We start from the raw sequence: 56717 nt of genomic DNA, 5'->3' as shown, positions 1-56717 counted from the left end.
CGACGACGACCGTGACCGTCTCGCGGTCAGCGACGCCCACGCGCGCGACAAGTTCGGTGGCCTGAACCCCGGCGCGGCCTTCTTCGGCTGGATCGTCGCGGTGGGCGTGGCCATCCTGCTGGCCGGCATCGTGGGCGCGGTCCTCGCAGCCGTCGGCTCGTCCGTCGAGGTGACGCAGTCCGACGCCGAGCGCCGGGCCGGCACCATCGGCCTGTCCACGGCCGTCGTGCTGCTGATCATCCTCGCTCTCGCGTACTACGCCGGTGGCTACGTGGCCGGCCGGATGTCGCGCTTCGACGGGGCGCGCCAGGGCCTCGGCGTGTGGTTCCTCGGGCTCGTCGTCACGATCGTCGCGATCGTCCTCGGCGCTGTCTTCGGTGACAAGTACAACGTGCTGGAGCGGGTCGACCTGCCACGCGTCCCCATCTCCAGCGACGACCTCAGCAGTGGCGCGCTCGCCGCCGGCGCCGCCGTCGTGGTCGTCACGCTGCTCGCAGCGATCCTGGGCGGCCTGCTCGGCCACCGCTACCACAACCGGGTCGACAGGGCCGTCCGCGCCTGATCCGTCCCGGCGACCCGATTCGGCGGGGTCGGTGGGGGTACCTCCGGGGAGTCCCCCAACGACAGGAGCACTCCATGACGCGCAACACCACCTCCCGCTCGCTGCACGACCTCGGACTCGCCGCGTGGTTCGGAGGCACGCTGGCCAACGCCGTGGCCCTGAACCCGGCTGCCGCCCAGGCTGGGTCCGCCGGCGACAAGGGCGCCGTGGCCAACGCCGGCTGGGACCGCTGGACCCCCGTGAACGCGGCTGCCATCGGCGCGCACGTCGTCGGCAGCCTCGGCCAGCTCCGCGGCAACGCCGGCCGGATCAAGGGCCAGAAGAGGGTCCCCTCCATGGTCGTGGCCAAGACGGCGCTCACGGCTGCCGCTCTCGGCGTGACGGCGTACAGCCGCTCGCTCGGGAAGGTCGTGGACTCCCAGAACAACGTCCCGGTGGCCTCCGGCACCGAGCCCACTGCGGCCACCCCACCGGACGTCGCTGCGGCGCAGAAGAAGCTCGCCGCCCTCCAGTGGGCCGTTCCGGCCCTGACCGGTGCACTCGTCGTCGTCAGCTCGTTCGCGGGCGAGCAGGAGCGGGCCTCGGAGGTCCACCAGGGCCTGCTCAAGAAGGTCCTGCCCGCCTGATCCTCAGGCGACAGCGAGGCCCCCGGTCGCTTCTGACCGGGGGCCTCGCCTTCTCTCCTGAGGGAGACCCTTCTAGCTGCCGAGCTTGACGCCGTTGCAGGACGGCCGGCCCAGCATCGTCACGTCCATGGTGCCGAGCTTGATGCCGAACATGCCCAGGAGCGGTGTCAGGAGGCTGCCGAGCGCCGCGTTGAGGACGCCCAGGATCGGGTTGACGACGGTTCCGACCAGTCCGCCCAGGCCGAGCAGGCTCGACGGGTCGACCTTGACGTCCAGGCCGAGCGTGCTGCCGAACGTGTACATGGGCGGCGGCGGCTGGCTGTCCGGCGAGGAGAACGTGAAGACGTGCGAGCTGGACGTGGCGGCCACGCCACCGGTGAGCTTGAGCCCCAGCTGGATGAACAGGAGCGTGACGATGTTGAGCTCGGCCGAGCCGACGCCGCCGTAGCCCTGGAGGTCCGCGACCGACGTGAGTGCGTTGATCGTGGCCGTCGGGCTCGACGCCGCGCAGTCGATGGCTGTGAGCGTCGCGGTTCCCTGGGCGACCCGGATGCCCATCGACACGTCGGCAGCCCGCGCGAGCGTCCCGATCCCCAGTCCCGTCTTGAGGTCGACCCGGACCTGGGCCGTCTTGGCCTGGGTGCCCACCTTGCCGCAGGCGATCACCGGCGGCTCGATGATCGTGACGTTCGCGTTGGCGAGGCTGATGTTCGCCACGGAGATCCCGAGGTCGGAGATCTTGACGGCGTTCATCCCGTTGGCGACCTGCACGACCCCGCCGATGACGGCGACACCCAGGAGGTCCAGGGCGTCGACGCTCGCCGTGAGGGCCGAGCTCCCGGTCGTGTCGAGCTTGAGCATCCGCGGCAGGTTCACGACGACGTTGGTGGCGATCTGCACGGCCACGGACTCGAGCAGCGTGGCCTGCGCCGTGTTCCCCTGCCGACGTAGGACGGCGGCCTCGGCGACCATGAGCTGGCGGAGCTGGACGGTGGTGGTGTCGAGGAGGCCATGGCCGGTGCCGGCCTTGAGCTCGGCGTCGAGGTCGAGCAGAGGCACGAAGCGCCCCTTGAGGTCGACGAGCCCCGAGTAGCCCACGACGCTGAGGTTGGCACCGAGGATCCGGTTGAGGATGGGACCCAGGGCGCTCTCGGCGGTGTTCAGCACGATGGCTCTCGTCCCGGCCGAGAAGCACAGGGCCGGGTCGGCGCGCGTGCCGATCGAGAAGCGCGACGCGGCGCCGCTGCTGGTGCCGATCACGGGCGCGAACTGGTAGTCCACCGTGGTCCGCGCGGTGATCTTGACCGCGTTGCAGGCCCCGCTGGTGGAGGCGACGAACTTCTTCGTGGTGGCGTCGATGTGCCCGGGCGTGATGACCAGCGGATCCATGCTGCCGATCCGCTTGGTCTGGCGCGCGAAGCTCTGGTTGGCCTGGGTGGAGAGCTTCGTCGCGTTGCAGGAGGGGAGCACGCGGGCCGTGTCGAGGGCGACGGCGTCCGCGACGGCCTGCATGTCGCGAGCTGCGACGCGGCCGGTGCCGAGGTCGACGGCGAAGGCGGTGAAGCCCAGCACGATCGTCACAATCAGTGCCGTCATGGGCAGGATCGTGCCCGACTCGTCGCCGTTGTCCGGCCGGAATCGCCAGCGACGGCCTGGCCGCCGCGTCATGAGTTGACCTCGACCGTGGTGTTGAAGCTCAGCGTGCTCGGCAACGTGATGCCGAGGCCGGGGAAGGACGGCATCAGAGGGTTGTTCCGGTACGAGTAGCTGATCGCCACCGTGGCGCACCGCGACGCGCTGCTGCTGCCGGCGCAGGCGGACGTGGTGGTGGGGACCGTGCACGTCCCGACGGCCGAGCCGTTGCGCGTGAGGCCGCCGCCACTCGTGCAGGTCACGCCGTACGACGTGAGCGCCCGGTTGACGGCCGCGATGGCGTCCGTCCGGGTCGCGGTCGAGCCGCTCGGCGCGGTCGCGTAGACCCGAGCGCCTTCGGCGGCCGCCTGGCTGATGCTCTGGCGGAAGCTCAGCATGTAGCCGTAGCTGATGACGGCGAAGACCAGGGCGATGAAGATGGGCGCGATGAGCGCGAACTCCACCGCCGCCGCACCGCCCTCACGGTGACGTCGGCTGTTCATGACAACTCTCCCTCTGCTGTCGAGCTCGGTCCCGCACTCCTCCGGGACCGCGCAGAAAGTCGCGTTCCGCCACCGGTCTCCCCACCGGTCACGGGACTTTCTACCCTGTCAGGGTAAGGCCCGTCCCGATCAGCGTCACTGGCCCTTTCGGACTAGATCACCTGCGGCGCCAGCGGCGAGCGGCGCCCCAGAGCGCGCCTCCGCCGGCGGCGACGACCAGCCAGGGGAGCACGAAGCCGAGGGCGAGGACGAGACCTCCCACCACGCCCACGAGCGCGTTCCAGCCGTCGACGAGTCCGCTGGCGAACCCCTCGTCGGACGGAGCCTGCGCCGAGGCGCGCGTGGCCAGGTCGACCTGGATCGTCGAGAGCCCGATGCTGTCGGCCAGGGCGAGGCGCTCTGCCTGGAGGGACTCGAGATCGGCCTGGCGCCGGGAGAGGGCCTGTTCGGCGGACAACAGGTCCGAGCTCTTGTCGGCGGCGGACATGATCGCCTGGAGCCGGTCGACCGAGATCTGCAGGGCCTCGATCCTGGCATCGAGGTCGCGACGCTCGGCACCGACGTCCTCCCGTCGGACGGAGACGTCGTCGACACGACCCAGCCGCGCCACCTCGTCGGCTGCGGCGTCGACCCGGTCCCTCGGGACGCGGAGCGTCAACGACGCGGACGCCGAGGTGCCCGAGCCGGAGCGGGACTGGCCGTCGATCCGGCCGCCGTTCCTGACGAGCCAGCGGTTGAGGGCCCGGACGGTGCGGTCGGTGTCGCCGACGGTGGCCCGGATGCTCCCGGTGACCACGACGTCCCGGTCGCCCGCGGCGTCGGGGTCGGGCTCCTCGGTGGTCCGGCGCAGCTCGTTCGTGCCGCTGCCACCGGCATCGGCGCTCGAGTCGGCGGTCGCTCCCCGGGTGCTGGACGTCGTGAGGTCGCTCGAGGTCGTGGTGGGGTCCGCGAGCTGCACGCCGACGCCACCGACCACCACGACGAGGCAGGCCGCGAGACCGCCACCGGCCAGGCGCCGCACCCGGCGGCCGCGTCGACGGACCTCCAGGTCGACGGCGCCCTCCACGTAGGTGCGCATCTTCGCGATCCGCTGGTCGTCCAGGTCCGGTGTCATGACAGCTCCCTCATGGCGCGCAGGTCGGCACGCAGTCGTTGGCGCAGACGGGACAGGCGGTTGCGCACGGCGGCCTGGGTGACGCCCAGCTCACGCGCCGCCTGGTCGTAGGAACGGCCCTCCTCGAGGCACAGCTCGTAGAGCCGCCGATCCGTGCTCGACAGCTGACCGACCGCCTTCTCGATCTCCTGCCGGACGAGCGCCGCCTCGACGGTGGCCTCCACGTCGTGGTCGGCGGGCGAGGTGTCGTCGAGCGGGATCGTGCTGCGGTCCGGCCGGGACCGGCGGCGGACCTGGTTCATGGCCAGGTTCCGGGCCGTCACCATGAGCCACGGCAGCACGGAGGCATCGACCACGTGGACCGTGCGGATCCGGCGCCAGGCGGTGACGAACACCTCCTGCGTGACCTCCTCGCTGAGGTCGGCGTCGCCGAGGCGACCGTAGGCCTGCCAGTAGACGGCGCGGACGTGGCGCGTGTACAGCGCGGCGAAGGCTCCTCGCTCGCCGGCCTGGGCTCGTTCGAGCAGCGCTGCGTCGTCGTCCATGGCGAGCTCCTGCGTCGTGGTCACACCCGTCCATGTCCGGGGTGGCGAAAGCGTCTCACGGGCGCTCGACCCCCGTCCGCCTACGATCGGAGCATGAGGAGAGCCGTGGGGGTGCTGGTGGCGGCCACGCTGGTCGCGGGCCTGTCCGGCTGTGGCACGGACGACGTCTCGGTGGGGCCCACCCGGCTCTCCGACGCGCAGCTGCCGGACGCCGCGTCGGTCCGCACCGTCCGGCCCGACGTCTCGCGCACCACGTGGGCGGCGATGCACCTGTCCACCCATGAGCGGGCCCTCGACGCCTGCGACGGGCCGGTCGCGGTCGACATCGGCCCGGGCCGCCCCACCCTCGTCGTCGAGCACGACTACTGCGGGGGCAAGGAGTGGATCGCCCCCCTGCGGCGCGGAGACGTCGTGCAGCTCGACGGTGTGGGCGTGCGTCCCGGTCTCTACCGGGTCACGGGCCGCACGATGCTCACGCGCGGAAAGGCTCGGGTGAGGGACCTGCCGCCCGGGCAGCTCGTCCTGCAGACCTGCGTCAGCCCGACGAAGCAGGTCGAGGTCTCCGCCGTCATGGTGCAGGACGCCGTCGCGTCCTGAGAGGACCCGGGACCATCCGGGACCGTCCCGGGACGGTTTGCCCGGAACCAGTGACCGATCAGCGTTCCCGGTCTACTCTCGAGGTGGGAGAGGGAGACTGCCATGAGGGAACTTCTGAAGCGCCAGCGCGTCGAGACCGGCGCGAGCGCTGTCGAGTACGGCTTGCTGATTGCTTTCGTTGCAGCAATTATCGCCGGTTCTGTCGCTGTGCTGGGGGCACTGCTCCCTGGTCTCTACACCGTCCCGTTCTAGTCCGATGGTGTGAGCCAGGCCACACCGAGTAGTCACGAATAACTAGACAAAGATAGCCCGTAACTTCTATGGCCCGGGGGTCGTTGTACCCCGTACGTTTTTCCCAGGGAGTCGTCACCACCCGGTGACGAGGAAACATTCACTGAGGGAGAAAATCATGTTCAACCACGCTATCGCTTTCGTTCTGGCCACGCTCGCCCCGAAGAACGACGAGAAGGGCGCCACCGCCGTCGAGTACGGCCTGCTGGTCGCGCTCATCGCCGCCGTCATCGTCGCCATCGTCGCCACGCTCGGCGGCCAGGTCCAGGCCGGCTTCGCCACGGTCAGCGGCGCGCTCTGATCACAGCCTCACGCCGACCTCGGTCGGACTGAGACTCGAGGCGCGGCGGGCCACCGGCCCGTCGCGCCTCACCTCTTCCCGAAGCCTCTGAGTGCTTCGGGACCCCGCTGCCCGGGAGAGCAGCGGTTCGCGACAGGCCATGTCGCAGCTTCACATCTCACAGGGAGAAGATCGTGAACAAGCAAGTCCTGGCCATCGTCGGAGCAGCAGTGCTCGCACTGCTCGGCTTCGCCGCCGTGGTCATCTATGCAAAGGGCGCTGACGACCGCGCGCTCGAGGGCACCGAGACCGTCACGGTCCTGCGTGTCACTCAGGAAGTACCCATGAAGACCCCCGTCGAGGAGCTCGGCGCCAGCGTCGAGTCGGCGAAGGTCCCCAAGGCGGCCGTGGTGGACGGGGCTCTCACGAGTCTCGACAGCGTGGCCGGCCAGGTGACGAGCACGACGCTCGTCCCGGGCGACCAGATCACGTCGCTCAAGTTCGCCGAGTCCGGGAAGGTCAAGGGCGACCTCACGGTGCCCAAGGGCATGCAGACGCTCACGATCCCGCTCACGAGCGAGCGCTGGCTGGGCGGGACGCTCAAGCCCGGCGACAAGGTTGGCGTCATGGCCAGCTACGGCAGTGGCAACGGCGGCGTGACCGGCAACCCGATCAAGAGCCTCCTCGTCATCAAGGTGGCGGCCAACGAGGTCGTCGACGGAGGCGGGGGCGACAACGCGACCTCGCAGCTGACCGTGGCCGCCAAGACGCTGGACGCCGAGAAGATCGTCCACGCGCTCGAGTTCGGCAAGGTCTGGCTGACCCTGCAGAACGCCGACTCCGACACCGACGGCGGGAAGACGATCACCCAGAAGGACGTGACTCCATGAGCATCGCACTCATCATGGGCGGGACCGAGGAGCAGGCCAAGCGCGTGGAGGCCGTGATCGGTCACCAGACGGTGGCGCTCGGAGCCGAGTCCATCGCGACGGAGACGTCGAACTTCATGCGGGGCCTCGACCCCTCTGTCATCCCCGACGCGATCATCCTGGCCTCGACGGTCCCCATGCCGGCCGCCTTCGCGCTGGCAGGGGAGGTGTCGAAGGCCCGACCTGACGTCGACATCGTCATGATTGCGGCCACGGAGAAGGAAGTGATGCTCGAGGCCATGCGCTCCGGCATCCGCGACGTGGCCGCCAGCATCGACGACCCGCAGATGCTGGCCGGTCTGCGTGACCGGTTGAACCTGAGGACGGCGTCGGGGACGTCTGCTCCGGCAGCGGCCGCGGCCGTCAAGGCGCCGGCGCCGATCGACTTCACCTGCCGGACGATGACGGTGGTCTCGCCCAAGGGTGGGGTGGGCAAGACCAGCATCTCCACCAACCTCGCCGTGGCGCTGGCCCAGCAGTCGCCCATGGAGGTCGTGCTGGTGGACCTGGACCTCCAGTTCGGCGACGTGGCGACGGTCCTGGACCTCAAGCCGTCGCACACCCTGGAGGACGCGTTCAGCTCGTCGGGTCGCGACAACCTCCTGCTGAAGACGTACCTCACCGTTCACTCGGCGGGCTTCTTCGTCCTGTGCGGAGCGGAGTCGCCGGCAGCCAACGACAGCGTGACGGCCGACCAGGTCACCGCGCTCATCCGCCAGCTGCAGGAGCAGTTCCGCTACGTGGTCATCGACACCGCGGCGGGGATCGACGACGCCACGCTCGGTGCTCTGGAGGCGACGGACGACGTCGTGCTCGTCTCGACGATGGACATCGCCTGCCTGCGCAGCGTGCGCAAGGAGGTCGAGCTCCTCACCGAGCTGGACCTGCTGCCCACCTCGCGCCACGTGGTCCTCAACTTCGCGGACAAGCAGTCGGGACTCCGCGTCAAGGACGTCGAGGCCATGCTCGGGGCTCCCGTGGACTTCGCGATCCCGCGCGCCAAGGAGGTTCCCGTGGCGGCCAACAAGGGCATCCCGGTCCTGGTGGACTCCAGGTCCGGCAGCTACGTGAAGTCCATCAAGGCGCTCGCCAAGAAGATCTACGACCGCGCTCGGGCTGCCGAGGGCCGCCAGGGTCACAAGCGTCTGGAAGTGGCATGAAGCTCAGCGAGCGCCTCGGCGCGGTGCGTGAGGCCAGCACCTTCAGCCAGCCCGCCGGAGAGTCGACCGAGACGGACCAGGACCTGGCCGTCGCGGGAGCCTTGGGCGACGCCTACGCCCAGATGAAGGCGCGCGCGTCGGAGTCGCTCTTCGAGCGTCTCGGCTCGCGCCTCAACGATCCCAACCTCACCGAGGACCAGCTGCACGTCTTCGTCCGGGAGGAGCTCTCGGCGGTCATCGAGGCCGACCAGACGCTGCTGCTCTCGTCGGAGGAACGACGCAGGCTCAGCAAGGACGTCGAGGACGACGTCATCGGGCTCGGGCCGCTCGAGCGCATGCTCGAGGACGACACCATCACCGAGATCATGGTGAACCGGTTCGACCAGGTGTACGTGGAGCGCAAGGGCAAGCTCACGCTGTCGTCGTCGCGCTTCACCTCCGAGGAGCACCTGCGCCGCATCATCGATCGCATCGTGAGCCAGGTGGGTCGGCGCGTCGACGAGTCGTCGCCCCTGGTGGACGCGCGACTGGCTGACGGCTCGCGTGTCAACGCGGTCATCCCGCCGCTCTCGGTGGACGGCTCCTCGCTCACGATCCGAAAGTTCAGCAAGGACCCGTTCAAGGTCAGCGACCTCATCGCCTTCGGGTCGATGAGCGAGCAGATGGCGCACCTCCTGCACGCCTGCGTGCAGGCGCGCCTCAACATCCTGGTGAGCGGTGGTACCGGCACAGGAAAGACGACCCTGCTCAACGTGCTCTCGGGGTTCATCCCCTCGAACGAGCGCATCGTGACGATCGAGGACGCGGTGGAGCTCAACCTCCAGCAGCCTCACGTGGTGCGGCTGGAGAGTCGGCCGCCCAACATCGAGGGATCGGGCGAGATCAAGATCCGCGACCTCGTGCGCAACTCGCTCCGCATGCGGCCCGACCGCATCGTGGTGGGGGAGTGCCGTGGCGGCGAGGCGCTCGACATGCTCCAGGCCATGAACACCGGCCACGACGGCTCCATCTCGACGCTGCACGCCAACTCGCCGCGCGACTGCATGTCGCGTCTCGAGACCCTGGTGCTGATGGCGGGCATGGACCTGCCGCTGCGAGCCATCCGCGAGCAGGCATCGTCGGCCGTGGACCTCATCGTCCAGATCCAGCGACTGCGGGACGGATCGCGACGCGTCGTGAACGTCACCGAGGTCATGGGCATGGAGGGCGACACCGTCGTCCTCCAGGACATCTTCACCTTCGACTTCGCCGCAGGGGTGGACGAGCACGGCAAGTTCCGTGGTCACGCGATCCCGACGGGCATCCGTCCTCGGTTCAGCGAGCGCTTCGAGGACCACGGCATCAAGTTCGACCTGGACAACCTCGTCAAGAAGGCGGGCTGATCACGATGCTGATGATGGGAACGATCCTCATCCTGGGAGCCCTCGGGTTCCTCTACGTCGGCCTCTTCGGGATGCCGGCCGTGCGCGCGGTCCCGCGGGACCGCGTGGCCTACTACACCCACACGGAGTCCAAGCCGCTGCTCACCAAGGTGGCCGACAGCCTGGTCTCCGGCGTGGAGAAGGTCATGAGCCGTCGCGGCTGGCGACCCTTCACGGCCGAGGAGCTGGAGCTCGCGGGCATCCGCTCGTCCATCGCGTCGCTCGTGGTCCTCGTGACCTGTCTGGGCTTCATCGCGTTCGCGGGCTCCACCGTGCTGCTCGGCAACGCCGTGGTGGGCCTCGTCATCGCCTTCCTGATGCCGGTCCTGGCCAAGGCCTACATCGGCTTCAAGGCCGGCCGGCGGCGCAAGAAGTTCGGTGAGCAGCTGGCGCCTCTGCTGTCGATGCTGGCGTCGTCGCTCCGGGCGGGGCACAGCCTGCCCCGGGCCATGGACGCCGCGGCCGCCGAGGCCGAGTCGCCGATGGCCGAGGAGCTCGGGCGGGTGGTGAACGAGTACCGGCTCGGCCGTGACCTCGTGGAGGCCATGGAGCAGGTGGCCGACCGCATGCACTCGGAGGACTTCCGCTGGATCGGAGGCGCCATCGAGGCGCAGCGCGAGACGGGTGGAAACCTCAACGAGATCCTCGACCAGGTGGCCGAGACCATTCGCGAGCGTCAGCACATCCGGATGCAGGTGATGTCGCTCTCGGCGGAGGGACGGCTCTCGGCCTACATCCTGATGGCCCTGCCGGTGTTCATCGGCGTCTACTACGGCCTGGTCCAGGCTGAGCTGATGGGCCTCTTCATCGGCTCGGGCATCGGCAAGATCCTCATCCTCGTGGCAGCCGTGATGTACACCATCGGCGGCTTCTGGATGCGCTCCATCGTCCGTATCGAGTTCTGAGGAGACTGCCATGATTGCCATCGCGTTCGTCTTCATCTTCTCCGCGATCTTCCTCGGAGCGGTGGGCACCGGAGCCATCGCGCTCCCGAGCGGGTCGGTGCGGTCCCGCATCAAGCAGCTCACGGCCGCGCCCGAGTCGTCCACCTCCACGAGCGGCGTGATCAAGGTCGATGACTCCGTCAGCGGGTTCTGGGAGAAGTTCACCCCCAGCTCGATGCTCAAGAAGGTCGAGCACAACATGGTCCTGGCGGGTCGCCCGCCGGGCTGGAGCCGTGAGCGCGTCGTCCTGATGAAGCCGGTGGGAGCCATCTTCGGCACCCTGTTCGCCGTGCTCGTGATCGCCAAGACCGACTCGTTCATGATCACCCTGTTCGGCATCGGCGCGGTGGTCCTGGGCTACTTCGCCCCCGACCTCCTGATGTACAACCAGGCCATCAAGCGCCAGGAGGAGATCCAGAAGAGCCTGCCCGACATGCTCGACCAGATCGTGATCTCGCTCGAGGCCGGCGTCGGCTTCGAGGCGGCGTTGTCCCGATCGGGCGAGAGGGGCAAGGGTCCTCTCGCCGACGAGGTCGTCCGCCTGGTCCAGGACATGTCGCTCGGCATGTCGCGACGCGAGGCCTATATCGCGCTGTCGGACCGGACGTCGGTCGCCGAGCTCCGAAGCTTCTGCAAGGCCGTGGTCCAGGCCGAGGAGTTCGGTGTCTCGATCGCCTCGGTCGTGCGGATGCAGGCCAAGGAGATGCGGCTGGGGCGTCGCCTCCGCGCGGAGGCGAAGGCCCAGCAGGTGCCGGTGAAGATCCTGATCCCGCTCATGCTGCTGATCCTGCCGGTGCTCTTCATCATCGTGATGGGACCGCCCGTCGTGAATGCCTACGCGATCAACTGAGTCCCAGTCCGACTCACCCCGGCTCCTCGGGCCCGTGCTTCTCCCTGGCTGCACGGGCTCGAGGTCTCTCCGCGTGTGCGCTGCGCCACTTGACATCGGAGTACCACTTGTCAAGTGTCTTGACACTCGCTACCTTGGTGTCAAGTGACCGCTCGACGACGCGCGGTCCCGGCACCAGGAGGTATGGACCATGACGGTCGAAGCAGTGGTCGACGGGCAGGTCGTCCGTTGGACGGACAAGAAGCGTTACCTGTGGATCGTGGGGGCGCTCGTCCCGATGATCCCGCTCATGATGTGGGGCCTCGTGGCCGCCACCGGGTGGCACGTCTTCTGGTACTTCGGGCCGTTCTTCGTGTTCGTGCTGGTCCCGCTCTCCGACGTCGTGGCCGGTCTCGACCGCAACAACCCGCCGGACGAGCTCATCGAGGCGCTCGAGGAGGACCGGTTCTACCGCTGGGTGACGTACGCGTTCATCCCGCTGCAGATCGCGGGCTTCCTCTGGGGTGCCTTCCTGCTGGGCAACGGCACGATCTTCGGCTGGGACCCGTTCGACGGCTCCGTGCTGCCGGGCATCGTCGACAACCTCACCTGGTACGACAAGCTCGGTCTCGCGTCGGGCATGGGCATGGTGGCCGGCATCGGCATCAACACCGCCCACGAGCTCGGCCACAAGAAGGAGGAGCTGGAGCGCTGGTTCGCGCGCATCGCCCTCGCCCAGACGGCCTACGGCCACTTCTACATCGAGCACAACCGGGGTCACCACGTCCGCGTGGCCACGCCCGAGGACCCGGCCAGCGGCCGCCTCGGCGAGACGGTGTGGGAGTTCATGCCGCGCACCGTGTGGGGGAGCCTGAAGAGCGCCTGGGAGCTGGAGGAGAAGCGCTTCGCGCGCCTCAAGAAGTCGCCGTACACGTTCAAGAACGACCTCATCAACGCCTGGATGTTCACCGTCGTCCTGTGGGGCTTCGCGCTCGCGGCGTTCGGGCCGGCCATCTTCCCCTACCTCCTCGTGCAGGCGGTCCTGGGCATCTGGCTCCTGGAGTCGGTCAACTACCTCGAGCACTACGGCATGAAGCGTCAGAAGCTGGAGTCCGGCCGGTACGAGCGGGTCAACCCCTCGCACAGCTGGAACAGCAACAACATCGGCACCAACGTGCTGCTCTACCACCTGCAGCGCCACAGCGACCACCACGCCAACCCCACCCGTCGCTACCAGGCGCTACGCGACTTCAAGGAGGCTCCGGTGCTGCCCACGGGCTACGCCGGGATGATCGTCCTGAGCTGGGTCCCGCAGATCTGGCGACGCGTCATGGACCACCGCGTGCTCGACCACTACGAGGGCGACATCGGCCGGGCCAACCTCCACCCGCGGATGCGCGACACCTACGTCCGCAAGTACGGTCAGGGCTCGTCCACCGTCCTGGAGGGAGCGGCCTGATGGCTCAGTTCATCTGTCCCAACTGTGAGTACGTCTACGACGAGGAGAAGGGCGACCCGCGCGAGGGCTGGCCGCCCGGCACGGCCTTCGCCGACATCGACCCCGACTGGACGTGCCCCGACTGCGCGGTCCGCGAGCAGGTGGACTTCCTGCCCATCGAGCAGTTCGAGCGCAACGACCAGGACGGCAACGTCATCAGCGCGGAGACGCTGGCGGCGCGGGCCACGAAGACACAGGAGCAGGCGTGAAGCAGTGGGAGTGCCAGCAGTGCGGGTTCGTCTACGACGAGGCCGAGGGCTGGGAGGAGGAGGGCTTCCCGCCCGGCACGAAGTGGGAGGACATCCCCGACGACTGGACGTGCCCCGACTGCGGTGCCGCCAAGGCCGACTTCGAGATGGTCGAGGTGGCCTGAGCCCGTGACGTCCGAGCTCCAGAACGGTGAGAAGCGGCTCGTGGTGGTGGGCGCTGGCGTGGCCGGCGTCAGCGCGGCCGGCGCCGCCCGCGCAGCCGGCTGGGACGGCTCGATCGTCCTGATCGGCGACGAGTCGGGCCTGCCCTACCGCCGCCCGCCCGTCTCCAAGGAGGTCGTGCGCGGCGAGAAGACGGTCGACGAGATCCGCATCAAGCCCGAGGCCTGGTACGAGAAGCAGGGGATCGAGCTGCGCCACGGTGTCGGCGTCACGTCGCTCGACACCGACGGCCACACGCTCACCCTGGGTGACGGGTCCACCCTCGGCTACGCCCGGCTCGTCCTGGCCACGGGCGGCAGCCCCCGGCTCCTGCCCGACGTCCCGGCGGGCGTCGTCACGCTCCGCCAGGTGGGCGACGCCGATGCGCTGCGCGAGCAGCTCACCCCCGGTGGCCACGTCGTGGTGGTGGGTGCGGGCCTCATCGGCTCCGAGATCGCAGCGAGCGCCCGCGAGGCCGGTGCCGAGGTCACGCTGCTCGAGACGGCGTCGCTCCCGCTGCCGCGCATCCTCCCCGCCGACCTCGGCACGATGTATGCCGAGCTCCACGCCTCGCAGGGCACCGACCTGCAGACCGACGTGACCGTCTCGGCCATCACCGAGACGCCCGACGGCCTCCTGGTCGAGGCGTCCGACGGTCGTTCGTGGACCGCCCCCGTGGTCGTGCTGGCCGTCGGCATGGCGCCCCGCACGGAGCTGGCGGAGTCGGCCGGCATCGAGCTCGACCCCGACCTCGGCGGCATCGCCGTCGACGAGCTGGGGCGCACGAGCGCGGCCGACGTGTACGCCGCCGGCGACGTCGCCGCCATGCCCAACGGCGTGCTGGGCGGACGTCACCGCGTGGAGCACTGGCAGGGCGCACAGAACCACGGGTCCGCCGTGGGGCGTTCCGCCGCAGGCGACGAGAAGGCGTTCGTCGAGGTGCCCTGGGCGTGGTCCGACCAGTACGGGCACACGCTGCAGGTGACGGGCTGGCCCTCGGCCGAGCACACCACCGTGGTGCGGGGCTCGTTGGACGACCGCGACTTCACCGCCTTCTACCTCGAGGGCGACGTCCTCCGGGGCGCCGTCACCCTCGGACGGCCCCGCGAGGTCCGCACGGCACGCGGCTGGGTTGCGGAGCATGCAAGGCTGGACGCAACGCGGCTCGCCGACGAGTCCGTCCCGCTCGAGGAGTCCGTCCTGCCATGACCGTCAGCTACCGCGAGTCCGTCCAGGTCCTCATGCGCGACCGGTTGCTCGACGCGGCCCAGGACATCATGGAGGCCCGCGGCTGGTCCGCGGTCACCATGTCGGGCATCGCGGCAGCCGTCGGCGTGAGCCGGCAGACGGTCCACAACGAGCTGGGCACCAAGCACGCCGTGGCCGAGGCGCTCACGCTCCGCGAGCTGGGTCGCTTCCTCGACCTCGTCCGGGACCGCATCGCCGCGGCCGACGACCTCGTGGAGGCCGTCCGGTCGGCCTGCCAGGGCGTCCTGGAGATCGGCGAGAGCAACATCCTGATCCGCACCATCGTGGGGTCCGTCCCCCACGACGCCGACTCGGACTTCCTGCAGCTGCTCACCACGGAGTCGGGCGAGATCGTCGAGTCCGCCTCCGTCGTGGTGAAGCAGAGCGTGGTCGAGCACTTCCCCGAGACGCCGTTCACCGAGACCGAGCTCGACGTGGCGGTCGACGCCGTCGTGCGCCTGATCCTGTCGCACCTCACGCGACCCTCCAAGCCGGCCGCCGAGGCCGCCCACGACATCGCGTGGATCTTCGAGCTGGCCGTCGCCGGCCGATCCTGACGCCGTCGTGGCGCCGGGCCTCAGATCCAGCGGCTCCCGAACCACATGCGTGAGCGCCAGTCGTCGTAGCTGATGAGCTGGTCGGTGTAGACCGGGTAGAAGTAGAGGAAGAGCGCCACCGTGCTCACCACGAGCAGCCCCACGCCCAGGCCGAGCCCGTACCGTCCGCGCGGCGTGTGGACGTGCCGGCGGACGACGTCGACCACGAGGCACGTCGCGACGATCATGAACGGGATCGTCGCCACCGCGTAGAACGAGAAGATCGGCCGGTCGTCGTACTGGAACCAGGGCAGCCACGTCGCGGCCACGCCGAGGACCGGGACGGCCCAGCGCCCGTCGCGGGTGCGGATCCAGGCGCCGACCGCCAGGACGGTGGCGAGGGCGCCGGTCCACCAGACCGAGAGGGTGCCGATGGCGGTGATCTCGCGCAGGCAGGAGGAGTCGGCCCGGGTTCCGCACGTGGCGGCGGGGATGTCGTTCTGCGCGTCGAACGCGACGGGCCGTCCCTGGACGAGCCACCCCAGGGGGTCGGAGGCGTAGGGGTGGGTCTTGCCGGCCAGGTAGTCGCCGGTGTGGAAGTGGTAGGTCATGACGTGGAAGTGCCACAGCGACCGGAAGGCGTCGACGATGCCGCCGAACGGCCCGCCGGTGGGGTCCTGGACATAGCTTCCCCACGGCTTCTCCTCGCCGTAGCCCCGGCCGAACTGCTGGGCGTAGACGTCGGCGTGCAGCAGCCAGCCCGTCCAGGTGAGGAGGTAGACGACGAGGCCCACCCCCACGATCGTGAAGAACGCCGGCACGGCCACGGGGAGGAAGGCGCGCAGGTCCCGGCGGGCGTAGACCTCCCACGCGACGGCCGCGAGTCCGAACACCGCCAGGACCCAGAGGGCGCTCCACTTGGTGCCCATGGCCAGGCCGAAGCACGCGCCGGCGCCGACCTGCCACGGTCGGAAGAACCGGTAGCCGTCGTCGAGGCGGGCCCTGATCCAGTCGCGGTCGGCCACGAGGCAGGCCACGGCGCACACGAGCCAGAAGGTCAGGAAGACGTCGAGCAGGGCCGTGCGCGACATGACGAAGTGCAGGCCGTCGAAGCAGAGCAGGAAGCCGGCCAGGCACCCGACCCACGCGGATCCGGTGAGCCGAAGGACGAGCCGGGCGAGCACGAGGACCGTGAGCGCGCCGACGACCGCCGCGCTGACGCGCCAGCCGAACGAGTTCATCCCGAAGACCTGCTCCCCGAGCGCGATGACCCACTTGCCGCCGTCGGGGTGGACGATCCAGCTCGGCTCGCCCGTCATGAGGTCGGTGAGCCTGCCCTGGGTGATGCGTGTGTTGGCCTTCTCGGTGAAGTCCTGGACGTAGCCGTGCTGGAGGAGCGAGTAGGCGTCCTTCGCGTAGTACGTCTCGTCGAACACGAGTGCGTTGGGGCGGCCGAGGTCCTTCAGCCGCAGCAGGAGCGCGACGACGGCGACGGCCACGGGGCCGATCCAGTCCCACCTCAGGTCCCGTCGGCTCACCCGCCCGATCCTAGACGCGCCACCCACGGGCGGTGGATCCACCACCGAAAGGCGGGCGCGTCGCGGCGAGCGGTGGATCCACCACCGGATGGGCGTCCGGACGGTGGAGGATCCACCGCCCGGGCGGGTGGGGCGGGAGGGGGTGCGACGATGTGCGGGTGCTGGTGCTCGCGGGAACCCCGATCGGTCGGGTCGACGACGCGTCCCCGCGCCTGCGCACCCTGCTGGCCGAGGCCGACGTGGTGGCTGCGGAGGACACCCGACGGCTGCGCCGCCTCGCCTCCGACCTGGGGGTGGAGATCACCGGCCGCGTCGTGTCCTACTTCGAGGGCAACGAGCGGGAGAGGACGCCCGAGCTGGTCGAGGCCCTCGTGGCGGGCAGCACCGTCCTCCTCGTCACCGACGCCGGGATGCCGAGCGTCTCCGACCCCGGGTACCGCCTCGTGGCCGCTGCGCTCGAGGCCGACGTCGACGTCACCACCGCCCCCGGTCCGTCCGCGGTCCTGGCCGCGCTGGCCGTGAGCGGCCTCCCGGTCGACCGCTTCAGCTTCGAGGGCTTCGCCCCCCGCAAGCCGGGGGAGCGGGCCACCGTCTTCGGGGCCCTCGCCACCGAGCCGCGCACCATGGTGTTCTTCGAGTCGCCCCATCGCACGGGCGCCACGCTGGCCGCGCTCGCCGACGCCCTCGGTGCCGACCGTCGCGCTGCGGTGTGCCGTGAGCTCACCAAGACGTACGAGGAGGTCGTGCGCGGCACCCTCGCCGACCTCGCCGAGTGGGCCGAGACGCAGGAGCAGGGCGTGCGCGGCGAGATCACGCTCGTGATCGCCGGTCATGTCGTCCAGCAGGCCGACCTCGACGACGACGCGCTCCGTGCGCTCGTGGCGGAGGCGGAGGCCACGGGACTCTCCCGCAAGGACGCCGTGGCACACGTCGTGCAGCACACCGGTCTCCGCAAGAAGCGTGTCTACGACGCTGCCCACGCCTGACTAGGATTGGCAGCGTGTCGGACTCGAGCTTCTACGTCACCACGCCCATCTACTACGTCAACGACGCGCCCCACATCGGGCACGGCTACACGACGGTCATGGGTGACGTGCTCACGCGCTGGCACCGCCAGCGCGGCGAGGACGTCTGGTACCTCACCGGCACCGACGAGCACGGCCAGAAGGTCCTGCGCAAGGCACAGCAGAACGGTGTGGCACCGCAGGACTGGGTCGACCGTCTGGTCGAGACCGAGTGGAAGCCGCTGCTGGAGCTGCTCGACGTCGCCAACGACGACTTCATCCGCACCACCGAGGCCCGTCACGAGGCCGGCGCCCAGGCGTTCTGGCAGGACCTGCACGAGCGCGGCGCGGTCTACAAGGGCGGCTTCAGCGGCTGGTACTCCGTGAGCGGCGAGGAGTTCGTGGGCGACGACGACGTCCGCGACGGCGAGGGCGACGACGAGGGCCAGAAGGTCTCGGCCCTCGACGGGTCCCGCGTGGAGTACGTGACGGAGGAGAACTACTTCTTCCCGCTCTCGAAGTACCAGGACCAGCTGCTGGCCCTCTACGAGGAGCGTCCCGACTTCATCCAGCCCGAGTCGGCTCGCAACGAGATCGTCGCGTTCGTGAAGCGCGGCCTCAAGGACCTCTCCATCAGCCGCTCCACGTTCGACTGGGGCATCCAGGTCCCGTGGGACCACGAGCACGTCATGTACGTGTGGATCGAGGCGCTGCTCAACTACGTCACGGCCGCCGGGTACGGCGTCGACCAGGAGAAGTTCGACCGGCTCTGGCCGGCCAGCATCCACCTCGTGGGCAAGGACATCGCCCGCTTCCACGCCGTCATCTGGCCCGCCATGCTCATGGCCGCCGGACAGCCCGTCCCGCACCGCGTCTTCGCGCACGGCTGGCTGCTCGTGGGCGGGCAGAAGATGAGCAAGAGCAAGGCCAACGGCATCCGTCCCGACGAGCTCGTGAGCGTCTTCGGCTCCGACGCCTACCGCTACTACTTCTCGCGCGCCCTCACCTTCGGCAGCGACGGCTCCATCTCCTACGAGGACATGCACGCGCGCTACCACGCCGAGCTGGCCAACGGCTTCGGCAACCTGGCGTCGCGCGTGGCCGCGATGGTGGGCAAGTACTTCGACGGTGCGCTCCCGGCCGCGGGCGAGAGCACCGACGCCGAGCAGCGCATCATCGACGTCGTGGCCAAGGCCGTCGCCGACGCCGACGCCGCCATCGAGGCCGTGGCGCCCCAGGACGCCGTGGCGGCCGTCTGGCGCATCGTCGAGGAGCTCAACGGCTACATCACCGAGCAGGCCCCCTGGGCCGTCGCCAAGGCCGACCCCGACGACCCACGCCTCGCGACCATCCTGGTCACCGCCACCGAGGGGCTCCGCGCGCTCGCCGTGCTGCTGAACCCGGTCATGCCCAAGGCCGCGCTGGCCCTGTGGGGCTCGCTCGGCGCCGAGCCCACGCTCGGCGCGCTCGCCGACCAGCGGATCGACGGCGTCGCCTCGTGGGGCCAGCTCCCCGTCGGCGCCACGATCACCAAGGTCCCGAGCCTCTTCCCGCGGATCGAGACGCCGGAGGCTTCGTGACCACCGACGGCTGGCCCGACGCCCCGGAGCCCCTGCCCTTCCCGGTGGTCGACAACCACTGCCACCTGGACCACCCCGTCCGCGGCGGCGTGGTGATCCCCGTCGAGGAGGCCATCGCCCGGGCCGCGGCGGTCAACGTGACCCGCATCGTCCAGGTCGGGTGCGACCTCGAGAGCTCGCGCTGGGCGGTGGAGACGGCGTCGGCGCACCCGTCGGTGGTGGCTGCGGTCGCGCTGCACCCCAACGACACCCCGGCGCTCGGCGCTGACGGCACGCTCGACGAGGCCCTGGCCGAGATCGAGCGCCTGGCCCAGCACCCTCGCGTGCGGGCGGTGGGGGAGACCGGTCTCGACTACTTCCGCACCGGGCCCGAGGGGCGCGAGGCGCAGCACCACTCGTTCCGCGCGCACATCCAGATGGCGCACCGCCACGACCGCACCCTCGTGATCCACGACCGCGACGCCCACGACGACGTGCTGCGCCTGCTCGACGAGGAGGGCGTGCCGGAGCGCACGGTGCTCCATTGCTTCTCCGGCGACGCCGTCTTCGCGCGGGAGTGCCTCGAGCGTGGCGCCTACCTCTCCTTCGCCGGGACGGTCACGTTCAAGAACGCCGAGCCGCTCCGGGAGGCGCTGGCCGTCACGCCGCTCGACCGCATCCTGGTGGAGACCGATGCGCCCTTCCTCACACCCACCCCGCACCGCGGGAAGCCCAACGCGTCGTTCCTGGTCCCGCTCACGGTTCGCTTTATCGCTGACTTCCGAGGCGAAACCGTGGAAGACTTGTGCCAAGCCATCGACCGCACCACGGACCAAGCCTTCGGAGGTTCTTGGGATCGATCGGCTTGACCTGACCCGAGTCCTCCGCGCATGGTGGACAGGTTGCCCTGTCCCCGAGTCGCTAGGAAAACAGTGCACCAAACCCCCATGAAGAACACCGATCCCCGCGGTCCCCGCCGCTCCCACCGCCAGAAGAAGAAGCGCGTCGTCGTCGCAGCCAACCTCGCTGTGCTGGCCGTGCTCGCCGGCGGGACCGTCGCCTACGGCGCTCTCTCCAAGACCGTCACGCTCGACGTCGACGGCAAGAAGGACACCGTCCGCACGTTCGGCGCCACCGTCGGCTCCGTGCTCACGTCGCACGACGTCAAGGTCGACGACGACGCGGCCGTGAGCGTCAAGCCCACCGCCGCGGTGGGCGACGGCGACACCATCGCCGTGCGCTACGTCAAGCCGGTCACCGTGACGGTCGACGGGCGGTCCGAGACCACGTTCGTCAAGGCGGCCACCGTCGGCGACGCGCTCGACCTCGTCGGCGTGAAGCCCGAGCGGGGCGCGTTCGTCTCCGAGACCAGCTCCACGGTCATCCCCCGCAAGGGCACCGAGATCGTCGTGAGCAACCCCAAGAGGCTCGTCGTCAAGGCCGACGGTCAGGCGAAGACCGTGGTCACGTCTGCTCCCACGGTCGGCCAGGCCGTCCGTGAAGCCGGCGTCGCGCTCGGCCCGCTCGACGACACCGGTGCCGACCGCACCGCGTACGTCAAGCCCGGCCAGGCCATCGACGTCGACCGGATCCAGCTCGTCGACAAGACCGAGACCGTGACCACCAAGCCCAAGGTCGTCTACAAGGACGACGACTCCATGGAGAAGGGCAAGACGAAGGTGCTCGAGCAGGGCGAGGTCGGCAAGGCTCGCGAGCGGGTCGTGTTCTTCGTGGCCGACGGCAAGCGCCGCGACCGCGTGGTCCTCAGCTCGAACAAGCTGAGCGACCCCACCACGCGCGTCGTCGCCCGTGGCACGGCCGAGGAGCCCGAGGCGCCGTCCGTCGACAGCAACAGCGTCTGGGACCGCCTCGCCAAGTGCGAGTCCGGCGGCAACTGGTCGATCAACACCGGCAACGGCTACTACGGCGGCCTGCAGTTCAGCGCGGCCACGTGGAGGAGCGTCGGTGGACCCGGCCTGCCCCACGAGAACAGCCGTGAGGTGCAGATCAAGTACGGCAAGATCCTGCAGGCGCGGTCCGGCTGGGGCCAGTGGTCCTGCGCCGCCTCGATCGGGATCAACTGAGCAGCGAGGTCGATCTCCTCGGCGCGGGCGACGTCCGTCGTCTGGCCGAGGAGATCGGCCTGCGGCCCACAAAGCAGAAGGGCCAGAACTTCGTCGTCGACGGCAACACCGTCCGACGCATCGTGCGGACGTCGGGCGTCGGGCCCGACGACGTCGTGGTCGAGATCGGGCCCGGCCTGGGGTCGCTCACGCTGGGTCTGCTCGAGGTGGCCCAGCACGTCACGGCCGTCGAGATCGACCCCGTGCTGGCAGCACGGCTTCCGCAGACGGTCGCCGAGCGGGCTCCGGGGGCGTCCTTCTCCCTCGTCGAGGCCGACGCCATGAAGGTGCTGGAGCTCCCGGGACCGGAGCCCACGGCCCTCGTGGCCAACCTCCCGTACAACGTCTCCGTGCCGGTCCTGCTGCACTTCCTGGAGCACTTCAGCTCCATCAGGTCGGTGCTCGTGATGGTGCAGGCCGAGGTGGCCCACCGTCTTGCCGCGCCGCCCGGGTCGCGGACCTACGGCGTGCCCAGCGCCAAGGCGGCCTGGTACACCCACGTCGAGCTGGCCGGCAACATCGGCCGCCAGGTCTTCTGGCCCGTCCCCAACGTCGACTCCGCGCTCGTGTCGCTCGTGCGACGCAACGAGCCGGGCGACGAGGAGCTGCGTCTGCAGACCTTCGCCGTCGTCGACGCCGCCTTCGCCCAGCGCCGCAAGACCCTGCGCGCCGCGCTCTCCGGCCTCGTGGGCTCCGGCGCCGAGGCCGAGGTCGTGCTGCGCGCCGCCGACGTGGACCCCCAGGAGCGGGGCGAGCAGCTGCTCGTCACCGACTTCGCCCGCATCGCCCAGGCGCTGGCCGAGCGCTCCTGACCCGTCGGCGTTCATGCCGACGCAACCTCGCGGGTCTAATCTGACGGCATGAGCGAGCCGCACCTCATCGTCCTGTTCGGTGCCACCGGTGACCTGGCGCGTCGCAAGCTCCTGCCGGGGATCCTGCACCTGCTCCGGTCCAAGCTGGCGGGGGACTCGCGCATCATCGGCGTGAGCATGGACGACTTCGACGACGACAGCTTCCGTGAGTTCGCCCGGGAGGCGTGCCGTGAGTTCGGCACCCGCCCCCTGCGCAGCGAGCAGTGGGACGAGTTCGCACCCAAGCTGCACTACGTCAACGTCAAGGACGGGCCGGAGGCCCTCGCCGCCACCGCGGCGAAGCTGGAGGCCGAGCTGGGAGGCGGGCCGCGACGGCTGCACTACCTGAGCGTGCCGCCCAAGGCGGCCCTCGACGTCGTGCACACGCTCGATGCGGCCGGCCTCGTCGAGAACTCCCGCATCATCATGGAGAAGCCCTTCGGCACCGACCTGGCGTCGGCGCGAGCGCTCAACGCGAGCATCCACGAGGTCTTCGACGAGCAGCAGATCTTCCGCATCGACCACTTCCTGGGCAAGGAGGCGGCCCTCAACATCCTGGCCTTCCGCTTCGCCAACGGTCTCTTCGAGCCCATCTGGAACCGCACGTTCATCGACCACGTCCAGATCGACGTCCCGGAGACGCTGTCGCTCCAGGGGCGGTCCGGGTTCTACGAGGGGACCGGCGCCTTCAAGGACATGGTGGTCACGCACCTGTTCCAGATCCTGGCGTTCATGGCCATGGAGCCGCCCACCTCGCTCGACTCGGACTCCATCAGCGAGGAGAAGAACAAGGTCTTCCGCTCCATGCGCCCGCTCGAGTCGGCCTCGGTGGTGCGCGGCCAGTACCAGGGCTACCGCGACGAGCCGGGCGTCTCGCCCGACTCCGAGACCGAGACGTTCATCGCGCTGAAGGCCGAGATCGACAACTGGCGCTGGGCCGGTGTCCCGTTCTACCTGCGCACCGGCAAGCGCATGGCCGAGGGCGCGCGCATCATCTCCATCGCGTTCCGCGAGCCGCCCAAGTCGATGTTCCCGAGCGGATCGGGGGTCGGGCTCGCCGGACCCGACCACCTGACGTTCGACCTGGCCGACTCCTCCAAGATGTCGCTCTCGTTCTACGGCAAGCGTCCCGGCCCGGGGCTCAAGCTCGACAAGCTCTCGATGCAGTTCGCGATGCAGGAGACGGAGCGTGCGGGCGAGGTCCTGGAGGCGTACGAGCGCCTCATCCTCGACGCCATGAAGGGGGAACGCACACTCTTCACGACGGCCGAGGGCATCGAGCGCCTGTGGGAGGTCTCGGCGCCCCTGCTCGACGACCCGGCGCCCGTGCGCGCCTACCCGCCGGGCAGCTGGGGACCCAACTCCGTGCACCAGCTCATCGCCCCGCGCGCCTGGCGCCTGCCCTTCGAGCGCACGTGGCGCGACCCCAACCTCCTGGGGTCCTGAGGCGACCGAGGGGCCTCCGGCGTGTCGGATCGGCCGACTAGGCTGGTACGACGATGACCCTTCCGTTCCCCGTGCCCGACGCCGCCGCTCCTCGACCCGGCGAGCAGGCCCGTCCCGAGAGGCGTCGCCCTCGTTCGGAGACGCTGCTGGAGGGGCTCAACGACGCCCAGCGCGAGGCCGTGAGCCACCCTGGCGGGCCGCTGCTCGTCGTCGCGGGCGCCGGCTCGGGCAAGACGCGCGTGCTCACGCGACGCATCGCGTGGCTCATCGCCGCGCGGGGGGCCCACCCGGGCTCCATCCTCGCCATCACCTTCACCAACAAGGCCGCGGCCGAGATGCGCGAGCGCGTGGCCGACCTCGTGGGCGGCGCGGCCCGCGTCATGTGGGTGAGCACGTTCCACTCCGCGTGCGTGCGCATCCTGCGCCGCGAGGCCAACCGCTTCGGCTACACGTCGTCGTTCACCATCTACGACGCCGCGGACCAGCGCCGGCTCATGACGCTCGTGTGCCGCGACCTCGAGTACGACCCCAAGCGGGTCAACCCGCGGGCCGTCCTCAACTGGATCTCCAACCTCAAGAACGAGCTCGTCGACCACGAGGCGGCCGGCGCCAAGGCCACCAACCCCACCGAGGAGCTGTACGTCGAGGCGTACAAGCTCTACCAGGCGCGGCTCAAGGCGGCCAACGCCATGGACTTCGACGACCTCATCATGATGTCGGTCCACCTGCTGCAGGCCTTCCCCGACGTCCGCGAGACCTACCGCCGTCGGTTCCGGCACGTGCTCGTCGACGAGTACCAGGACACCAACCACGCGCAGTACGCCCTCATCCGCGAGCTCTGCGACACCGAGACCGACCTCATGGTGGTGGGCGACTCGGACCAGTCCATCTACGCGTTCCGTGGGGCCAGCATCCGCAACATCATGGAGTTCGAGGACGACTTCCCCGACGCGTCCACCGTGCTCCTGGAGCAGAACTACCGCTCCACGCAGACCATCCTCTCGGCGGCCAACGCGGTCATCGCGCGCAACGAGGGCCGCATGGCCAAGAACCTGTGGTCGGCGCAGGGCGACGGAGAGCAGATCGTGGGGTACGTCGCCGACGACGAGCGCGACGAGGCCCAGTTCGTGGCCGACGAGGTCGACCGGCTCACCGACTCCACCGACGTGAAGCCCTCGGGCGTGGCGGTCTTCTACCGCACCAACGCCCAGTCCCGTGTGTTCGAGGAGGTGTTCATCCGGGTCGGCCTGCCGTACCGCGTCGTCGGCGGCGTGCGCTTCTACGAGCGCAAGGAGGTCAAGGACGCGCTGGCCTACGTGCGCGTCCTGGTGAACCCCAGCGACGTCGTCTCCATGCGTCGCATCATCAACGAGCCCAAGCGGGGCATCGGCGACACCGCCCAGGCCGGGCTCGAGCGGCTCGCCGCGCGCGAGCAGATCTCCTTCTGGGAGGCCATGCAGCGGGTCGACGAGGCACACCTGGCCGCCCGCTCGGCCAACGCGATCCGTGGCTTCGCCGAGGTCATGCAGGGCCTCATGGACCTCGCCGCCTCGGGCGAGCCGGCCGACGCCGTCCTGGAGGCCGCGCTCACGCGCAGCGGGTACCTCGAGGTGCTCGAGCAGAGCAAGGACCCCCAGGACGAGACGCGGGTCGAGAACCTCGCCGAGCTCGTCGCGGTGGCCCGCGAGTTCGTCGTCGACGCCGGCACGATCGACGACGACGACGACGAGGACCCCGTGGAGGTCGAGGAGGGCTCTCCGCAGCCGGGCTCGCTGGCGGCGTTCCTCGAGCAGGTGGCCCTCGTGGCCGACGCCGACTCGCTGCCCGACGAGGGCGACGGCGTCGTCACCCTCATGACGCTCCACACCGCCAAGGGCCTGGAGTTCCCCGTCGTGTTCCTCACGGGTCTCGAGGACGGCGTCTTCCCGCACATGCGCTCCCTCGGCGACTCCTCGGAGCTGGAGGAGGAGCGCCGCCTGGCCTACGTCGGCATCACGCGGGCCCGCGAGCGGTTGTACGTCACCCGCGCCTCCAGCCGCTCGGCCTGGGGCGCACCCTCGTACAACCCGCCGTCGCGCTTCCTCGACGAGCTGCCCGACCACCTCCTGGACTGGCGTCGCGAGGCCCAGGCGGCCAGCGCATGGACCCGCCAGATGACCGCCACGGCGCGCTCGTCGTCGGCCCCGGCGTTCCGCTCGCAGGCCGTCGCGGCCCGCAGCAGGCGCACGCGTGAGGTCCCGTCGCTCGAGGCCGGCGACCGCGTCACCCACGACTCCTTCGGCCTGGGCACCGTGGTCACCATCGAGAGCTCGGGCGACAACGCGGTCGCCAGCATCGACTTCGGCTCCTCCGGCGTCAAGCGCCTCCTCCTCCGCTACGCCCCCGTCTCCAAGCTCTAGCCCCCCCCCGATTTGTGACCTTGTGGTCGTCATTCGGGGCGGATGGCAGCAGGACGGTCACAGACCGGGTCGTTGTGGAGGGCGATCTCGCCAGATGGGGGTCCCGCGGCGTTCACTCGTCGACGTGTCCCGACCGCCTCGACTTCCCGACGTGCTGCGTGGTCGGGTCTTCACGACGGCTGAGGCCGAGGCGGCCGGACTGACGCCGGCCCAACGTCGGGGACCGTACGTGGTGGCCGTCCGGCGAGGCGTCTACCGCTACCGCGAGACGGTCCCGACCCTCGTCGACCAGGCCTCTGCCGTGCTTCGTGAGCTGCCCGACGACGCGGCGGTGAGCCACCTGACTGCGCTCCGGCTCTACGGGTTGGAGCTGGGACCGCTCCGGCCGTTCCACGTCTCGACCTCGACGGACGCGCAGACCAAGCACGCCGACGTGACCCTCCATCGCCGCGACCATCGACTCAGTCGTCGGGACGTTCGCGGTCTGCCGTGCCTCGGTCCCGATCGCAGCTTCGTCGACTCGGCCACCCTGCTCGGAGTCCGTGACCTCGTGCGGGCCGGGGACGCACTGGTCCGTGCGGGCCTGACGAGCGTCGACACCCTGATCGGCTACACGATCGACTCGCACCTCGACGGTGTCGTCCGCGCGAGACGGGCCGCGGTGCTGGTCCGGGCGGGCGTCGACTCCTTCCGGGAGACCGACGTTCGTCTGCTGATGGTGCTGGCCGGTCTGCCCGAACCGGAGTGCAACCGTCAGATCCTCGACGGTCCCGTCTTCCTGGCACGCGGCGACCTCGTGCTGGCGGACCACAGGATCGTCGTCGAGTACGACGGCTGGCACCACGAACGCGACGCCAAGCAGCGCGCCAAGGACATCTTCCGCCGAGAGCGGCTGGAGGCTGCCGGCTGGACCGTCATCGTCGTGACCGCGGCCGACCTGCAGCACCCGACGTCGGTCGTGGCGAGGATCTTCGAGGCGCTGGTCCGACGCGGCTACGACGGTGCCCCGCCGTGGCTCGGCGCCGGATGGCACGAGATCGCTCGCGGTCTGTGACCAAGGCGCGGTCATTCGCCCCGAATGACGACCACAAGGTCACAAATCGGGAAGGGGGGGGTCAGGGGGTGATGCCGTGGTCGCGGAGGACCGGCTCGGGGTCGACCGCGGCGCCGCCGCCGGGGTGGATCTCGAGGTGGAGGTGCGGGCCGGTGACGTTACCGGTGGAGCCGCTGTAGCCGATGATCTGGCCGGGGCCGACCTTGTCGCCGGGCTGGACGACCATGCGGCTCTGGTGGCAGTACCAGACCTCGGTCCCGTCGAGGAGCGTGACGACGGTGCGGTTGCCGTAGGCGCCCTCGTAGCCGGCGGACTTCACGGTGCCCTGGGCGACGGAGACGATCGTGGAGCCGGAGGGCCCGGCGAAGTCGAGGCCGGTGTGGACCGTCGACCACAGCGCGCTGCGCTGACCGAAGCGGGCCGTGAGGCGGTAGCCGGTGACCGGCAGGACCCAGGTGTTGGCCTTGATCTTCTTGACGTTGGACTGCACGGCCTGCTTGAGCTCTTCGTCGGCCTTGATCTTGCCGGCGGCCTGCTGAGCGGTCTGGCGCTTGGTGGCCTCGCGGTCGAACGACCGCGTGTAGTCGACCTCGTTGCCGTCGCCCGTGTAGTCGGCCGAGATGGTCTGGTAGTTGGCGCGGAGCGCGTCCTGGTCGGCGTGCGAGGAGAACGCGGCCGACCCGAGTCCGGCGACCACGAGCGCAAGAGCGCCGAGCATGGCCGGGGAGGGCTTGAACGTGCTGCGACGACGGCGGGCTCGCGAGGCGACCCTGCGGCCGGTGCCGGTGCTGCGCGCCCCAGGGGTCTGGCGGACGTCGAGCCGGCGTTTCGGCGCGGACGGGCTCACTCAGGAACCTCCAGGAAGGGGGGCAGGACCTGTCCACCATAGGCGATGGCACGGGGGGTACAAAGTCGATTCAGGGAATCCTTGGGTTCGCCCCCGGCATCGCCGCCAGAACAGCCCGTGCCTGTGAGGGGACTCACCCGGACGGCGTCGCTACGCTGCCGCCATGACGCCTTCCCCCGACCGTCCGCTGCGTGTCGTGGTGGCCGTCGCCGGCGACGACCCCGACCAGCAGGCGATCCGGGCCGCCCGGGAGCGCCTCGCCGCAGGTCAGGAGGTCGTGTACCTGGGAACGGGGCTCACGCCCGAGCAGGTGGCTCGGTCGGCCGTCGCCGAGGACGCCGTGGAGGCCGTCGTGAGCCAGGAGACGGTCGATGCGGTGCGTCGGGCGCTGGCCGACCTCGACGCCGACGACGTGGACGTCACGCCTCTCGCGCGCTGAGCCGGGCGCCGACGTCGGCCACGAACGAGCGGACCGCCTCGGCCACCACGTCGGGCTGCGTCCGCACGACCCAGTGGTCGGCCACGACGTCGACGCGCCTCAGGTCGGGTGCCAGCTGCTCGATCCCGGCGAGGAGCGCGGGCCCGACGAAGGCGTCCTTCGTGGGGACCACGAGCTGGACGGCGACCCGGGTGACGGGGCGACCGAACCGCACCCGGTTGGCGCGGTAGAGGTTGACGCCCCGGCGGGCGTCGCGGCCGAACGACTCGCCCCAGTGCGAGGGGTCGATGCGCTGCGTCGTCTCCAGCACGCGGCGGACCGGCCCGGCCAGGACCGCGAGCACGAGCTCCGGGACCACGGGGACCTGGAAGATCCCGACGTACCAGGACCGCAGCAGCTGCCTGCCGAGCGTGGGGAGCCGCTGCCTGCTCGAGGTGTCGCGCAGGAACCGCCCCAGCTGCTCGAGGGCCGGCCCGCTGATGGAGGTGAACGAGGCGATGCGTCCGCGGAGGCGCTCGTCGTCGGACTCGTGCAGCACCGCGTCCCACAGCTGGATGGAGCCCCAGTCGTGGCCCACGAGGTGGACGGGCTCGCCGTCGGGCGCCACGTGGTCGAGGACGGCGACCAGGTCGTCGACCAGCGAGGCGAGTCGGTACCCCGCGCGCGACGACGGCGCCGTGGACCCGCCGGCGCCGCGCACGTCGTAGGTGACGAGACGGTGGTCCGCGCCCAGGTCGGCCGCGACGAGGTCCCACACGCGCCGCTGGTCGGGGTACCCGTGCACGAGCACGGCCAGGGGTCCGTCGGGCGCCCCGCCGACCTCCACCTCGAGGGTCACGTCGCCCGCCCCGATCCTCGTGAGCGCCATCTCATTCCCCGCCGTTCCGCATGACTGTGACCTACCCGACGCGCTTCACCCTATGCAGAAGGGCTACAGTCGCAAAGGTTTCGGCGCCCGTCGGCAGCCTGTCGGCCTGGTGCGCAGCGAACGGACAACCAAGGACGGACATCACCGTGGATCTGATGGAATATCAGGCGAAGGAGCTCTTCGCCAAGCATGGGGTAGCCACCACGCTCGGCAAGGTCGTCACGACCGCCGACGAGGCGAAGGCCGCAGCCGAGGAGATTGGTGGCGTCACCGTCATCAAGGCCCAGGTCAAGGCCGGTGGACGAGGCAAGGCGGGTGGCGTCAAGATCGCCAAGACCGCCGATGAAGCCTTCGAGCACGCCTCCAACATCCTGGGCATGGAGATCAAGGGCCTCACGGTCAACCGCGTGCTCGTCACGCCGGCCACGCCGCCGGTGGAGGAGTACTACTTCTCCTTCCTGCTCGACCGCTCCAACCGCAGCTACCTCTGCATCGCGAGCGTCGAGGGCGGTGTGGAGATCGAGGAGGTCGCCAAGACCAACCCCGAGGCCGTGCGCCAGATCCCCATCGACGCCGGCACCGGTGTCGACGAGGCCAAGGCCCGCGCCATCGTCGAGGAGGCCAAGTTCCCGGCCGAGCTCGCCGACCAGGCCGTCGCCATGGTCCAGGCGCTGTGGAAGACCTTCGTCGAGGAGGACGCCACGCTCGTCGAGGTCAACCCGCTCGCCCGTCTCGAGGGCGACAAGCTGGAGGCGCTCGACGGCAAGGTGTCGCTCGACGACAACGCGTCGGAGTTCCGCCACCCCGACCACGAGGACTTCGTCATCCACGAGGAGGCCGACCCCCTCGAGGCGAAGGCCAAGGCCAAGGGCCTCAACTACGTGAAGCTCGACGGCGAGGTCGGCATCATCGGCAACGGCGCTGGTCTCGTCATGAGCACCCTCGACGTCGTGGCCTACGCAGGCGAGAAGCACGGCGGCGTCAAGCCCGCCAACTTCCTCGACATCGGCGGAGGAGCCTCGGCCGAGGTCATGGCCAACGGCCTCGACGTCATCCTGGGCGACCCGCAGGTCAAGAGCGTCTTCGTGAACGTCTTCGGCGGCATCACGTCGTGCGACGCGGTGGCCAACGGCATCAAGGGCGCTCTCGAGCTCCTGGGTGACGAGGCCAAGAAGCCGCTCGTGGTCCGTCTCGACGGCAACAACGTCGACGAGGGACGCGCGATCCTGGACGAGCTGAACCACCCGCTCGTGACCCAGGTGGACACGATGGACGGAGCGGCCGACAAGGCCGCCGAGCTGGCTAACGGCTGAAGGGGCTGACATGTCGATCTACCTGACCAAGGACTCCAAGGTCATCGTCCAGGGCATCACCGGCGGTGAGGGCTCCAAGCACACGGCCCGCATGCTGGCTGCCGGCACCCAGGTCGTGGGCGGTGTCAACGCTCGCAAGGCGGGCACCACCGTGACCCACACCGACGCCTCCGGCGCCGAGGTCGAGCTGCCGGTCTTCGGATCCGTCAGCGAGGCCATCGAGAAGACGGGCGCCGACGTGTCGGTCGCCTTCGTCCCTCCGGCGTTCACGCAGGACGCGGTCGTCGAGGCCATCGACGCCGAGATCCCGCTGCTCGTCATCATCACCGAGGGCGTCCCGGTGCAGGACTCGGCCGAGTTCTGGGCCTACGCCCAGGGCAAGAAGACGCGCATCATCGGCCCCAACTGCCCCGGCATCATCACGCCGGGCGAGGCCCTCGCGGGCATCACGCCGGCCAACATCGCCGGCAAGGGCCCGGTCGGTCTCGTGTCCAAGTCGGGCACGCTGACCTACCAGATGATGTTCGAGCTCCGTGACTTCGGCTTCTCCACGGCCATCGGCATCGGTGGTGACCCGATCATCGGCACCACCCACATCGACGCCCTCGAGGCGTTCGAGGCCGATCCCGAGACCAAGGCCATCGTCATGATCGGCGAGATCGGTGGCGACGCCGAGGAGAAGGCCGCGGCCTACATCAAGGAGCACGTCACGAAGCCCGTCGTGGGCTACGTGGCCGGCTTCACCGCACCCGAGGGCAAGACCATGGGCCACGCCGGCGCCATCGTCTCCGACGGTGCGGGCACGGCGCAGGGCAAGAAGGAGGCCCTCGAGGCCGCCGGCGTCAAGGTCGGCAAGACGCCGTCCGAGACCGCCGCCCTGATGCGCGAGATCCTGCAGTCGCTCTGACCTGACTGACGCACGAAGCCCCCGGCCCTGATGGGTCGGGGGCTTCGTCGTGTGCGGTGGCTCCGTCTCGCGCACCGTCCGGGACGGTGAGCTCGGCCGCCGGGCGGGTCAGTCGGTCTCGCCGTAGACGAGGCGCTGACCGGCGCGCTCGGCGAGGGCCCGGAACGTCTTCTGGCTGATGTCGTAGCGGCCCACCGGCGTGAAGGTCAGCTGCGCCACGTGCGAGCCGCGACGGACGATCGCCATGCGGTTCTCCACGACCTTCTTCTTGGAGACCTCGAAGGCGATGCGCCAGGCGCGACCGTCGAGGCCGGCGCCCTTGACCTTGTCGGAGTCCTTCACGTCGGCTGCGAGGTTGTCGTCGGGGCAGGCCTTGATCTTCTTCTCGACCTTGTCCACGAATTTCTTGGCGTCGTCGTCGGAGTCGAAGCCGGCCACCGTCTCGGCCACGCCGAACTCCTGGGGCAGCTCCGGCGCCTCGGGGATGACGAAGACGCGCGACTTCACGTCCTGCACCTCGTCGCTGTCGAAGTCGGCCGCGTCGCACACGGTGGCCGCCGGGTTCTGCTTGGGCGTGTAGGGCGCGATGCCCGACCACACCTTGTCGACGTCGGCCACGGGCGGAAGGTCGACGATCCCGAGGAACGTCGGTGCCGTGGACGTACGAGGCGGAGCGGCCTTGACGACCTCGGTGTCGTCGGTGCACCGGCCGCCGCTGTCGCTGCAGATCTTGGCCACGGAGGCGTTGAGGGTCCGGGTGAACTGCTCGACGGACGGGCCCTTGGCGCCGTCGATCTCGTGGACGAGGGTGAGCGTCACGCGGCCGGAGTGCGCGAACCCCACGGTGAAGGTCCGCTCGGGTGAGCGGTGCGAGCGCAGCCGAAGGATGCGGAAGTCGCCGAAGGGGCGCTGCACCACGTAGGAGCCCACGAGCTGCACCCGTGGGTGCTCGCAGTCGGCGTACCAGCCCACCGTGGTGCGGTAGGCGGCCTCGGCCTCCTGGGAGGTGCTCGAGACCTCGATGGACTGGGCGGCGCGCGCCTTGGCCGGTCCGGCGCCGGCGTACGTGCGCACGTAGGCCTTGATGGTGTCGTCGCCGGCGAACCGGCGGGTGGGGCACGTGGCGTACGGAGTCTTGGCGTCGACCTTCTCGTCGGTCCCGACGGTCCGCCAGGCCTCGCCGGCGCCGAGGCTGCCGATCTGCCGGGTGGAGAGGAGGTTGTCCTCGCTGAGCTTGCGGGCCTCGAGCACGATGTCGGGTCGCTCGTCGCCGATCTTCTCGCGGCGCGGCAGGTCGGCGCGGGAGGCGAGAGCGTCGCCGTCGGACACCACGAACCCGCCGCCCAGCACGAGCACGACGGCGGCCGCGACCAGCAGGACGGTGTTGCGCATCCGGCCGCGCTGGGCGGCCTGGCGGATGTCGGCCGACGGCGGCATCTCGAGCCGGCCGGTCACCGTGCCGAGGTCCCGCGTGCGACGCTCCAGGACGTCGAGGGGCTGCTCGAGGGCCTTCTCGAGCCGGTCGAGGGCCGTGGTGACGGCCTCGATGCCGTCCTCGGCCGTGACGCCGACCTCGCGCGAGGCCTGCTCCAGGTCGGTGTCGCCGAGCGTGAGCAGGACGATGAGGCGACGGTGGTCGGAGGGGAGGTCGGCGAGGGCCCCGAGGAGCTCGGTGTCGGCGCCCTCCTCGTGCTTGCGGCGCAGGGGGTGGGTGGTTCGGCTGACGGCCGTGAGCTTCCAGGCCTCGTTGCGCACGTAGGCCAGGGGAGAGCGGTCGCGGATCTTGGACCAGTCGCGCCAGGCCCGTCGGTAGGCGTCGGCCGTGGCCTCGAGCGCCACCTGGCGGTCGCCGCAGAGGGCGTACGTGACGCTCAGGGCGTCACGGGAGGTCGATGAGTAGAAGCTGTTGAACTCGTCGACGCGAGTCATCGCTTCCCCTCCTCAGGTGGGTTCGGCGTGCCTGGGTGAAACACCCCGACTTTACAGGTTGGATGGATGGGTGCCCCCACCCCAGCCGACGGCCCGGTCCAGCGCGGCCGCCGTGCCGTACCTCCGGCGCGGTGTTGCCACCGCGCTCGCGTCGGCCGTGCTGGGCGTCGGTCTGTGCACCATCGTGACGCTCGTCGCGGGCGTCCGGGACACCGGCCCCGTCCTGCGCACCGGCATCCGGGGCTGGCTCGTGAGCCAGGGCAGCAGCCTCGAGGTGGGTCGTGCCCAGCTGGGTCTCGTGCCGTTCGGTGCCGCTCTCCTCGCCATCGCCCTCGTGGCGCTCGTGGCCTCGCGCTGGGGCGTCGACCCCCACGCCGAGGGCGAGCAGGCCGACGTAGGACCGTTCGCCGCCACGGTGGCCGGTACCTCGGGCGTGGTCGCGGCGGTCCTGGCGAGCGTGGTCTCCACCGACACCGTCTCGGTCCCCGTCACGCGGGCGGCCTTCGCCTCCTTCGTGGTGTGCGGCCTGGGCGCGGCCATCGGCCTGGCGCGCGGTTCCGACCGCGCCGAGGCGCTCTGGTTCACCGACCGGGCCGACGTCCGCGCCGTCGTGCGCGGTGCCGCCCGCGGCGTCACCGTCCTGCTGGCCGCGGCAGCGACCGTCGTGGCCCTGCTCCTCCTGTGGCACCTCGACCGCGCCGCCGACCTCTGGGCCCTGCTCCAGCCCTCCGCCGGGGGAGGTGTGGCGCTGGGCCTGGTCTGCGTGCTGGCCCTGCCCACGCTCGTCCTCTGGGCCACGGCCGCACTCATCGGCCCCGGCTTCGCCATCGGCACCGAGACGTCCGTCGACCTCACCGGCTCGCACCTGGGCACGGTGCCCGGACTGCCGGTCCTCGCAGCCCTGCCGGCGCCTGGGGAGTTCTCCGACTGGGTCTTCCTCCTCGCGCTCGTGCCGCTGCTCGCCGGGGTGGTGGCCGGCTGGTCCACCCGTCCTCCCGCCGTCACGTCCGGCAGCGACGACCGCGCACTCCTGCGACGTCTCGGGTACTCGGCGGCTGCCGGTGCCCTGGCCGGCCTCGTGGTCGGTGTGCTCGTCGGGATCTCCGGAGGTGCGGTCGGACCCGGCCGTCTCACCGAGGCCGGTCCGCCCCTGCTCACGTCGCTGCTGGTCGCGGTGCCGGTCCTGGCCGTGGGCGGTGGGATCGGCGGGGTCCTGGCGCACTATCGTGGGGCCCGTGCCAGCAGCCCCGACGACAGCGCGCGTCGTCGTCCTCGTCTCGGGAAGCGGCACCAACCTGCAGGCCCTGATCGACGCGTCGACCGGCCCGGACCCGCACGACCCGGACTCGGGCAGCGCCTACGGAGCCTCCGTCGTCGCGGTGGGAGCCGACCGGACTGACATCGAGGGGCTGGCCCGCGCGAAGCGCGCCGGCATCCCCACGTTCGTCGTCCGCACCGCCGACCACCCCGACCGGGCCGCCTGGGACGAGGCGCTCGCCGAGGCCGTGGCTGCCCACGAGCCCGACCTCGTGGTGCTGGCCGGCTTCATGAAGCTCACGGGGCCGGCCTTCCTCGCCCGCTTCGGCGGCCGCACCCTCAACTCCCACCCCGCTCTCTCGCCGGCGTTCCCCGGCATGCACGGCCCGCGGGACGCCCTGGCCTACGGCGTCAAGATCACGGGGGCCACCCTCTTCGTGGTCGACGAGGGCGTCGACACCGGCCCCATCGTCGCCCAGGTGGCGGTGCCCGTCCTCGACGGCGACGACGAGCACACGCTCCACGAGCGCATCAAGACCAGCGAGCGCGCCATGCTCGTGGAGTGGGTCGGCCGACTCGCCCGCGAGCCCTTCCAGATCCACGACCGCACCCTCACGTTCGGAGAAGCCCCATGACCCAGCGACCCCTCAAGCGAGCCCTCGTCTCGGTCTACGACAAGACCGGCCTGGAGGACCTCGCGGGTGCCCTGCACGCAGCAGGCGTCTCCATCGTGTCCACCGGCTCGACGGCCAAGACCATCGAGGCTGCGGGCGTGCCCGTCACACCGGTGGAGGAGCTCACCGGCTTCCCCGAGTGCCTCGACGGCCGCGTCAAGACGCTCCACCCGCGCGTGCACGCCGGCATCCTGGCCGACTCGCGCCTGGAGTCCCACGTGCAGCAGCTCGCCGACCTCGAGATCGAGCCCTTCGACCTCGTGATCGTCAACCTCTACCCGTTCCGCGAGACGGTCGCCTCCGGGGCCACGCCCGACGAGTGCGTGGAGCAGATCGACATCGGCGGGCCGTCCATGGTGCGCGCCGCAGCGAAGAACCACCCGACGGTCGCCGTCGTCACCTCGCCCGACGCCTACGGCCGGGTCAAGGAGGCCCTGGCCGCCGGTGGCTTCACGCTCGACCAGCGCAAGCACCTCGCGGCGCAGGCCTTCGCCCACACGGCGTCGTACGACGTCGCGGTCGCGTCGTGGTTCTCCTCCGTCTACTCGCCCAGCGAGGACGGCTGGCCCGAGTTCACCGGTGCCACGTGGGAGAAGTCGGCCGTGCTCCGCTACGGCGAGAACCCCCACCAGCCCGCCGCCCTGTACCGGCACTGGCGCGGTGGCCTCGCGGCCGCCGAGCAGCTGCACGGCAAGGAGATGAGCTACAACAACTACGTCGACACCGACGCCGCGCGGCGTGCGGCCAACGACTTCGCCGAGCCTGCCGTCGCCATCATCAAGCACGCCAACCCGTGCGGCATCGCGGTCGGCACCGACGTGGCCGAGGCCCACCGCCGGGCTCACGCGTGCGACCCGGTCTCCGCGTTCGGCGGTGTCATCGCCGTGAACCGTCCGGTCAGCGTGGCGCTCGCCGAGCAGGTCGCCGAGATCTTCACCGAGGTCATCGTGGCGCCCGACTACGAGGACGGCGCGGTGGAGGTCCTGCAGCGCAAGAAGAACATCCGCATCCTGCGCTGCGCCACCGACGAGAACCCCGACCCCGTCGAGTTCCGGGGCATCAGCGGCGGCGTGCTCGTGCAGCAGGTCGACCGTGTCGACGCCGTCGTGGACGGCGGCGGCGACGCCCCGAGCGACTGGGTCCTCGCCGCCGGTGAGCCCGCCGACGAGCAGACCCTCGCCGACCTCGCCTTCGCCTGGAAGGCCTGCCGCGCCGTGAAGTCCAACGCCATCCTGCTCGCCAAGGACGGCGCGTCGGTGGGCATCGGCATGGGCCAGGTGAACCGGGTCGACTCGTGCCGCCTCGCGGTGGACCGCGCGGGCGAGGAGCGCGCGGCCGGCTCCGTGGCGGCGTCGGACGCCTTCTTCCCCTTCGCCGACGGACCGGGCATCCTGCTCGATGCCGGCGTGAAGGCCATCGTGCAGCCCGGCGGCTCGGTGCGCGACGAGGAGACCGTCGAGGCGGCCAAGGCAGCCGGCATCACGATGTACTTCACCGGCACCCGCCACTTCTTCCACTGAGCCGGCGGCTCCTCCCGGTCCCACCGGGCTCGGGAGGTGCCCCGGCCGTCAGGGGGCTGCTCAGGCGGTGGCGGCGCCGGTGGTCTCGGCGATGATCGAGTCGATCTTCTCCCGGCCCAGCAGGTGCGCGCCCACGAGGTCGCGGATGGCCTCGCTCAGGAGCCGGGCCTCGTCGGCCTCGCTGTACTGGCCGCTCTGGCGGCGCAGCGCGGTGCCGGCGATGAGGGTCAGGAGCGAGGGCACGATCTTCTCGGCGTCGGGGATGCCGAGGAGGGTGAACCAGCGGGCGCCCAGCTCCTCGAAGCCCACCAGCGCGAGGCGTGCTTCGTCGCGCAGGGCCTCGTCGCGCGTGGCGGCGAGGTAGATGGCCAGCTCGAGGGCCGCCACCTCCGGCCCGCGCGCCGACCACACGTGGGCGATGAGCGTGGTGGCGTCCTCGACCTTCATGTCGATGGCGGCCACGTCGTCGAGCCCCGACAGCAGGTCGAGCTCGTTGCGCCACGTGCGGATGTGGTCGGCGAGGGCCTCGCGCAGGAGGTCCTCGATGGACTCGAAGTAGTACGTGGTGGTGGCCGGCGGGAGCCCGGCGCGCTTGGCGACGGCTCGGTGGGTCACGGCGCGGGACCCGCCCTCGGCGAAGAGCTCGATGGCAGCCGCCAGCAGCTCGTCGCGGCGCAGTCGGCTGCGCTCCTGGGAGAGCTGTGCGCGGGTTGCCATGCGATGTCCTTCGATCTGCGGGGGGAGGAGACCGAGTCTAGATGTCCGGGGTCGTGGATGGGTGACCCCTCGGACGACGTGCCGTGGACCGGACCTTCTCCTGCGGGCCTGCGGGGACTGCCGCGCCGGGCGTGAAAGACTCGACCCCGTGACGGCAAGGACTCTGGACGGCAAGGCAGTCGCTGCGGCGATCAAGGGCGAGCTCAAGACACGCGTGACGGCACTGCGCGAGAAGGGCTTCGTGCCCGGCCTCGGCACCGTGCTCGTGGGCGACGACCCGGGCAGCCGGTGGTACGTCAACGCCAAGCACAAGGACTGCGCCGAGGTGGGCATCGAGTCCATCCGGGTCGAGCTCCCGGCCACGGCCACGCAGGCCGAGATCGAGGCCGAGATCGACCGTCTCAACGCCGATCCCTCCTGCACCCTCTACATCGTCCAGCTGCCGCTGCCGAAGGGCATCGACGAGAACGCCGTCATCGGGCGCATCGACCCCGCCAAGGACGCCGACGGCCTGCACCCCACCAACCTGGGCTGGCTCGTCCTCGGCAAGGAGGCCCCGCTCCCGTGCACGCCGCGCGGCATCGTCGAGCTCCTGCGCCGCCACGAGGTCCCGATCCGAGGCCAGCACGTCGTCGTGGTGGGCCGCGGGATCACGGTGGGCCGCCCCATGGGCCTCATCTTCACGCGCCGCAGCGAGAACGCCACGGTCACGCTGTGCCACACCGGCACGCAGGACCTCGCGGCGGAGGTGGCCCGCGCCGACATCGTCGTGGCCGCGGCCGGCGTCCCCGGCATCATCACCCCCGACATGGTCAAGCCCGGAGCGGCGCTCCTCGACGTCGGCGTGAGTCGCGACGGCGAGGGCAAGATCGTCGGCGACCTCCACCCCGGCGTCCTCGACGTGGCCGGCTGGGTCGCGCCCAACCCCGGAGGGGTGGGCCCCATGACCCGCGCCATGCTCCTGAGCAACGTGGTCGACGAGGCCGAGAAGCTCTTCGCGTGAACGTGCCCATGCCGCGCAGCCGCGGGTCGCAGATCTACCTGCTGCTCCTCGTCGCCGTCACGGTGGGGCTCGTGCTGGTGGTCACCGGCCCCTGGCGCACCGGACTGGCCGTCATCGGTGCGGCGTTCGTGGTGTCGAGCCTGGCGCGGGTGTTCGTGCCGGCCGACCACGTGGGCATGCTGCGCGTGCGCGGCAAGGCCTTCGACGTGGTCTGGACGATGTTGCTCGGCGCGAGCCTGCTCGTCCTCGCCGTCGTGGTCCCGCCCCCGCCCGGTGGCTGACGAAGGAATCTGCCTTCGGCCGAGACGACGAAGAGATCGACGTCCGGGTCGCCAGGACGACCGGAATGTCGGTTCTTTCGTCGGACCGCGCTCAGATCAGGCCGAGGGCCTGGACCGCGTCGCGCTCCTCGACGAGCTCGCGCGCCGTGGCGTCGATGCGCTCGCGGCTGAACTCGTCGACCTCGAGCCCCTGCACGATCTCCCAGTCGCCGTCCTTCGTGGTGACGGGGAACGAGAAGACGACGCCCTCGGGGGTGTCGTAGGAGCCGTCGGAGACGACGGCCATGGAGACCCAGTCGTCGGCGGCGCTGCCGGTGAGCCAGTCGCGGGCGGCGTCGATGGTGGCCGAGGCCGCCGAGGCGGCCGAGGACGCGCCGCGGGCCTCGATGATGGCCGCGCCACGCTTGGCGACGGTGGGGATGAACGTGTCGCGCACCCAGGGCTGGTCGTCGACGACCTCGAGCGCGGGCCGGCCACCCACCAGGGCGTGGGAGAGGTCGGGGTACTGGGTGGCCGAGTGGTTGCCCCAGATGGTCATGCGGCTGATGTCGGCCACGGGCGCGCCGGTCCTCGCCGACAGCTGGCTGATGGCGCGGTTGTGGTCGAGGCGGGTGAGGGCGCTGAAGCGCTCGACCGGGATGTCGGGAGCGTTGCGCTGCGCGATGAGGGCGTTGGTGTTGGCGGGGTTGCCGGTGACGCCGATGCGGACGTCGTCGGCGGCGACCTCGTTGAGGGCCTTGCCCTGCGCGGTGAAGATGGCGCCGTTGGCCTCGAGCAGGTCGCCGCGCTCCATGCCCTTGGTGCGCGGGCGGGCGCCCACCAGCAGGGCGAGGTTGACGCCGTCGAAGACCTGGCGCGGGTCGTCGCCGATCTCGACGGACTCGAGCGTGGGGAAGGCGCAGTCGTCGAGCTCCATGACGACGCCCTCGAGCGACTTGAGCGCCGGGGTGATCTCGAGGAGACGCAGCTGGATGGGGGTGTCGGGGCCGAGGAGCGCACCGCTCGCGAGGCGGAAGAGGAGGCTGTAGCCGATCTGTCCGGCGGCGCCGGTGACGGCGACCTTCACGGGAGTGGTCATGGAGATCTCCTTTGATCTGTGGCCTGCGTCACGAACCTAGCGCAAGGCCGAAGGCCTCGACACCCGGCCGGAAGGCCCCCAGACGCACAGAACCCGACCTGGAGGGAGCTCACGGGCCGGGTTCTGTCGTGCCACGAGGAGCGGGCACGTGATCTAACGGGAGGGAGTGTAGTTAGATCTGCCTGATTCAACGACGGCCGAGGATGGGGGTTACGACGTTCGTCCAGAAGTTTTGAGCAGATCTCGTGACGCTAGGATCGCCACGTGACGAGCACCCCCGAGACCCTGTCCGAGGCGACTCCCGAAGAGGCCGCCGAGGCCCTCCACGACACCGTCCTGGTGGTGGACTTCGGGGCCCAGTACGCCCAGCTCATCGCGCGGCGCGTGCGGGAGGCGCGGATCTACTCCGAGATCGTGCCGAGCAGCATGCCGGTCGAGGAGATGCTGGCCAAGAAGCCGGCCGCCATCATCCTGTCCGGCGGCCCTTCCTCGGTGTACGCGCCGGGTGCCCCGCAGCTCGACGCCACCGTGCTCGAGGGCGGCGTCCCGGTCTTCGGCATCTGCTACGGCTTCCAGGCCATGGCCGCTGCCCTGGGCGGCACCGTGGCACAGACCGGGCTGTCCGAGTTCGGCCGGACCGACGTCACCATCTCGCGCCCCGGCACCCTGCTCGACGGCATCCCCTCGGCGCACCGCATCTGGATGAGCCACGGCGACGCCGTCACCGAGGCGCCCGAGGGGTTCGACGTGCTCGCCACCACGGGCGGAGCCCCGGTGGCAGCGTTCGAGGACGTGGGCCGACGCTTCGCCGGCGTGCAGTGGCACCCCGAGGTGCTCCACAGCGAGCACGGCCAGGAGGTGCTCGAGCGTTTCCTCGTCGACATCGCCGGCTGCAGCCAGTCCTGGACCAGCGCCAACATCGTGGAGGAGCAGGTCGCCCTCATCAAGGCCCAGGTCGGCGACGCCCGCGTCATCTCCGCACTGTCGGGCGGCGTCGACTCCGCCGTCTCCACCGCGCTCGTCCAGCGTGCGGTCGGCGACCAGCTCACCGCCGTCTTCGTCGACCACGGCCTGCTGCGTCAGGGCGAGGCCGAGCAGGTGGAGCACGACTACGTGGCCGCCACCGGCGTCGACCTCAAGGTCGTCGACGCGGCCGAGCAGTTCCTCGGCCACCTCGCCGGCGTCACCGACCCCGAGGAGAAGCGCAAGATCATCGGCCGTGAGTTCATCCGCGTCTTCGAGGCGGCTGAGCGCGAGATCCTGGCCACGCCCGGCACGCCGGTCAAGTTCCTGGTCCAGGGCACGCTCTACCCCGACGTCGTCGAGTCCGGCGGTGGTGAGGGCGCGGCCAACATCAAGAGCCACCACAACGTGGGCGGCCTCCCCGAGGACCTCGAGTTCTCGCTCATCGAGCCGCTTCGCGCCCTCTTCAAGGACGAGGTCCGCGACGTCGGGCGCCAGCTCGGCATCCCCGAGGCCATCGTGGCCCGCCACCCGTTCCCCGGCCCGGGCCTGGCCATCCGCATCATCGGTGCTGTCGACGTCGACCGCCTGCGCATCCTGCGCGAGGCCGACGCCATCGTCCGCGACGAGACCACCGCTGCGGGCCTCGACGCCAGCATCTGGCAGTTCCCGGTCGTGCTCCTCGCCGACGTCCGATCCGTGGGCGTGCAGGGCGACGGTCGCACCTACGGGCATCCCGTCGTGCTGCGCCCCGTCTCCAGCGAGGACGCCATGACGGCCGACTGGAGCCGCCTGCCCTACGAGCTGCTCGAGCGCATCTCCACCCGCATCACCAACGAGGTGCGCGAGGTCAACCGCGTGGTTCTCGACGTCACCAGCAAGCCCCCGGGAACCATCGAGTGGGAGTGAGCCGGGCGGTCTGACCTGCGGAGACGTACCCCTGTTCGTACCTGTGGAAAAATCTAACAGGGAAAGACGCAGAATGTCGGAACGCCGACCAACACGATGGGTCGTGGCCGAGGAACCTCTGTGACAAGGGTCGATTGTGGCAGATATGTCTCAGAACACGTGTCATGCTCCTGAGGCTGATTCGTTCAGGGAGGAACCGGAATGGCCTACACGCAACTGCCGATCATTGACGTCTCGGTCGACGCGCTTCGCCTCGACCTCGACAACTACCGAATTCCAATCCGCCCGAATGACGAACTCGCTGCCCTGCGGTACCTTTTCGCAGCCGAAGAGGTTGTATCTCAGGTCAAGCTCTTCCTCCGCGACGGATACTTCGACAACGAGGTGCCGATCGTGGTCGAAGAAGATGGCGCCAACATAGTTCTCGAGGGAAACCGACGGGTCAGCGCTCTCAAGGCAGTTCAAGATCCGACGCTAGTGCCGGAGCATGAGGCAGATGTTCGGGCGTTGCTGACACGGTATGCCGCTGAAGTGCCCAACATGCCGACCGTGATCAGGGTTATCGTCGCGCCCAGCCGCGAAGCTGCACGGCCGCATATCGCCCGCCTCCATACGGGCGTGCCGAAGAAGCGGTGGAGCCGGGATCAGCAGGCGAATTATTACCACTCGATCCTCAGCCCCAAGGTCGACGTCGAGGATCTTAAGGGGATGTACCCTGACGTCAATATCGTGCGATTCCTCCGCATGGTTGAGATGCGACATTTCCTCGACGGCGTCAAGTTCAAGGACAAGACGCTCCATGACTACGCCCGCGGCGATGACCTCAAGATGTCGGCGTTCGAGTATGCCTACCGAATCGTCGACGTTGCGGCGGCCATCGGGGTCGTATTCGACGGATATCGCATTTCGCCTGCTCGTCGGAAGGCTAAGACGATTGGCGCCGGTTTGAGCACGCGGGAGCGGGACGCCGTCGAGTACCTCATGCAGCGCTTCCGGGCCGAGACATTGAATACCCGGTCGAGCGAGTTCAAAAAGGGGCACGAGCATCGAGACGATCTAATCAAAACTCTTCTTGCCGGCGGCCAGACACCAACGCCGGACGATCTGGATGCCCAGAATGGTCGGGATCTGGAGGAGCCCGACCTCGACGGACCGGGTGGTTCCGGGGACGAAGAGCCCGACGACCGAGGCGACGCAGACGTTGAGGACAACGGAAACTGGTCCGAGCGGGATGATCCGCCGCCACCCGACGATGGCGCGGGAGGGAAGAGGGGGCGGAACAACCCCGACACGCTGCGCGGATTCGACATCAGCAGCCTGCCAGACGCAGGGATACCGACGAACTTGGCGCGACGGATCATCGAGCTCAGAGCAATCAATGTCCGTAAGACGCCCGTGGCCACCGCGATGCTCCTGCGACTCGTTCTCGAGTCGTCGATTAAGTACCACTTCTCAGGAACGACTCATGCTGTGAGTGGACAGCTTAAGCAGGCGGTCGACGAGCTTCACACCGTATACGGCAGCAAGGCGGCTCACCGCGACGTGATAAATGCTATTCGCAGTGGACCCGTGACCACGCCCGGTAGCCAGAACTGGTTCAACGCGGCGGCGCACAACCCTGACTACACGGTGAGGGAGGCTGACGTCAGACAGGCGTACAGCCTGAGCGAGTCAATTCTCAGGCTGATGTTGGTGCGGTTTCAGCCGTGAGCTTTCCGAGAGCAGTGAAAACATTGTTAGATGCCACCAGTAGTTCGGTCGCTTTTCCGGGGTGAGTCGCCGAGTAGGTGAGATCCAACTGTGCCTGGGCGTGTCGCGCGTAGAGCTTGGCGATGTAGGGGGAGCTGTCATAGGTCATGAGCCAGTGGGCGCCGCTGACCTCGTCGACGGCTGCCGCCAAGGCCTGATGGTCACGCATCTCGAATGCGTTGAGGTAGAGGCGTCCGCCGGCTTTGACGTAGGGGGGATCGATGTAGAGGAACGAATTGGTGCGGTGTGCGTGTTGGCCGATGACGGTCCGACCATCGAGCGCGGTGACCTCGATGACTGAAGCGACCTCTCCGATTGCGAGTAGCCGATCCGCCAGGGTCTCGCGATTGAAGCGGGCATCGATCTTGTAGTTGCCGGTCTGGGCCAGGCCGCCGATGACGCCAGCACGCAGCACGCCTGATCGGTTGGTTCGATTCAAGAAGAAGAACGCCCGCCCAAGCAGGTCAGGGGTGTTCCGCGGGTCGCGGTAGACGTCTCGCTGGCGACGCCACTCATCGACCGTGAGTGGCACGTTCTGGACCCAATCGACGAACGCTGCGTTGTCTTGGGTGACGACCATCCAGAATGCGTGGACGGCAGGATCGATGTCGTTAATGACCAGCCGGCTGACGAGTCCTTCACGGAGCAGCGCTATCCCGGCCCCGGCGCCGCCGGCGTAGGGCTCAACGTAAGTGCAGTCGTCGATTCCGACTTCGCGGATCAGGTCAGCAAATAGGCCGGCGAGCGCGGCTTTACCCCCTGGATATCGCAGCGGAGAGAGAGTGCCGTAGCGCTTGGAAGCGACCACTCGGACATCAGAACTCATGCCTCGGTCCTCCTTCCACGGTAGGCGGCGGTGCGGCAGCGGCCTGAACAGTATCGAGCACCTCGCCGTGCCAAGAAGCCGATCCTGCAGTTCTGACAGCGTTGCCACTGATCTCTCCGGCGTAGTTGTTCGTCCCGGACTCGACCCCGCAATTCGTCGAGCGCCTGGTCGTCAAGAGCTGCGAAGGATCTTGCCATGTGACATTTATATCTGTCACACTGAGATGCCGCAAGACGTGGTCTATCGGAACTGAAGATTGAGTCTTGGCCGATTACGGCACTGGCTCAGCGGGAGCGCAGTGCCACGTCTGCGAGCCTTGCACTAATGATTTCTGCGCTCGTCGCACAACCCGCATCGGCATGCTCAGCCGCGACCCGAGGAGGTCCAGCTCTTGGAGAATTCAGCTCGACCCGCACGTCACTTGAAGTACTTCCCGCCTGACCGGCCCTCCTATGAACTCGAGGATCTCGCTCGGTTCCGCCTCGTTCTCGACGAGCGTGGCTGGTGCGTAGGAATCATCTGGAGCTCACATAAGCTCGATGAATCGAGCAGTCGAGCTGGACTCACTTGGGTGCATGCCACGAAGCATCTTCGCGAGTTGTGGGATCACCTGGCTGAGTGCGACGAGCGCCTTGTCGATGGTCTCGACGCCTACTCCTCGATCGTCGCCGACTCGCGAGGCGTCGCCTTCTCGAGCGAGGTTCAGGGGACAGGAGTCGAGCTCGAGGCTGCACGACGCTGGGTGACCTGGATCAGTGACGACACGAGCTGGGCCAGGGGAGTGCGGCTTCCTGATCGAACGAAGACGACTCGTCGCCCGTCTCGCCATCAGCTCGAGACAATCCTGCTTGCCAGCGACGACGCAGGTGAGCGTCTGGGTCTGCTGACGTGCGGGCCAGACGAGCAGAGCAACGGGCCGATTAAGACTCGACTGCTACGAGACGAAGGGGCTTGGTGGGTTGTCCCGGAGGGTGGGGGCGGCCTGCGCCCCGGGCTCGCGCACCCGTTGAAGCCCGCCGCTGTGGCCGTGTTCGACGAGTACGGATGCGACCTGTTTGCGGTGAGACCGTTAAGGCGAGGCCTTTCTGCGGCCCATACGGAACCGTTCTGGGGCGGCCTGCCGGGTGGCACTCCTGGAGCTCTCGATCTCCGGATGGCGATCAGCGACGAAAACGAACCACGAGCACTCGTGGTCTCTGTTCGCGACGACACGTACATCCGAGGCGAGTCGAGGTGGTTCCGCCTACCCGTCGGGTCACCCATCCTGGACGGTCTAATTGTGACCGACGTATCCGAGGACATGATTCCGGTGTGGGATGAGTTCGAGGTCTCGAAGCGGCTCCCAGAGCTCGACTACAACATCATCGAGTTCGTTTCGGTTACGGACGATCCAGCGGGCCGCGGCGACCTCTTCGAGTCCGGCGCCCCAATCGAGTTCCGCACGCTCGATGAGCTCGAGCCAGGTCTGCTCGCAGCTGGGCCATTCGTCGCTGAGTACGCCGATTCTTGGCTCATTGGGCACTCGTTGCGCCGATTTGGCGACCTAGTGGCGTGGGACGACCTTGAGGGTCGGGCTCACGTCATCGACAGTTCGAGCGACGTCAGCTTGGATCACTGCACTGCCCATGTCAGTTTTCATGGTGAGAACTCGCACAGCCAGTACAGTCTCCGACCCATTCAGCTCGAGGACGCTCAGCGTCGAGTTCCTCCGGGAAGTGCGTGACCGGAGTGAGGGTTGGCGTCTCGGCAATCAGGTGGCGCGGCTGCGCAGGCCTGGCGAGGCGTTGGGGCCTTGGCTCGTGATGATGGGATTTCTGAGAGAGGCGAGCAATGCCCGTCTGCTCATCGGCGCGCTGCAATGAACGCCCCTGCTCGTCCAGGGTAGTGACCGCTTCATCCTGTTCGCGAGATCGGAGCGCACACCGCCCCTATGGCGAGTGCGGGAAGGCCTCGCTGTTTCACTCCCGAGCCCTGCGAGTTGTGGCTTGCCGACGCTAGTAGTGACGGGACAAGACATAGCTGCGAGAAGACCAACCTCGCACAGATTGTCGACTCTGTTCTTTCGTTGACAAAAACGAAGAAATGTCCAACGATGGAGAACAGGCGGTTAAATCGACAACTCAGGCGACACGAAGGGATCCTTGGTGGTCAAGTTTTTTCAGTCCCATCTGACTCCGATCAGCATGAGAACGGTCGAGCGTGTTGCGGCTGTGGGGGGAGTTCGGGAAACCTCGCCCGCCTCGATCCCTGTGTCTTCTAAATCGAGTCCAGTGGCAAGAAACGCCTGGTTGGCGAGCGGCTTGCCGAGAAGATGAGCGAGCCGACCCGCACATTCCTTGAGGCAACGGAGTATCTCGACATCGAGCACGAGGCCGTTCGTGAATTCACCGCGAACTCGATCATTGGCGCGCTCACCGACAGGGAGAGGGCGATGCGACTGTTTGTCGCCGTCCGTGACCAGATCTGGTACGACCCCTATCAGGTGTCTGATGACCCATCGCACTACCGAGCGAGTCACGTCCTGGAGGCTGGGCGTGCCTATTGCGTTCCCAAGGCGGTGCTGCTGACTGCGGCCTGCCGCGCCGCCGGCATTCCGGCGCGCCTGGGTTTCGCTGATGTGCGCAACCATCTTCAGACCGATTCGTTGCGTGAGTTGATGAGCGGGTCAGATCTTTTCGTCTTCCACGGTTATAGCTCCCTGCACATCGATGGACGATGGGTCAAGGCCACCCCGGCATTTAACCGCGAGCTGTGTGCTCGGTTCGGGGTCCCCCCCGTTGAGTTCGACGGCGAGAACGACGCGCTGATGCACGCATTTACCGCTGACGGCACCCAACACATGGAGTACGTACGAGACCGTGGCGTCTTCGACGACCTGCCATTGGCCGAGATCCTGACGGAACTCCAACTTCACTACGGACTGCTGATGGGGGCCTCGATACCCGCGGTCTCCGATGCCTTCACCGAGGTGCCCAGCGCCGACCATGCCGTAAACATTCGAACAACGCCCTCGACGTCGGAGATCCCATGACCATAGCGAGCACTGCGGCAGCCCTGGACGTGCGCAACCCGTCAGATGGACGTTCGGTCGCGACCGTCGAAGTGAACGATCGCGAGTCGGTGAACGCCATCGCGGATGGGCTCCGAGTTGCGCAAGGTGCGTGGGCAGAGACGGCCCCCCGCGAGAGAGCGAGATGGATGCGTCAGTGGCGCGATTGGATCCTGGCACACACTGATGAGCTCACTGACTTGTTGCAGGCCGAGACCGGCAAGGTCCGCCCCGACGCGCTCGTGGAGACGACAGCGTCATGCGAGTTCATCACCTATTACGCCGATCACGCGGAGCAGTTCCTCGCCGACAACAAAGTGAGGTCGTCAGGTCTCCTGAGCCTTCCGAAGCGACTGTCCACGTCCTACCACCCTTATCCATTGGTGGGACTGATCACGCCGTGGAACTTCCCGATCACCCTCTTCCTTATGGACGCCGCCCCGGCTCTAGCCGCCGGGTGTGCAGTCCTGGCCAAGTCGTCCGAGGAGACCCCCTTGACGTGCGCGCGCGTCGTCGAGGGATGGAATGAGATCGGGGCACCTCCGGTTCTTGCCCACGTCGTCGGTGCCGGCAGCACGGGAGCAGCTGTGGTCGACGCCGTCGACTATGTGCAGTTCACGGGCTCGACGGCTACGGGTCGCGCGGTCGCAATACGTTGCGCTGAGCTGCTCAAACCGTTGAGCTTGGAACTGGGCGGAAAAGACCCGGCAATAGTGCTCGAGGACGCCGACTTGTCGCGGGCGGTGGAGGGCATCGCGTGGGGCGGCCTCTTCAACGCCGGCCAGGTCTGTATCTCGGTCGAACGCGTGTACGTCGTCGCCGAGATCTACGACGATTTCGTGGCTCGACTCACCCAGCGCGTGCAGTCCCTGTCTCAGGGGTCGGCGCTAGGCAGTGACGTGGGGGCAATGGTCACCGAGAATCAGGTCGACATCGCAGATCGTCATGTCAGCGAGGCCGTTCTCGCCGGAGCGCGCGTCGCGGCTGGCGGAACGCGCGGTGCTGTGGGCAACTACTACGCTCCGACGGTACTCGTCGATGTCGATCACACGATGGCGTGCATGACCGAAGAGACGTTCGGCCCGACCATTCCGGTGATGCGTGTTGCCGACGAAGATGAGGCCATCCGGTTGGCCAACGACTCGACCTACGGTCTGTCTGCAACGGTGTGGACACGCGACCACGCGCGAGCGCGACGTGTCGCGCGGCGACTGCAGGCGGGCGCGGTCAACATCAACGACGTCTTCAGCAACCTCTTCGCCACCACGTTGCCCCACAGCGGTTGGAAGTCGTCAGGGATCGGTGCGCGGCTAGGTGGCGCGCAAGGGATGCGCAAGTACTGCCGGGTCCAGGCCGTGACGGAGCCGCGCCTGCCTGTGCTGACGCAGGAGATCAACTGGTACCCGTACACCTCCCGGCGTACAGCCATCGCTGGACGGGTGTTGCGAGTGGCAGCTGGTCGCGGTGTGAAGCAACGACTCGGACTGAACAAGGAGCAGAGCAGATGACGAACAGCAGCACACGAACCATCCCCAAGACAGTGGCGATCACTGGCGGGGCCCGTGGGATCGGGTATCAAACCGCCAAGGAGTTGATCGGCCGTGGTCACCGCGTCGCCATCGGTGATGTCGACGAAGCTCGGGCCAAGGAGGCCGCTGACGAGCTCGGGGTGAAAGTGGTCACCCACCTCGACGTGACCGATCCCGAATCATTCCGGACCTTCTTGGACCTGGTCGAGGCCGAGCTCGGGCCTCTCGACGTGCTGATCAACAACGCCGGCATCATGCCCACCGGATACGCGCACGAAGAGGAAGACGCAATCACTCGCCGGCAGGTCGAGATCAACATCCTCGGTGTCATCTTTGGGACCAAACTTGCGCTCCAGCGGATGCTGCCGCGGCGTACAGGTCACATCATCAACACTGCCTCGTTGGCTGGCGAGCTTGCCGTCCCGGGCTTGGCGACGTACTGCGCCACCAAGTTCGCGGTGATCGGTTTCACGGAGGCAGCGCGCCAGGAGTACCGCAAGTCGGGAGTTCAGCTCTCCACGGTCCGGCCAACCTTCACCAACACCGAGCTCGTCGCGGGCACCGCTGGGGCGAAGGGGCTCCGGAACGCAGAGCCGGAGGAGATCGGACGAGCCACGGCAGATCTGATCGAGAACCCTCGACCGTTCGTACGCGTCACGCGGCTCGCTGGGGGCGTGATCGCGGCCATGAAGTTCGTTCCCGGCCGGCTCGCAACGGGCCTCGGCTCGGCACTTGGCGCTGACTCAGTGTTTCTCACGGATGTCGACATGGGCGCCCGCCAGACCTACTTGGACCGAATCAGAGACAACTGACCTCCGGATCTCCGCCGACCCTGCCTCCACTCGAAGGAATTCACATGCCGCACACGACCCGCCTGCAGGACTACCCGCATCAGATCGGAGGGCACTGTGGATCCGGCGCCATGCGCGACCTGCTGCATTGGCATGGTCTCGGATGGGACGGACCTCCCAGTGAGGGTCTGGTGTTCGCCCTAGGAGGGGCACTGGGTCTCTCATATGTCCGATCGAGCGGTCTCATCCCCCCGATTTACCTGGTCGGGCGTGGTGCGGACTTCGAAGTAGATCTGCCCACGCGCCTCGGCGGGGACGTTGAGATGCTCACCACCGACGACGCCGACGAGGGGTGGTCCTGGGTGCGCCAAGAGGTCGACGCGGGGCGACCCAGCTTGGTGTGGGGTGACATTGCCGAACTGCCGTACTTGAGGGTCAAGCTGCAGATGAGTCGCCACGACATCGTCGTGATCGGCTACGACGAAGATCAGGGTGTGGCCTTCGTCGTGGACAACGACCGGGCTGAGGTGCAGGAGGTCCCGCTTGACGCACTGGCGCGCGCGCGGTCATCCAAGTCGTTCCCCGAGCCGACCCGCCACTGCACCTATCGAATCGAGTGGCCCGATGAACTGCCGGACCTCGCGGTGGCCGCATCCACCGCGTTCCAGCAGTCGGCGGAAAGCATGCGCCACCCCTCAGGAGGGGGGATCGTGAACCTCAAGGGAGCAACGAGCGGAGCCGAAGGTCTGGCTGCCGTCACCCTCCTGGCGTCCGATGTCGAGACCTGGGATGGGCTCCCGCTCGATGAGCTCGAGATTCTGCTGTTCAGTTTGAGTGCCTTCATCGAAAAGGCAGGGACCGGCGGAGGACTCTTCCGCCAGCTGCTCGCGGACGGTTCTGACGACGTCGCTCGGCTGACCGGAGACGTCGCCACCAAGGAACTCGCCGACGTTGCCGGCCGATGTGCCCAAGCGTGGACGAAGGCCGCACGTGCCGGTATCCAGCGAGATGTCGACGTGCGGACTCGCGTGAACTCGGTTGTCGCGGCGGTCAGCCTGCTGCCGCAGCTCGAGAAAGACGTGGTCGGCGCCCTGGAGGCAGCAGCAACGTCGCTGTCTCGCTCTCGTGCCTGATTGCGGAATTGATATCAGGGACAGCGACTTTTGAAGGCATCACCAACAGAGGAGTCTCATGCGGAGCACGATGATGGACGTCGCCCTCACCACAGCGGGCATACTGCGCCATGGATCGACCGTGCACGGCGCGGCTACCGTGCGGACGCTGCAGCCCGACGGGAGCGTGAAGGTTGGCACGTTTGCCGAGGTCGGGCGGAGATCGGCCCAGCTCGCGAATGCCCTCCGAGAGTGCGGGGTCACCGGGGACGATCGTGTGGCGACGTTTATGTGGAACAACCAGGAGCACGTGGAAGCGTACTGCGCCGTACCGTCGATGGGTGCGGTGCTGCACACCCTCAACTTGCGCCTGACAGCGGATCAGATCATCTACATTGCGAACCACGCCGATGACCAGGTCGTCATCGTGGATGGGAGCGTTGTGCCCCTTCTCGCCCCGGTGTTGCCACAACTCGCTGCTGTCCACACAGTTGTCGTGACAGGTGGGGTGGACCTCACTCCGCTCCGCCGCGACGGTCTGACGGTCGTGGGCTACGAGGATTTCATCGCAGGTCAGCCTGAGACGTTCGACTGGCCCGATCTGGATGAACGCTCAGCCGCGGCGATGTGTTACACCTCCGGCACCACTGGGAATCCGAAGGGCGTCGCCTACAGCCACAGATCGACATACTTGCACTCGATGGCAGCATGCGCTGCCGACGGGCTGCGAGTCAGCAGTGACGACCGAGTTCTCGCGATCGTGCCGATGTTCCATGCCAACGCGTGGGGGCTGGTCTACGCCGCGTTGATGGCTGGTGCAGACCTGCTCATGCCTGAGCGCTTCTTGCAGGCTGAGCCGCTGGTTCGGCTCATCGACAGCGAGAAGCCGACCATTGCCGGCGCAGTCCCGACGATCTGGAACGACGTCCTTCATTTCTTGGAGGCTCACCCGAGTTTCGACGTCACCTCCCTCGATCTGGTTGCATGCGGTGGTTCCGCAGTGCCTCTCCACCTGATGCAGGAATTTGAGGAGAAGTACGGCATCAACGTGGTGCAGGCGTGGGGCATGACCGAGACTTCTCCTTTGGCGTCCATTGCCCGGCCATCGACATCACTCGACGCTGACGAGCAGTGGCGACTTCGAGCCACGCAGGGTCGGCCGGTCGCAGGGGTGGAGCTGAGGATTGTTGACGACGAGGGGCACGATCTCCCGCACGACGACAAGTCGGTCGGCGAGATACAGGTACGCGGCCCTTGGATCACTGGATCGTACGTCGGCGAGGAAGCGGACGACGAGAAGTTCCACGAGGGCTGGTTGCGAACGGGCGACGTCGGTCGGATCGATGAACACAGCTTCGTCACGCTGACCGACCGGACCAAGGACGTGATCAAGTCCGGCGGAGAGTGGATCTCCTCAGTTGAGCTCGAGCTTCTGCTCGCCGGCCACCCAGACGTGCTCGAGGCCTCGGTGATCGGTGTGCCGGACGAGAAGTGGCAGGAACGGCCCCTGGCAGCCATTGTCGTACGGGACGGTCGTGAGCCATCGCCTGAAGACCTGCGGAGGTTCCTCGACGGTAAGGTCGCGAAGTGGTGGCTGCCTGAACGATGGTGCTTCGTCTCCGAGGTGCCGAAGACTTCGGTCGGCAAGTTTGACAAGAAGCGTTTGAGGGCCCTCCACGCTGACGGAGAGCTGAGCGTCGTCGAGATCTAGCACCTCATCCTCGCTGGGCCCATATCGAACGGAGTGGAAATTGTCAGGCCAGACCGAGCCGCAAGGTCGTGGCGACGACCAGGCAGATATCGCCGGCGACGCGAACAACCGCGAGCGCGCGGACGTCATCTCCCGATGGTCCAATCACCTTGTCTTGCTGGACGCTGTAGAGGTAGGGCAGGTGCTGCCTCCGCACTCGCTGAACTGCGCAGGCTGCGGTCCGGACAATCCGTCTGGACTGGGGATGCAGGTCATTCGCACAGCGAACGGCGTCGAGTCGACCCATAGTTTCGGCGACGGCCAGGTCGGTGCGCCAGGTATCGCGCACGGGGGAGCGGTGGCGCTCGCGTTCGACGACCTCTTCGGGTTCGCGCTTTACACGGTGGGCACGCTCGCCGTCACACGAAGTTTGACAGTCGAGTATCAAGCGCCGTTCCGCCTGTACCAGCCCTACAAGTTCAACGCAGAGGTCGTCGAGCGCACAGGACGTCGGCTCCTGCTCCACGCCGATGCTTGGGACTCAGCAGGTCGAAAGGCAGGCTCGGCCGACGCCACCTTCGTGGTGGTCGAGTCGGCGCACTTTGCGGCGGCCCCACCGGATCATGAGGTGGGCGGTTTGTGATCGCGATCCCGAGACGGGGAGTGGCGTGGTGGATTGCGTACATAGTCTGCAAGCCCGTTCTGGTTGCTGTGCGTCGTCGCGACTGGCGTGACGTGGACAGGATCCCTTCGCGGGGTGGTGCAGTGCTCGCCGTGAACCACGTCTCCGAGATCGACCCGTTGCTGATCGCCGAACTGGTGCTGGCGAGGGGGCGAACCCCTGCATTCCTTGCCAAGACCAGTCTTTTCAGTCGGGGCCTGGTGGGAACCTGGTTTCGTGCGGCCGGACATGTCGAAGTCGATCGCGATCACGGCGGTGATGGCTTCGGCGCAGCGTTGAGGGCGCTACAGGGAGGCGCGCTTCTCGTGGTCTACCCCGAGGGCTCGATCACGGTAGACCAGCGCGGGCGTCCGATGAATCTGAAGACAGGAGCGGTCCGGCTAGCACTCGAGTCGGGGGCCCCACTCATTCCGGTGGCGCAGTGGGGGGCGCAAGAGATTCTTCCGGCATACAGCCGTCGTCCGAGCCTTCTGGGACGGCCCCGAGTCAGCATCGACGTCGGGCTTCCGCTCCGCCTGGCGGATCTAGGTGAGGGCCTGTCGACTTCCGATGCTGTCAGCGAAGGCACGCGACAACTCCACGAAACCCTGACGCGAATGGTGGATGAGTTGGCGCGTGAGCGAATCCACAAGTGACGGCAGCAGCCTGCGGGATCGCAAGGCGCGCAGATCGATGCTGGAACCGGGTCAGTTGGCAGGCACACGGATGAGGTCGGAACGCTCGACCGGCGTTCGCTGCGTGATGACCTTCTTGCTGAACATGAAGTCACGTGGACGATTGACGCAATCGGCCGCAATAAGCTGCCCTTGCCGCAGGTAGAAGCAGCTAAAGTCGCGGTCACGGCTGGGATCGCCGCTGAGGATGACCTCGTCGTAGCCGGTGTTGAGGCCCGCAATCTGAAGCTTGAGGTCGTACTGGTCTGACCAGAACCATGGCAACGCAGCAATTTCCTTCGACTTCCCACTGATCGTTGCGGCGGCGACCTTGGCCTGCTCGCCGGCGCTGGGCACGGACTCCAAGCGAATCCGACGGCCGTATCGCGCGTAGTCGTGGCTGGTGCAGTCGCCGGCGGCGACGATGTGTGGGTCACTCGTGCGTGCGTGGGAGTCGATCACCACTCCGTTGTCGACGACGAGGCCTGCGGCAGCGGCCAGCTCCGTGTTCGGCTCGACACCGATGCCGACGATGACGATATCGGCGGGAATGGACTCGCCGTGGGCCAAGACGACTTCTTCAACCCGGTTCTCGCCCGTGATTGCCTCGACGAGAGCGCCCGTCCTGATGCTGACGCCCGCCTCTTGGTGGATGCGATGGAAGAACGCCGAGACTTCGGGTGCGGTGACGCGCTCGAGGACTCGCTCGGTCGCTTCCAGCACGGTGACGTGCAACCCGAGAGCGCGCAACGAGGACGCTGTCTCCAGCCCGATGTAGCCGCCACCCACGATCACAGCGTTGGATGCGGTCGTGGCGGCTTCGCGGATCAGCTCGACGTCCGCTGCCGTGCGTAGATAGAAGACTCCGGCCAGGTCAGCGCCGGGTGTGGGGAGCCTTCGGGCTCGGGACCCGAGGCAGAGCGCGAGCTCGTCGTAGGCCACAGTCTCCCCATTGCTCAGGGTGAGAAGTCCTGAAGAGCGATCGATCGCTTCCACTGTTGCGTCGAGGAGCTGGATGTTTTGTTTCGCGTAGAACTCGAGGTTGCGGATCTCGAGCTCCTCCAGCGTGCTTCTCCCGGCGAGATAGGCCTTGGAGAGCGGAGGGCGGTGGTATGGCACCGCGGACTCATTGCCGATGAGGACAATATCCCCGTCCCATTTCTCTTGCCGCAGACTGGCCGCAAGTTGCGCACCAGCATGACTTGCGCCAATGATGACCGCCTGCGAGACAGTCACCCCTCGGACTTCGGGGTGAGTTGAACCATCAGCTTGCTGATGCCGCGCACAAAGTTGGACTGAACGTACTCGGGCTCTCCAACAACCTCGATGTTTTCGAACCGCGGGAGCAGCTCCTCCCAGAGAATCTTCAGCTGAAGCTCTGCCAGACGGTTGCCCATGCAACGGTGGACGCCGAACCCGAAAGCGATGTGGTTGCGCGCGTTGGAACGATCGATGATCAGCTCGTCGGCCCGTTCGAAGAGTGCCTCGTCGCGGTTGCCTGACGCGTACCACATAACGACTTTGTCACCCTTGCGGATGAACTGGCCGTTCAGGACGACGTCCTTCTTGGCAATACGGCGCATATAGGCAAGCGGTGTCTGCCACCGGATGATCTCCGAGACCATGTTGGGGATCAGATCGGGATTTGCCTTCAGCTTCTCGAACTGGTCGGGGAACCGATTGAGCGCCAGGACGCCGCCGCTCATGGAGTTCCGAGTGGTGTCGTTGCCACCAACGATCAGAAGGGTCAGGTTGCCGATGAACTCCATGGGCCGGTCGATCAGGTCCTTGGTGTCCTCGTTGCTCTGCAGCATGGTGATCAGGTCGAAGCCGGGCGCCTCGCCGGCCGCGGTCCGTGCCGCCTTGTCGCGCCAGAGGGCGCTCAGGCCTAGCGCCGCGTCGCGCATCCCACGGAACACGTCGTCGTTGTCGGACGGTCCGCCGTTGGCCTGTTCCATCGACGAAGCAAGGTCCGACCACTCGACAAGCTTGTGTCGCTGCTCGTACGGGAAGTCCAGCAGTGTGGCGAGCATCCGGGCCGTGAGCTCGACCGAGACCTTGCTGACCCAGTCGAACGGTTGGCCGACCGGCAGGTCGTCCAGGACCTCACGGACACGTGATCGGATCAGGCCCTCCATCTCACGCAGGTTCTTGGGGGCGACCACACCTTGGACGGCAGCTCGCTGGAGGTCGTGCCGAGGCGGATCCATCGCGATGAACATCGCAACGTCGAGGAAGCGGGGCGGAGTGCCGATGATGATGAATGGCTCGGCCGAGAAGGCATCGTGGTTCTTGTCCACGGCCACGATGTCGGCGTGACGCGTGACGGACCAGAACGGGCCGAACGGGCTGTTCGCCTGGTAGTGGACCGGGGCCTCTTGACGCAGCCGCTCGAAGTAGGAGAGCCAGCGTCCCTGCCGATACATGAACGGGTTGCTCATGTCGATGTCGGTGAGCTCGACATCCTCGACGGGAGGGATCGGCTTCTCGACGAAGAGCTTCTGACCATTCGTGCCCGTCACCCATCGACGCGTCTTGTCGTAGAGGTGGGCGCCCTGGATCTGACGGTCGACCGGAATGGCCGACTGGGCTTTGTTGGTGATCGCATCGGAAATCTTCATCGTGAGGTGTCCTGGTCTCTCGTCGTCACATCTGGAATTCGGGGAGTTCGACGGTCAATCCGTCCCATGCCGCGGATACCGCCATCTGGCACGAAAGGCGAGAAGTCGGTTGACGCTCAGGGTTCATCGAGAGCATCTCCTCTTCTTCTGGGCTCGAGAGGCCGACCGTCTCGGACCACTGTGGGTCAACCACCACGTGACAGGTGCCGCA

The 56717-nt window shown here is 68.4% G+C and carries 55 protein-coding genes (2 of these 55 cut by a window edge); 41 read left to right on the top strand and 14 right to left on the bottom strand.

Features of this window, described 5'->3' with window-relative positions; all coding sequences use genetic code 11:
- Both ASD11_RS12520 and ASD11_RS12515 read left to right on the top strand, forming a co-directional pair.
- Window positions 1-562: the 3' portion of a hypothetical protein gene (locus ASD11_RS12520; RefSeq protein ID WP_056287595.1), read on the top strand. Its footprint begins 107 nt before the window's first position; only the last 562 of its 669 coding nucleotides appear in the window; its start codon lies off the left edge, out of view; its stop codon occupies window positions 560-562.
- Window positions 563-636: 74 nt separating this feature from the next.
- Complete coding sequence (locus ASD11_RS12515; RefSeq protein ID WP_056287593.1) at window positions 637-1188, top strand: hypothetical protein; 552 nt, start codon at window positions 637-639, stop codon at window positions 1186-1188.
- Window positions 1189-1260: 72 nt separating this feature from the next.
- On the opposite strand, the gene ASD11_RS12510 is transcribed toward ASD11_RS12515, so the two are convergent.
- The 4 genes from ASD11_RS12510 to ASD11_RS12495 all read right to left on the bottom strand — a co-directional run bounded on the left by ASD11_RS12510 (window position 1261) and on the right by ASD11_RS12495 (window position 4982).
- Window positions 1261-2856, bottom strand: coding sequence for a pilus assembly protein TadG-related protein (locus ASD11_RS12510; RefSeq protein WP_056287592.1), 1596 nt, complete (start codon window positions 2854-2856; stop codon window positions 1261-1263).
- Window positions 2853-3323, bottom strand: coding sequence for a TadE/TadG family type IV pilus assembly protein (locus ASD11_RS12505; RefSeq protein WP_056287590.1), 471 nt, complete (start codon window positions 3321-3323; stop codon window positions 2853-2855). The genes ASD11_RS12510 and ASD11_RS12505 overlap by 4 nt, the downstream gene beginning before the upstream one ends.
- Window positions 3324-3480: 157 nt before the next feature.
- Entirely contained in the window at window positions 3481-4437 is a 957-nt protein-coding gene (locus tag ASD11_RS12500) for a DUF4349 domain-containing protein (protein ID WP_056287588.1), read from the bottom strand.
- Window positions 4434-4982, bottom strand: coding sequence for an RNA polymerase sigma factor (locus ASD11_RS12495; RefSeq protein WP_056288869.1), 549 nt, complete (start codon window positions 4980-4982; stop codon window positions 4434-4436). The genes ASD11_RS12500 and ASD11_RS12495 overlap by 4 nt, the downstream gene beginning before the upstream one ends.
- A gap of 93 nt (window positions 4983-5075) precedes the next feature.
- On the opposite strand from ASD11_RS12495, the gene ASD11_RS12490 reads away from it, so the two are divergent.
- From ASD11_RS12490 to ASD11_RS12435, 13 genes are all read left to right on the top strand, one after another.
- On the top strand, window positions 5076-5579 hold the full coding sequence (locus ASD11_RS12490; RefSeq protein ID WP_156464709.1) for a hypothetical protein: 504 nt from the start codon (window positions 5076-5078) through the stop codon (window positions 5577-5579).
- Between the two features lie 102 nt (window positions 5580-5681).
- The gene (locus ASD11_RS18190; protein ID WP_156464708.1) at window positions 5682-5831 is read left to right on the top strand and encodes a Flp family type IVb pilin; all 150 of its coding nucleotides are present in this window, start codon (window positions 5682-5684) and stop codon (window positions 5829-5831) included.
- A gap of 157 nt (window positions 5832-5988) precedes the next feature.
- Window positions 5989-6171 carry a Flp family type IVb pilin gene (locus ASD11_RS12485; protein ID WP_056287585.1) on the top strand — a complete coding sequence of 61 codons (183 nt, stop codon included), beginning with the start codon at window positions 5989-5991 and terminating at the stop codon, window positions 6169-6171.
- Window positions 6172-6344: 173 nt separating this feature from the next.
- Window positions 6345-7040, top strand: coding sequence for a Flp pilus assembly protein CpaB (gene cpaB, locus ASD11_RS12480; RefSeq protein WP_056287583.1), 696 nt, complete (start codon window positions 6345-6347; stop codon window positions 7038-7040).
- On the top strand, window positions 7037-8239 hold the full coding sequence (locus ASD11_RS12475) for an AAA family ATPase (RefSeq protein WP_056287581.1): 1203 nt from the start codon (window positions 7037-7039) through the stop codon (window positions 8237-8239). The genes cpaB and ASD11_RS12475 overlap by 4 nt, the downstream gene beginning before the upstream one ends.
- Window positions 8236-9621: a CpaF family protein gene (locus tag ASD11_RS12470; RefSeq protein ID WP_056287579.1), complete on the top strand. Its 1386-nt coding sequence runs from the start codon at window positions 8236-8238 to the stop codon at window positions 9619-9621. The genes ASD11_RS12475 and ASD11_RS12470 overlap by 4 nt, the downstream gene beginning before the upstream one ends.
- A 14-nt stretch (window positions 9622-9635) precedes the next feature.
- A complete protein-coding gene (locus ASD11_RS12465; RefSeq protein ID WP_162246482.1) occupies window positions 9636-10565 on the top strand; it encodes a type II secretion system F family protein in 930 nt (309 codons plus the stop codon).
- Between the two features lie 10 nt (window positions 10566-10575).
- Window positions 10576-11454, top strand: coding sequence for a type II secretion system F family protein (locus ASD11_RS12460; protein ID WP_056287576.1), 879 nt, complete (start codon window positions 10576-10578; stop codon window positions 11452-11454).
- A gap of 190 nt (window positions 11455-11644) precedes the next feature.
- Window positions 11645-12892: an alkane 1-monooxygenase gene (locus ASD11_RS12455; RefSeq protein ID WP_056287574.1), complete on the top strand. Its 1248-nt coding sequence runs from the start codon at window positions 11645-11647 to the stop codon at window positions 12890-12892.
- Complete coding sequence (locus tag ASD11_RS18875; RefSeq protein ID WP_056287572.1) at window positions 12892-13140, top strand: rubredoxin; 249 nt, start codon at window positions 12892-12894, stop codon at window positions 13138-13140. The genes ASD11_RS12455 and ASD11_RS18875 overlap by 1 nt, the downstream gene beginning before the upstream one ends.
- Complete coding sequence (locus ASD11_RS12445) at window positions 13137-13304, top strand: rubredoxin (RefSeq protein ID WP_056287570.1); 168 nt, start codon at window positions 13137-13139, stop codon at window positions 13302-13304. Before ASD11_RS18875 ends, ASD11_RS12445 begins: the two co-directional genes overlap by 4 nt.
- 4 nt (window positions 13305-13308) lie before the next feature.
- Window positions 13309-14550: an NAD(P)/FAD-dependent oxidoreductase gene (locus ASD11_RS12440; RefSeq protein ID WP_056287569.1), complete on the top strand. Its 1242-nt coding sequence runs from the start codon at window positions 13309-13311 to the stop codon at window positions 14548-14550.
- A complete protein-coding gene (locus tag ASD11_RS12435; RefSeq protein ID WP_056287567.1) occupies window positions 14547-15146 on the top strand; it encodes a TetR/AcrR family transcriptional regulator in 600 nt (199 codons plus the stop codon). Before ASD11_RS12440 ends, ASD11_RS12435 begins: the two co-directional genes overlap by 4 nt.
- A gap of 20 nt (window positions 15147-15166) precedes the next feature.
- Here ASD11_RS12435 and ASD11_RS12430 read toward each other — a convergent pair whose 3' ends face one another.
- Window positions 15167-16663 carry a dolichyl-phosphate-mannose--protein mannosyltransferase gene (locus ASD11_RS12430; protein WP_056287565.1) on the bottom strand — a complete coding sequence of 499 codons (1497 nt, stop codon included), beginning with the start codon at window positions 16661-16663 and terminating at the stop codon, window positions 15167-15169.
- A 158-nt stretch (window positions 16664-16821) separates the two neighbouring features.
- On the opposite strand from ASD11_RS12430, the gene rsmI reads away from it, so the two are divergent.
- From rsmI to ASD11_RS12390, 8 genes are all read left to right on the top strand, one after another.
- The gene (gene rsmI / locus ASD11_RS12425) at window positions 16822-17649 is read left to right on the top strand and encodes a 16S rRNA (cytidine(1402)-2'-O)-methyltransferase (RefSeq protein WP_056287564.1); all 828 of its coding nucleotides are present in this window, start codon (window positions 16822-16824) and stop codon (window positions 17647-17649) included.
- Window positions 17650-17663: 14 nt separating this feature from the next.
- Window positions 17664-19247: a methionine--tRNA ligase gene (gene metG, locus ASD11_RS12420; RefSeq protein ID WP_082554336.1), complete on the top strand. Its 1584-nt coding sequence runs from the start codon at window positions 17664-17666 to the stop codon at window positions 19245-19247.
- Window positions 19244-20095: a TatD family hydrolase gene (locus tag ASD11_RS12415; protein ID WP_056287562.1), complete on the top strand. Its 852-nt coding sequence runs from the start codon at window positions 19244-19246 to the stop codon at window positions 20093-20095. The genes metG and ASD11_RS12415 overlap by 4 nt, the downstream gene beginning before the upstream one ends.
- 78 nt (window positions 20096-20173) lie before the next feature.
- Window positions 20174-21310: a resuscitation-promoting factor gene (locus ASD11_RS12410; protein WP_056287560.1), complete on the top strand. Its 1137-nt coding sequence runs from the start codon at window positions 20174-20176 to the stop codon at window positions 21308-21310.
- Complete coding sequence (gene rsmA, locus ASD11_RS12405; RefSeq protein ID WP_442854187.1) at window positions 21277-22161, top strand: 16S rRNA (adenine(1518)-N(6)/adenine(1519)-N(6))-dimethyltransferase RsmA; 885 nt, start codon at window positions 21277-21279, stop codon at window positions 22159-22161. Before ASD11_RS12410 ends, rsmA begins: the two co-directional genes overlap by 34 nt.
- Before the next feature lie 48 nt (window positions 22162-22209).
- Complete coding sequence (zwf, locus tag ASD11_RS12400; RefSeq protein ID WP_056287559.1) at window positions 22210-23646, top strand: glucose-6-phosphate dehydrogenase; 1437 nt, start codon at window positions 22210-22212, stop codon at window positions 23644-23646.
- Between the two features lie 53 nt (window positions 23647-23699).
- Entirely contained in the window at window positions 23700-26045 is a 2346-nt protein-coding gene (pcrA, locus tag ASD11_RS12395) for a DNA helicase PcrA (protein ID WP_056287557.1), read from the top strand.
- Between the two features lie 124 nt (window positions 26046-26169).
- Window positions 26170-27099: a DUF559 domain-containing protein gene (locus tag ASD11_RS12390; protein ID WP_162246481.1), complete on the top strand. Its 930-nt coding sequence runs from the start codon at window positions 26170-26172 to the stop codon at window positions 27097-27099.
- Between the two features lie 61 nt (window positions 27100-27160).
- Here ASD11_RS12390 and ASD11_RS12385 read toward each other — a convergent pair whose 3' ends face one another.
- Complete coding sequence (locus ASD11_RS12385; protein ID WP_156464707.1) at window positions 27161-27946, bottom strand: M23 family metallopeptidase; 786 nt, start codon at window positions 27944-27946, stop codon at window positions 27161-27163.
- Window positions 27947-28109: 163 nt separating this feature from the next.
- Between ASD11_RS12385 and ASD11_RS12380 the strand changes: the two genes are divergently transcribed.
- On the top strand, window positions 28110-28385 hold the full coding sequence (locus ASD11_RS12380; RefSeq protein WP_056287551.1) for a hypothetical protein: 276 nt from the start codon (window positions 28110-28112) through the stop codon (window positions 28383-28385).
- On the opposite strand, the gene ASD11_RS12375 is transcribed toward ASD11_RS12380, so the two are convergent.
- On the bottom strand, window positions 28366-29253 hold the full coding sequence (locus ASD11_RS12375) for an alpha/beta fold hydrolase (RefSeq protein WP_082554332.1): 888 nt from the start codon (window positions 29251-29253) through the stop codon (window positions 28366-28368). The genes ASD11_RS12380 and ASD11_RS12375 overlap by 20 nt on opposite strands.
- A gap of 146 nt (window positions 29254-29399) precedes the next feature.
- Between ASD11_RS12375 and sucC the strand changes: the two genes are divergently transcribed.
- On the top strand, window positions 29400-30566 hold the full coding sequence (gene sucC, locus ASD11_RS12370; protein ID WP_056287549.1) for an ADP-forming succinate--CoA ligase subunit beta: 1167 nt from the start codon (window positions 29400-29402) through the stop codon (window positions 30564-30566).
- A 10-nt stretch (window positions 30567-30576) separates the two neighbouring features.
- Window positions 30577-31473, top strand: a complete 897-nt coding sequence (sucD, locus tag ASD11_RS12365; RefSeq protein ID WP_056287547.1) for a succinate--CoA ligase subunit alpha — start codon at window positions 30577-30579, stop codon at window positions 31471-31473.
- 108 nt (window positions 31474-31581) lie between these two features.
- On the opposite strand, the gene ASD11_RS12360 is transcribed toward sucD, so the two are convergent.
- Complete coding sequence (locus ASD11_RS12360; protein ID WP_056287546.1) at window positions 31582-33402, bottom strand: hypothetical protein; 1821 nt, start codon at window positions 33400-33402, stop codon at window positions 31582-31584.
- Window positions 33403-33472: 70 nt separating this feature from the next.
- Here ASD11_RS12360 and ASD11_RS18675 point away from each other — a divergent pair, with 70 nt between their 5' ends.
- From ASD11_RS18675 to purH, 3 genes are read left to right on the top strand one after another with little or no spacing between them, the layout of a single operon-like run.
- The gene (locus ASD11_RS18675) at window positions 33473-34801 is read left to right on the top strand and encodes a cell division protein PerM (RefSeq protein ID WP_235503315.1); all 1329 of its coding nucleotides are present in this window, start codon (window positions 33473-33475) and stop codon (window positions 34799-34801) included.
- The gene (gene purN, locus ASD11_RS12355) at window positions 34698-35294 is read left to right on the top strand and encodes a phosphoribosylglycinamide formyltransferase (RefSeq protein ID WP_235503356.1); all 597 of its coding nucleotides are present in this window, start codon (window positions 34698-34700) and stop codon (window positions 35292-35294) included. The genes ASD11_RS18675 and purN overlap by 104 nt, the downstream gene beginning before the upstream one ends.
- Window positions 35291-36853 (top strand): bifunctional phosphoribosylaminoimidazolecarboxamide formyltransferase/IMP cyclohydrolase, encoded by a 1563-nt coding sequence (gene purH / locus ASD11_RS12350; RefSeq protein WP_056287543.1) that lies wholly within the window; start codon window positions 35291-35293, stop codon window positions 36851-36853. Before purN ends, purH begins: the two co-directional genes overlap by 4 nt.
- 60 nt (window positions 36854-36913) lie before the next feature.
- Here the strand turns inward: purH and ASD11_RS12345 are convergent, their stop codons facing one another.
- Entirely contained in the window at window positions 36914-37570 is a 657-nt protein-coding gene (locus ASD11_RS12345) for a TetR/AcrR family transcriptional regulator (RefSeq protein ID WP_056287541.1), read from the bottom strand.
- Between the two features lie 148 nt (window positions 37571-37718).
- Between ASD11_RS12345 and ASD11_RS12340 the strand changes: the two genes are divergently transcribed.
- Window positions 37719-38573, top strand: coding sequence for a bifunctional methylenetetrahydrofolate dehydrogenase/methenyltetrahydrofolate cyclohydrolase (locus ASD11_RS12340; protein ID WP_056287539.1), 855 nt, complete (start codon window positions 37719-37721; stop codon window positions 38571-38573).
- Window positions 38570-38854, top strand: a complete 285-nt coding sequence (locus ASD11_RS12335; protein ID WP_056287538.1) for a DUF3017 domain-containing protein — start codon at window positions 38570-38572, stop codon at window positions 38852-38854. Before ASD11_RS12340 ends, ASD11_RS12335 begins: the two co-directional genes overlap by 4 nt.
- Window positions 38855-38945: 91 nt before the next feature.
- On the opposite strand, the gene ASD11_RS12330 is transcribed toward ASD11_RS12335, so the two are convergent.
- Window positions 38946-39932, bottom strand: coding sequence for a malate dehydrogenase (locus tag ASD11_RS12330; protein ID WP_056287536.1), 987 nt, complete (start codon window positions 39930-39932; stop codon window positions 38946-38948).
- Window positions 39933-40217: 285 nt separating this feature from the next.
- On the opposite strand from ASD11_RS12330, the gene guaA reads away from it, so the two are divergent.
- Both guaA and ASD11_RS12320 read left to right on the top strand, forming a co-directional pair.
- The gene (gene guaA / locus ASD11_RS12325; RefSeq protein WP_056288861.1) at window positions 40218-41804 is read left to right on the top strand and encodes a glutamine-hydrolyzing GMP synthase; all 1587 of its coding nucleotides are present in this window, start codon (window positions 40218-40220) and stop codon (window positions 41802-41804) included.
- 201 nt (window positions 41805-42005) lie between these two features.
- Window positions 42006-43514 carry a hypothetical protein gene (locus ASD11_RS12320; protein ID WP_056287533.1) on the top strand — a complete coding sequence of 503 codons (1509 nt, stop codon included), beginning with the start codon at window positions 42006-42008 and terminating at the stop codon, window positions 43512-43514.
- On the opposite strand, the gene ASD11_RS12315 is transcribed toward ASD11_RS12320, so the two are convergent.
- Window positions 43483-44379: a DNA adenine methylase gene (locus tag ASD11_RS12315; RefSeq protein WP_056287532.1), complete on the bottom strand. Its 897-nt coding sequence runs from the start codon at window positions 44377-44379 to the stop codon at window positions 43483-43485. The two genes, ASD11_RS12320 and ASD11_RS12315, sit on opposite strands and share 32 nt — an antisense overlap.
- 421 nt (window positions 44380-44800) lie before the next feature.
- Between ASD11_RS12315 and ASD11_RS18185 the strand changes: the two genes are divergently transcribed.
- From ASD11_RS18185 to ASD11_RS12275, 8 genes are all read left to right on the top strand, one after another.
- Window positions 44801-46102: a hypothetical protein gene (locus ASD11_RS18185; RefSeq protein WP_156464706.1), complete on the top strand. Its 1302-nt coding sequence runs from the start codon at window positions 44801-44803 to the stop codon at window positions 46100-46102.
- A gap of 588 nt (window positions 46103-46690) precedes the next feature.
- Window positions 46691-47410, top strand: a complete 720-nt coding sequence (locus ASD11_RS12305) for a transglutaminase-like domain-containing protein (protein ID WP_056287528.1) — start codon at window positions 46691-46693, stop codon at window positions 47408-47410.
- Window positions 47407-48936 (top strand): aldehyde dehydrogenase family protein, encoded by a 1530-nt coding sequence (locus ASD11_RS12300; RefSeq protein WP_056287526.1) that lies wholly within the window; start codon window positions 47407-47409, stop codon window positions 48934-48936. The genes ASD11_RS12305 and ASD11_RS12300 overlap by 4 nt, the downstream gene beginning before the upstream one ends.
- Window positions 48933-49769 (top strand): SDR family oxidoreductase, encoded by an 837-nt coding sequence (locus ASD11_RS12295; RefSeq protein ID WP_056287524.1) that lies wholly within the window; start codon window positions 48933-48935, stop codon window positions 49767-49769. The genes ASD11_RS12300 and ASD11_RS12295 overlap by 4 nt, the downstream gene beginning before the upstream one ends.
- Window positions 49770-49813: 44 nt before the next feature.
- Window positions 49814-50881 carry a BtrH N-terminal domain-containing protein gene (locus ASD11_RS12290; protein ID WP_056287522.1) on the top strand — a complete coding sequence of 356 codons (1068 nt, stop codon included), beginning with the start codon at window positions 49814-49816 and terminating at the stop codon, window positions 50879-50881.
- Between the two features lie 58 nt (window positions 50882-50939).
- Window positions 50940-52571, top strand: coding sequence for a fatty acid--CoA ligase (locus tag ASD11_RS12285; RefSeq protein ID WP_056287521.1), 1632 nt, complete (start codon window positions 50940-50942; stop codon window positions 52569-52571).
- A 40-nt stretch (window positions 52572-52611) separates the two neighbouring features.
- A complete protein-coding gene (locus ASD11_RS18545; RefSeq protein ID WP_200940128.1) occupies window positions 52612-53193 on the top strand; it encodes a PaaI family thioesterase in 582 nt (193 codons plus the stop codon).
- Window positions 53190-53867, top strand: a complete 678-nt coding sequence (locus tag ASD11_RS12275) for a lysophospholipid acyltransferase family protein (RefSeq protein ID WP_327019527.1) — start codon at window positions 53190-53192, stop codon at window positions 53865-53867. Before ASD11_RS18545 ends, ASD11_RS12275 begins: the two co-directional genes overlap by 4 nt.
- 51 nt (window positions 53868-53918) lie before the next feature.
- Here ASD11_RS12275 and ASD11_RS12270 read toward each other — a convergent pair whose 3' ends face one another.
- The 3 genes in view from ASD11_RS12270 to ASD11_RS12260 are tightly spaced (at most 25 nt apart) and all read right to left on the bottom strand, a layout consistent with a single transcriptional unit that may run on beyond the window.
- Window positions 53919-55121 (bottom strand): NAD(P)/FAD-dependent oxidoreductase, encoded by a 1203-nt coding sequence (locus ASD11_RS12270; protein WP_056287519.1) that lies wholly within the window; start codon window positions 55119-55121, stop codon window positions 53919-53921.
- Entirely contained in the window at window positions 55118-56506 is a 1389-nt protein-coding gene (locus ASD11_RS12265) for a cytochrome P450 (RefSeq protein ID WP_056287518.1), read from the bottom strand. The genes ASD11_RS12270 and ASD11_RS12265 overlap by 4 nt, the downstream gene beginning before the upstream one ends.
- Window positions 56507-56531: 25 nt before the next feature.
- Window positions 56532-56717: the 3' portion of a 2Fe-2S iron-sulfur cluster-binding protein gene (locus ASD11_RS12260; RefSeq protein ID WP_056287516.1), read on the bottom strand. The gene runs 135 nt beyond the window's last position; only the last 186 of its 321 coding nucleotides appear in the window; its start codon lies beyond the right edge, outside the window; it ends in the stop codon at window positions 56532-56534.

It is taken from the genome of Aeromicrobium sp. Root495, from assembly GCF_001426755.1.
In the GTDB taxonomy this organism is placed as follows: Bacteria; Actinomycetota; Actinomycetes; order Propionibacteriales; family Nocardioidaceae; genus Aeromicrobium.
The sequence above is the reverse complement of the archived record's forward strand: the minus strand, read 5'-3'. Positions and strand labels throughout refer to the sequence as shown.

Excerpts from the sequence above, each read along its gene's own strand:
- ASD11_RS12360 (WP_056287546.1), bottom strand. The coding sequence starts at position 33,402 with ATGACTCGCGTCGACGAGTTCAACAGCTTCTACTCATCGACCTCCCGT.
- ASD11_RS12265 (WP_056287518.1), bottom strand. The coding sequence starts at position 56,506 with ATGAAGATTTCCGATGCGATCACCAACAAAGCCCAGTCGGCCATTCCG.
- ASD11_RS12380 (WP_056287551.1), top strand. The coding sequence starts at position 28,110 with ATGACGCCTTCCCCCGACCGTCCGCTGCGTGTCGTGGTGGCCGTCGCC.
- ASD11_RS18875 (WP_056287572.1), top strand. The coding sequence starts at position 12,892 with ATGGCTCAGTTCATCTGTCCCAACTGTGAGTACGTCTACGACGAGGAG.
- ASD11_RS12345 (WP_056287541.1), bottom strand. The coding sequence starts at position 37,570 with ATGGCAACCCGCGCACAGCTCTCCCAGGAGCGCAGCCGACTGCGCCGC.
- ASD11_RS18190 (WP_156464708.1), top strand. The coding sequence starts at position 5,682 with ATGAGGGAACTTCTGAAGCGCCAGCGCGTCGAGACCGGCGCGAGCGCT.
- ASD11_RS12290 (WP_056287522.1), top strand. The coding sequence starts at position 49,814 with ATGCCGCACACGACCCGCCTGCAGGACTACCCGCATCAGATCGGAGGG.
- ASD11_RS12320 (WP_056287533.1), top strand. The coding sequence starts at position 42,006 with ATGGCCTACACGCAACTGCCGATCATTGACGTCTCGGTCGACGCGCTT.
- ASD11_RS12315 (WP_056287532.1), bottom strand. The coding sequence starts at position 44,379 with ATGAGTTCTGATGTCCGAGTGGTCGCTTCCAAGCGCTACGGCACTCTC.
- ASD11_RS12500 (WP_056287588.1), bottom strand. The coding sequence starts at position 4,437 with ATGACACCGGACCTGGACGACCAGCGGATCGCGAAGATGCGCACCTAC.
- ASD11_RS12510 (WP_056287592.1), bottom strand. The coding sequence starts at position 2,856 with ATGACGCGGCGGCCAGGCCGTCGCTGGCGATTCCGGCCGGACAACGGC.
- ASD11_RS12470 (WP_056287579.1), top strand. The coding sequence starts at position 8,236 with ATGAAGCTCAGCGAGCGCCTCGGCGCGGTGCGTGAGGCCAGCACCTTC.
- purH (WP_056287543.1), top strand. The coding sequence starts at position 35,291 with ATGACCCAGCGACCCCTCAAGCGAGCCCTCGTCTCGGTCTACGACAAG.
- ASD11_RS12410 (WP_056287560.1), top strand. The coding sequence starts at position 20,174 with ATGAAGAACACCGATCCCCGCGGTCCCCGCCGCTCCCACCGCCAGAAG.
- ASD11_RS12330 (WP_056287536.1), bottom strand. The coding sequence starts at position 39,932 with ATGACCACTCCCGTGAAGGTCGCCGTCACCGGCGCCGCCGGACAGATC.
- ASD11_RS12305 (WP_056287528.1), top strand. The coding sequence starts at position 46,691 with ATGAGCGAGCCGACCCGCACATTCCTTGAGGCAACGGAGTATCTCGAC.
- ASD11_RS12495 (WP_056288869.1), bottom strand. The coding sequence starts at position 4,982 with ATGGACGACGACGCAGCGCTGCTCGAACGAGCCCAGGCCGGCGAGCGA.
- sucD (WP_056287547.1), top strand. The coding sequence starts at position 30,577 with ATGTCGATCTACCTGACCAAGGACTCCAAGGTCATCGTCCAGGGCATC.
- ASD11_RS12505 (WP_056287590.1), bottom strand. The coding sequence starts at position 3,323 with ATGAACAGCCGACGTCACCGTGAGGGCGGTGCGGCGGCGGTGGAGTTC.
- pcrA (WP_056287557.1), top strand. The coding sequence starts at position 23,700 with ATGACCCTTCCGTTCCCCGTGCCCGACGCCGCCGCTCCTCGACCCGGC.
- ASD11_RS12375 (WP_082554332.1), bottom strand. The coding sequence starts at position 29,253 with ATGGCGCTCACGAGGATCGGGGCGGGCGACGTGACCCTCGAGGTGGAG.
- ASD11_RS12435 (WP_056287567.1), top strand. The coding sequence starts at position 14,547 with ATGACCGTCAGCTACCGCGAGTCCGTCCAGGTCCTCATGCGCGACCGG.
- ASD11_RS12295 (WP_056287524.1), top strand. The coding sequence starts at position 48,933 with ATGACGAACAGCAGCACACGAACCATCCCCAAGACAGTGGCGATCACT.
- ASD11_RS12460 (WP_056287576.1), top strand. The coding sequence starts at position 10,576 with ATGATTGCCATCGCGTTCGTCTTCATCTTCTCCGCGATCTTCCTCGGA.
- ASD11_RS12455 (WP_056287574.1), top strand. The coding sequence starts at position 11,645 with ATGACGGTCGAAGCAGTGGTCGACGGGCAGGTCGTCCGTTGGACGGAC.
- ASD11_RS12465 (WP_162246482.1), top strand. The coding sequence starts at position 9,636 with ATGGGAACGATCCTCATCCTGGGAGCCCTCGGGTTCCTCTACGTCGGC.
- ASD11_RS12485 (WP_056287585.1), top strand. The coding sequence starts at position 5,989 with ATGTTCAACCACGCTATCGCTTTCGTTCTGGCCACGCTCGCCCCGAAG.
- ASD11_RS12475 (WP_056287581.1), top strand. The coding sequence starts at position 7,037 with ATGAGCATCGCACTCATCATGGGCGGGACCGAGGAGCAGGCCAAGCGC.
- zwf (WP_056287559.1), top strand. The coding sequence starts at position 22,210 with ATGAGCGAGCCGCACCTCATCGTCCTGTTCGGTGCCACCGGTGACCTG.
- ASD11_RS12300 (WP_056287526.1), top strand. The coding sequence starts at position 47,407 with ATGACCATAGCGAGCACTGCGGCAGCCCTGGACGTGCGCAACCCGTCA.
- ASD11_RS12515 (WP_056287593.1), top strand. The coding sequence starts at position 637 with ATGACGCGCAACACCACCTCCCGCTCGCTGCACGACCTCGGACTCGCC.
- ASD11_RS12285 (WP_056287521.1), top strand. The coding sequence starts at position 50,940 with ATGCGGAGCACGATGATGGACGTCGCCCTCACCACAGCGGGCATACTG.
- ASD11_RS12490 (WP_156464709.1), top strand. The coding sequence starts at position 5,076 with ATGAGGAGAGCCGTGGGGGTGCTGGTGGCGGCCACGCTGGTCGCGGGC.